The organism is Streptomyces vulcanius (assembly GCF_042653945.1).
In the GTDB taxonomy this organism is placed as follows: Bacteria; Actinomycetota; Actinomycetes; order Streptomycetales; family Streptomycetaceae; genus Streptomyces; species Streptomyces mangrovi.
Map to the genome: position 1 here is coordinate 113874 of NZ_JBHSFK010000021.1, position 56946 is coordinate 170819.

At 70.0% G+C, this 56946-nt stretch carries 47 protein-coding genes and 6 pseudogenes (1 of these 53 cut by a window edge); 27 read left to right on the forward strand and 26 right to left on the reverse strand.

Annotated features, from left to right (window positions below; translation table 11 throughout):
• Positions 1 to 779: 779 nt before the first annotated feature.
• From ACFPIH_RS29655 to ACFPIH_RS29680, 6 genes and pseudogenes are all read left to right on the forward strand, one after another.
• Positions 780 to 1898 (forward strand): annotated as a pseudogene (locus tag ACFPIH_RS29655) (IS630 family transposase).
• Positions 1899 to 1953: 55 nt separating this feature from the next.
• Positions 1954 to 2523 carry a maleylpyruvate isomerase N-terminal domain-containing protein gene (locus ACFPIH_RS29660; protein ID WP_381178669.1) on the forward strand — a complete coding sequence of 190 codons (570 nt, stop codon included), beginning with the start codon at positions 1954 to 1956 and terminating at the stop codon, positions 2521 to 2523.
• A gap of 718 nt (positions 2524 to 3241) precedes the next feature.
• Positions 3242 to 3427, forward strand: coding sequence for a hypothetical protein (locus tag ACFPIH_RS29665; RefSeq protein ID WP_381178666.1), 186 nt, complete (start codon positions 3242 to 3244; stop codon positions 3425 to 3427).
• Between the two features lie 36 nt (positions 3428 to 3463).
• A complete protein-coding gene (locus ACFPIH_RS29670; protein WP_381178663.1) occupies positions 3464 to 3757 on the forward strand; it encodes a hypothetical protein in 294 nt (97 codons plus the stop codon).
• Between the two features lie 163 nt (positions 3758 to 3920).
• Positions 3921 to 4250: pseudogene (locus ACFPIH_RS29675) on the forward strand (transposase); the annotation flags it as partial.
• A 26-nt stretch (positions 4251 to 4276) separates the two neighbouring features.
• Positions 4277 to 5068 carry an aminoglycoside adenylyltransferase family protein gene (locus tag ACFPIH_RS29680; RefSeq protein ID WP_381178657.1) on the forward strand — a complete coding sequence of 264 codons (792 nt, stop codon included), beginning with the start codon at positions 4277 to 4279 and terminating at the stop codon, positions 5066 to 5068.
• 357 nt (positions 5069 to 5425) lie between these two features.
• Here the strand turns inward: ACFPIH_RS29680 and ACFPIH_RS29685 are convergent, their stop codons facing one another.
• Positions 5426 to 5866 (reverse strand): MarR family winged helix-turn-helix transcriptional regulator, encoded by a 441-nt coding sequence (locus ACFPIH_RS29685; RefSeq protein ID WP_381178654.1) that lies wholly within the window; start codon positions 5864 to 5866, stop codon positions 5426 to 5428.
• 67 nt (positions 5867 to 5933) lie between these two features.
• On the opposite strand from ACFPIH_RS29685, the gene ACFPIH_RS29690 reads away from it, so the two are divergent.
• Positions 5934 to 6308: a cupin domain-containing protein gene (locus tag ACFPIH_RS29690; RefSeq protein WP_381178651.1), complete on the forward strand. Its 375-nt coding sequence runs from the start codon at positions 5934 to 5936 to the stop codon at positions 6306 to 6308.
• A 548-nt stretch (positions 6309 to 6856) separates the two neighbouring features.
• Complete coding sequence (locus ACFPIH_RS29695) at positions 6857 to 7999, forward strand: SGNH/GDSL hydrolase family protein (RefSeq protein WP_381178648.1); 1143 nt, start codon at positions 6857 to 6859, stop codon at positions 7997 to 7999.
• A 550-nt stretch (positions 8000 to 8549) separates the two neighbouring features.
• On the opposite strand, the gene ACFPIH_RS29700 is transcribed toward ACFPIH_RS29695, so the two are convergent.
• Complete coding sequence (locus ACFPIH_RS29700) at positions 8550 to 9632, reverse strand: hypothetical protein (protein WP_381178645.1); 1083 nt, start codon at positions 9630 to 9632, stop codon at positions 8550 to 8552.
• A gap of 567 nt (positions 9633 to 10199) precedes the next feature.
• Here ACFPIH_RS29700 and ACFPIH_RS29705 point away from each other — a divergent pair.
• Positions 10200 to 10340 carry a hypothetical protein gene (locus ACFPIH_RS29705; protein WP_381178642.1) on the forward strand — a complete coding sequence of 47 codons (141 nt, stop codon included), beginning with the start codon at positions 10200 to 10202 and terminating at the stop codon, positions 10338 to 10340.
• 154 nt (positions 10341 to 10494) lie between these two features.
• Here ACFPIH_RS29705 and ACFPIH_RS29710 read toward each other — a convergent pair whose 3' ends face one another.
• The 5 genes from ACFPIH_RS29710 to ACFPIH_RS29730 form a co-directional block, all read right to left on the reverse strand.
• Positions 10495 to 10935, reverse strand: a complete 441-nt coding sequence (locus ACFPIH_RS29710; protein WP_381178639.1) for a GNAT family N-acetyltransferase — start codon at positions 10933 to 10935, stop codon at positions 10495 to 10497.
• 518 nt (positions 10936 to 11453) lie between these two features.
• The gene (locus ACFPIH_RS29715; RefSeq protein WP_381178636.1) at positions 11454 to 12353 is read right to left on the reverse strand and encodes an aminoglycoside phosphotransferase family protein; all 900 of its coding nucleotides are present in this window, start codon (positions 12351 to 12353) and stop codon (positions 11454 to 11456) included.
• 230 nt (positions 12354 to 12583) lie between these two features.
• Positions 12584 to 13468: a hypothetical protein gene (locus ACFPIH_RS29720; protein ID WP_381178633.1), complete on the reverse strand. Its 885-nt coding sequence runs from the start codon at positions 13466 to 13468 to the stop codon at positions 12584 to 12586.
• Between the two features lie 168 nt (positions 13469 to 13636).
• Positions 13637 to 16399 (reverse strand): helix-turn-helix transcriptional regulator, encoded by a 2763-nt coding sequence (locus ACFPIH_RS29725; RefSeq protein ID WP_381178630.1) that lies wholly within the window; start codon positions 16397 to 16399, stop codon positions 13637 to 13639.
• 163 nt (positions 16400 to 16562) lie between these two features.
• Positions 16563 to 17261, reverse strand: coding sequence for a sigma-70 family RNA polymerase sigma factor (locus ACFPIH_RS29730; RefSeq protein WP_381178627.1), 699 nt, complete (start codon positions 17259 to 17261; stop codon positions 16563 to 16565).
• Between the two features lie 186 nt (positions 17262 to 17447).
• Here ACFPIH_RS29730 and ACFPIH_RS29735 point away from each other — a divergent pair.
• A pseudogene (locus ACFPIH_RS29735) lies at positions 17448 to 17645 on the forward strand (WhiB family transcriptional regulator); the annotation flags it as partial.
• Positions 17646 to 17756: 111 nt separating this feature from the next.
• On the opposite strand, the gene ACFPIH_RS29740 reads toward ACFPIH_RS29735, so the two are convergent.
• Together ACFPIH_RS29740 and ACFPIH_RS29745 are read right to left on the reverse strand one after the other, a co-directional pair.
• Positions 17757 to 18542 carry a DUF5995 family protein gene (locus ACFPIH_RS29740; protein WP_381178624.1) on the reverse strand — a complete coding sequence of 262 codons (786 nt, stop codon included), beginning with the start codon at positions 18540 to 18542 and terminating at the stop codon, positions 17757 to 17759.
• Positions 18543 to 18842: 300 nt separating this feature from the next.
• Complete coding sequence (locus tag ACFPIH_RS29745; protein ID WP_381178621.1) at positions 18843 to 20114, reverse strand: acyltransferase family protein; 1272 nt, start codon at positions 20112 to 20114, stop codon at positions 18843 to 18845.
• Between the two features lie 365 nt (positions 20115 to 20479).
• Here ACFPIH_RS29745 and ACFPIH_RS29750 point away from each other — a divergent pair, with 365 nt between their 5' ends.
• Complete coding sequence (locus ACFPIH_RS29750) at positions 20480 to 24190, forward strand: nSTAND1 domain-containing NTPase (protein ID WP_381178618.1); 3711 nt, start codon at positions 20480 to 20482, stop codon at positions 24188 to 24190.
• Between the two features lie 425 nt (positions 24191 to 24615).
• Here the strand turns inward: ACFPIH_RS29750 and ACFPIH_RS29755 are convergent, their stop codons facing one another.
• Positions 24616 to 25539: an RNA polymerase sigma-70 factor gene (locus ACFPIH_RS29755; protein WP_381178615.1), complete on the reverse strand. Its 924-nt coding sequence runs from the start codon at positions 25537 to 25539 to the stop codon at positions 24616 to 24618.
• Between the two features lie 138 nt (positions 25540 to 25677).
• Positions 25678 to 26445, reverse strand: a complete 768-nt coding sequence (locus ACFPIH_RS29760; RefSeq protein WP_381178612.1) for an SDR family oxidoreductase — start codon at positions 26443 to 26445, stop codon at positions 25678 to 25680.
• Positions 26446 to 26748: 303 nt separating this feature from the next.
• On the opposite strand from ACFPIH_RS29760, the gene ACFPIH_RS29765 reads away from it, so the two are divergent.
• Positions 26749 to 27135 carry an Imm32 family immunity protein gene (locus ACFPIH_RS29765; RefSeq protein WP_381178609.1) on the forward strand — a complete coding sequence of 129 codons (387 nt, stop codon included), beginning with the start codon at positions 26749 to 26751 and terminating at the stop codon, positions 27133 to 27135.
• A gap of 135 nt (positions 27136 to 27270) precedes the next feature.
• Here the strand turns inward: ACFPIH_RS29765 and ACFPIH_RS29770 are convergent, their stop codons facing one another.
• A complete protein-coding gene (locus tag ACFPIH_RS29770; RefSeq protein ID WP_381178606.1) occupies positions 27271 to 27597 on the reverse strand; it encodes a hypothetical protein in 327 nt (108 codons plus the stop codon).
• 123 nt (positions 27598 to 27720) lie between these two features.
• On the reverse strand, positions 27721 to 29238 hold the full coding sequence (locus tag ACFPIH_RS29775) for a hypothetical protein (protein WP_381178604.1): 1518 nt from the start codon (positions 29236 to 29238) through the stop codon (positions 27721 to 27723).
• Between the two features lie 352 nt (positions 29239 to 29590).
• On the opposite strand from ACFPIH_RS29775, the gene ACFPIH_RS29780 reads away from it, so the two are divergent.
• A complete protein-coding gene (locus tag ACFPIH_RS29780) occupies positions 29591 to 30208 on the forward strand; it encodes a hypothetical protein (RefSeq protein ID WP_381178601.1) in 618 nt (205 codons plus the stop codon).
• 246 nt (positions 30209 to 30454) lie between these two features.
• Here the strand turns inward: ACFPIH_RS29780 and ACFPIH_RS29785 are convergent.
• Positions 30455 to 30595: pseudogene (locus tag ACFPIH_RS29785) on the reverse strand (antibiotic biosynthesis monooxygenase); the annotation flags it as partial.
• A gap of 107 nt (positions 30596 to 30702) precedes the next feature.
• Here ACFPIH_RS29785 and ACFPIH_RS29790 point away from each other — a divergent pair.
• Both ACFPIH_RS29790 and ACFPIH_RS29795 read left to right on the forward strand, forming a co-directional pair.
• Positions 30703 to 31347 carry a hypothetical protein gene (locus tag ACFPIH_RS29790; protein WP_381178598.1) on the forward strand — a complete coding sequence of 215 codons (645 nt, stop codon included), beginning with the start codon at positions 30703 to 30705 and terminating at the stop codon, positions 31345 to 31347.
• Between the two features lie 272 nt (positions 31348 to 31619).
• Positions 31620 to 31868 (forward strand): annotated as a pseudogene (locus ACFPIH_RS29795) (transposase); the annotation flags it as partial.
• A 628-nt stretch (positions 31869 to 32496) separates the two neighbouring features.
• On the opposite strand, the gene ACFPIH_RS29800 reads toward ACFPIH_RS29795, so the two are convergent.
• A complete protein-coding gene (locus ACFPIH_RS29800; protein ID WP_381178595.1) occupies positions 32497 to 33687 on the reverse strand; it encodes an alginate lyase family protein in 1191 nt (396 codons plus the stop codon).
• 654 nt (positions 33688 to 34341) lie between these two features.
• Positions 34342 to 34692, reverse strand: a complete 351-nt coding sequence (locus ACFPIH_RS29805; RefSeq protein WP_381178592.1) for a cupin domain-containing protein — start codon at positions 34690 to 34692, stop codon at positions 34342 to 34344.
• Positions 34693 to 34993: 301 nt separating this feature from the next.
• Between ACFPIH_RS29805 and ACFPIH_RS29810 the strand changes: the two genes are divergently transcribed.
• The gene (locus tag ACFPIH_RS29810; RefSeq protein ID WP_381178589.1) at positions 34994 to 37105 is read left to right on the forward strand and encodes a SpoIIE family protein phosphatase; all 2112 of its coding nucleotides are present in this window, start codon (positions 34994 to 34996) and stop codon (positions 37103 to 37105) included.
• A gap of 414 nt (positions 37106 to 37519) precedes the next feature.
• On the opposite strand, the gene ACFPIH_RS29815 is transcribed toward ACFPIH_RS29810, so the two are convergent.
• Entirely contained in the window at positions 37520 to 38542 is a 1023-nt protein-coding gene (locus tag ACFPIH_RS29815; RefSeq protein WP_381178586.1) for a saccharopine dehydrogenase family protein, read from the reverse strand.
• 82 nt (positions 38543 to 38624) lie between these two features.
• Here ACFPIH_RS29815 and ACFPIH_RS29820 point away from each other — a divergent pair, with 82 nt between their 5' ends.
• The gene (locus ACFPIH_RS29820; RefSeq protein ID WP_381178583.1) at positions 38625 to 39521 is read left to right on the forward strand and encodes an AraC family transcriptional regulator; all 897 of its coding nucleotides are present in this window, start codon (positions 38625 to 38627) and stop codon (positions 39519 to 39521) included.
• A 271-nt stretch (positions 39522 to 39792) separates the two neighbouring features.
• Here the strand turns inward: ACFPIH_RS29820 and ACFPIH_RS29825 are convergent, their stop codons facing one another.
• Entirely contained in the window at positions 39793 to 40701 is a 909-nt protein-coding gene (locus ACFPIH_RS29825) for an NADP-dependent oxidoreductase (RefSeq protein ID WP_381178580.1), read from the reverse strand.
• 115 nt (positions 40702 to 40816) lie between these two features.
• Here ACFPIH_RS29825 and ACFPIH_RS29830 point away from each other — a divergent pair, with 115 nt between their 5' ends.
• Positions 40817 to 41287, forward strand: a complete 471-nt coding sequence (locus tag ACFPIH_RS29830) for a winged helix-turn-helix transcriptional regulator (protein WP_381178577.1) — start codon at positions 40817 to 40819, stop codon at positions 41285 to 41287.
• A gap of 52 nt (positions 41288 to 41339) precedes the next feature.
• Here ACFPIH_RS29830 and ACFPIH_RS29835 read toward each other — a convergent pair whose 3' ends face one another.
• The 7 genes and pseudogenes from ACFPIH_RS29835 to ACFPIH_RS29865 form a co-directional block, all read right to left on the reverse strand.
• Complete coding sequence (locus tag ACFPIH_RS29835; RefSeq protein WP_381178574.1) at positions 41340 to 42044, reverse strand: Clp protease N-terminal domain-containing protein; 705 nt, start codon at positions 42042 to 42044, stop codon at positions 41340 to 41342.
• 168 nt (positions 42045 to 42212) lie between these two features.
• Positions 42213 to 42362 (reverse strand): annotated as a pseudogene (locus ACFPIH_RS29840) (IS5/IS1182 family transposase); the annotation flags it as partial.
• Positions 42363 to 42646: 284 nt separating this feature from the next.
• Positions 42647 to 43468: an SAM-dependent methyltransferase gene (locus ACFPIH_RS29845; protein WP_381178571.1), complete on the reverse strand. Its 822-nt coding sequence runs from the start codon at positions 43466 to 43468 to the stop codon at positions 42647 to 42649.
• A 62-nt stretch (positions 43469 to 43530) separates the two neighbouring features.
• Positions 43531 to 44166: a hypothetical protein gene (locus ACFPIH_RS29850; protein WP_381178568.1), complete on the reverse strand. Its 636-nt coding sequence runs from the start codon at positions 44164 to 44166 to the stop codon at positions 43531 to 43533.
• 134 nt (positions 44167 to 44300) lie between these two features.
• Positions 44301 to 44714 carry an arsenate reductase ArsC gene (locus tag ACFPIH_RS29855; protein ID WP_381178566.1) on the reverse strand — a complete coding sequence of 138 codons (414 nt, stop codon included), beginning with the start codon at positions 44712 to 44714 and terminating at the stop codon, positions 44301 to 44303.
• A gap of 25 nt (positions 44715 to 44739) precedes the next feature.
• Positions 44740 to 45477: an aquaporin gene (locus ACFPIH_RS29860; protein ID WP_381178563.1), complete on the reverse strand. Its 738-nt coding sequence runs from the start codon at positions 45475 to 45477 to the stop codon at positions 44740 to 44742.
• Entirely contained in the window at positions 45474 to 45848 is a 375-nt protein-coding gene (locus ACFPIH_RS29865; RefSeq protein WP_381178560.1) for an ArsR/SmtB family transcription factor, read from the reverse strand. Before ACFPIH_RS29865 ends, ACFPIH_RS29860 begins: the two co-directional genes overlap by 4 nt.
• A gap of 104 nt (positions 45849 to 45952) precedes the next feature.
• On the opposite strand from ACFPIH_RS29865, the gene arsM reads away from it, so the two are divergent.
• From arsM to ACFPIH_RS29880, 3 genes are all read left to right on the forward strand, one after another.
• Entirely contained in the window at positions 45953 to 46831 is an 879-nt protein-coding gene (gene arsM / locus ACFPIH_RS29870) for an arsenite methyltransferase (protein ID WP_381178558.1), read from the forward strand.
• Between the two features lie 539 nt (positions 46832 to 47370).
• Positions 47371 to 47856, forward strand: coding sequence for an FAS1-like dehydratase domain-containing protein (locus tag ACFPIH_RS29875; protein WP_381178555.1), 486 nt, complete (start codon positions 47371 to 47373; stop codon positions 47854 to 47856).
• Positions 47853 to 48266: a hotdog family protein gene (locus tag ACFPIH_RS29880; RefSeq protein WP_381178553.1), complete on the forward strand. Its 414-nt coding sequence runs from the start codon at positions 47853 to 47855 to the stop codon at positions 48264 to 48266. Before ACFPIH_RS29875 ends, ACFPIH_RS29880 begins: the two co-directional genes overlap by 4 nt.
• Before the next feature lie 22 nt (positions 48267 to 48288).
• Here ACFPIH_RS29880 and ACFPIH_RS29885 read toward each other — a convergent pair whose 3' ends face one another.
• The gene (locus ACFPIH_RS29885; protein WP_381178550.1) at positions 48289 to 49524 is read right to left on the reverse strand and encodes an ROK family transcriptional regulator; all 1236 of its coding nucleotides are present in this window, start codon (positions 49522 to 49524) and stop codon (positions 48289 to 48291) included.
• Positions 49525 to 50194: 670 nt separating this feature from the next.
• On the opposite strand from ACFPIH_RS29885, the gene ACFPIH_RS29890 reads away from it, so the two are divergent.
• The 6 genes from ACFPIH_RS29890 to ACFPIH_RS29915 form a co-directional block, all read left to right on the forward strand.
• Positions 50195 to 51301: a Gfo/Idh/MocA family protein gene (locus tag ACFPIH_RS29890; RefSeq protein ID WP_381178547.1), complete on the forward strand. Its 1107-nt coding sequence runs from the start codon at positions 50195 to 50197 to the stop codon at positions 51299 to 51301.
• 79 nt (positions 51302 to 51380) lie between these two features.
• The gene (locus tag ACFPIH_RS29895; protein WP_381178544.1) at positions 51381 to 52319 is read left to right on the forward strand and encodes an NADP-dependent oxidoreductase; all 939 of its coding nucleotides are present in this window, start codon (positions 51381 to 51383) and stop codon (positions 52317 to 52319) included.
• Between the two features lie 166 nt (positions 52320 to 52485).
• A complete protein-coding gene (locus ACFPIH_RS29900) occupies positions 52486 to 54051 on the forward strand; it encodes an ABC transporter substrate-binding protein (RefSeq protein ID WP_381178541.1) in 1566 nt (521 codons plus the stop codon).
• Positions 54036 to 55001: an ABC transporter permease gene (locus tag ACFPIH_RS29905; RefSeq protein ID WP_381178538.1), complete on the forward strand. Its 966-nt coding sequence runs from the start codon at positions 54036 to 54038 to the stop codon at positions 54999 to 55001. The genes ACFPIH_RS29900 and ACFPIH_RS29905 overlap by 16 nt, the downstream gene beginning before the upstream one ends.
• The gene (locus ACFPIH_RS29910; RefSeq protein WP_381178535.1) at positions 54998 to 55879 is read left to right on the forward strand and encodes an ABC transporter permease; all 882 of its coding nucleotides are present in this window, start codon (positions 54998 to 55000) and stop codon (positions 55877 to 55879) included. The genes ACFPIH_RS29905 and ACFPIH_RS29910 overlap by 4 nt, the downstream gene beginning before the upstream one ends.
• A gap of 20 nt (positions 55880 to 55899) precedes the next feature.
• On the forward strand, positions 55900 to 56946 hold the 5' portion of the coding sequence (locus ACFPIH_RS29915) for a dipeptide ABC transporter ATP-binding protein (protein ID WP_381178532.1). The gene runs 1044 nt beyond the window's last position; only the first 1047 of its 2091 coding nucleotides appear in the window; the start codon lies at positions 55900 to 55902; its stop codon lies beyond the right edge, outside the window.

Below are 56946 nucleotides of genomic sequence, written 5' to 3' on the forward strand. Positions count from 1 at the left end.
CATAGAAGCGACCGTGCTGGTCATAGTCCTCAACGAGACGCTGTGACCAGCACTTTCACAACACGCCCTAGTGATGATGTCCGCGTCGGGGTGTGCGAGGAATGCCTCCTCCGTCGCCACGGCGAGTTGGTCAACGCTGTCGCAAGCTGCGTCGAGCTGCTGGATGAGAGCTGCTGCTTGGTGTCCCATAGCCTTGTCGACCTGGGGTAGTTGGTGCAGATAATCGCGTGGAAGACCTCCCGAAGTCGCTCGGTCTCGGCTGCGACTCCGTGGCGTGGGCGGGCGGCGCGCTTGAGCAGTGCATGTAGCTGGCCGCGGGTGAGTCTGGCGGCGTCGCCCGGGGTGGGTGCCGCAGCGAGAATCACACGGGTGCGGGGCGAGTCGAGCCCGGGCTTGCCAGGACCGTGAAAGGCCGCGAGGGCAGCCGGGCAGTGCTCGCGTAGGTGGGAGCGGAGGCGGTTGATCATCTGCTGCCGGTCCCAGATCGCGTCCTGGTGGGCGCGGGCGAGAACCACAACGGCCTGCCCGGCGATCGAGGTCCCGGAACTACCGAAGGTCTCCGCCCGACGGGGCGAGGGGCAAGGCGGAGCCGGTCTGACGACGGAGACCCAGTCCCGGAACGGGGCAGGCTTCCACCGCGCGCAGCGCACCCTTGCACTCTCGCGCTCGAGCTCACCGATGAGCTATGAGAACTAGTGCTGTGACCGGGAACGTTCGCCGGGTTGGTGGTTGGGGCGGTTGGATGGGCGGTGACGTCGGTTCCGACCGCTGGAGGTGTGGTGGCTGAGCCTGTGCGGGTGCGCAGACTGACCGATCACGAAGGGCAGAAGCTGCAGCAGATCGTGCGCCGGGGAAGTACCAGCCGGTGCGCCACCGGCGGGCGATGATGTTGCTGGCGTCCGCCGGCGGAAACCGCGTCCCGGTGATCGCCCAGCTGGTCCAGGCCGACGAGGACACCGTCCGGGATGTGATCCACCGGTTCAACGAGATCGGCATGGCCTGTCTGGACCCTCGATGGGCGGGAGGCCGTCCCCGCCTGCTCACCCCTGACGACGAGGACTTCGTCGTCCAGATGGCCACCACCCACCCCAACAAGCTCGGTCAGCCCTTCACCCGCTGGTCGAGCCGCAAACTCGCCGCCTACCTGCGCCGTGTGCACGGGCGTGTCATTCGCATCGGCCGGGAAGCCTTACGGTGCCTGCTGTCGCGCCGGGCATCACCTTCCAGCGCACCAAGACCTGGAAGGAAACCCCAGATCCCGACCGCGACGGCAAGCTCGACCGGATCGAGCAGGTGCTGGGGCGCTTCCCCGACCGGGTGTTCGCCTTCGACGAGTTCGGGCCGCTGGGGCTCCGGCCCGCCGCGGGCTCTTGCTGGGCGAAACAGGGCAAGGCCAACCGGCTGCCGGCGACCTACCGCCGCACCCACGGCGTCACCTACTTCCACGGCTGCTACTCCGTCGGCGACGACCGGCTGTGGGGCGTCAACCGCCGCCGCAAAGGCACCGCCAACACCCTGGCGGCGCTTAAGTCGATCCGCGCCGCCCGACCCGACGGCGCCCGATCCACATCATCTTGGACAACCTCTCAGCCCACACCGGTGCGGACATCCGCCGCTGGGCGAAGAAGAACAAGGTCGAGCAGTGCTTCACCCCGACCTATGCCTCCTGGGCCAACCCGATCGAGGCCCACTTCGGACCGCTGCGGCAGTTCACCCTGGCCAACTCCCACCATCGCAGCCATCCCGCGCAGACCCGGGCCCTGCACCGCTACCTGCGCTGGCGCAACCCCAACGCCCGCCACCCCGACGTACTCGCCGCACAACGCCGAGAGCGTGCCCGCATCCGCAGCGAGAAAGGCATCCGCTGGGGCGGACGTGCCAGGTGCCCTGCGGTGTGAAGGATCGACAACCGGCACAGCCCACTCCCACAACACGCACCGCGAGGAGCTCTGCATGGACCATCAGGACGTCGACGCCGCCGTGGCCGAGATGCTGCGGGTGCTTGGCCCCCATACCGCCGAGGACTGGACGGTGCCGGCGGGGCCGCTCGAATGGACCTGCTGGCAAACAGCAGCCCACATCGGCCACGACCTGCTGGCCTACGCAGGGCAGCTGGCAGCACAGCCCGCCGACGCCTACCTTCCCATCGACCTGAACGTTCGCCCCACTGCCTCGCCGGCCGAAGTACTCCAGGCCGTCACCGCCTGCGGCGGACTGCTCAGCAGCGCCCTGGCCACAGCCAACCCCACCCTGAGGGCCTGGCACTGGGGCCCGTGCGATCCCGAAGGGTTCGCGGCGATGGGCGTCGCCGAAACCCTGCTGCACACCTACGACATCACGCAGGGACTGTCCGTGGACTGGCTGCCACCAGCACCGCTGAGCGCAGCAGTACTCAACCGGCTCTTCCCCACCGCCCCACACGGAGACCCCACTCAGGTACTCCTCTGGTGCACCGGCCGCGGAGAACTCGACGGCCTCCCTCGCCAAACCTCATGGAGGTGGGAAGCAGCACGATCGGACTGATCGAGCTGACCCCTGCGAACGTTCCCGGCCACAGCACTAGCTCAGGCCCAGGAGACCTGGTTGATCCCGGATCGGGCCGAGCACAACCACCCCGTGGTCTCTGCCGTTGGCCACGCCGACGGACCACGGCCGGTGCAGCAACAGGCGGAGCGTCGACGGGTCCGACCGGCTCCGGGCCTGGGTTGCCGGCTCGTCCGAGTCGGTCGACGGCCTCGGCCGCATCATCGCCGTGGGTGAGCCGTGGGTGAGCCGGGGGGCATGGAAGGCACGAGCGCGGTCAGGGATCCGCCAACCGGCCGAGCGGCAGTTACGCCTTCGTCGCGCCGCGCCGCGCCGTCATGCAACTCCGCTTGGAAATAGGCGGGTTGCGCTCCGGTCAGGGGCGTCAGTCAAAGGTCCGCGTGCGATCACCCCACACCCGTGTACGGACGGCGACACCCTCGGGCACGCGCACTCCCTGCACCAACGACTCGGTCAGGCCGACACACGCGCAGGACGACGGGGACGCCGGCCCCTCCAACGGCACACCCGTGGGGACATCGCACCGCCGGTTCCCGTCATCGGGAGCGGACGCGGAACCCGGCCATCGAGCGTCACACCCTGCGGCGAACCAGCAACTGAGTTCACCCACAACCTGACGCCGTAACACCGGATGATTGAATCCCAGGGGCCGGCCTGACACAGGCCAGGCCCCTGCCTGGAAAAACGGAGAGACTGAATGGGATCCGGCCTCACACTCATACTCATCCCGCTGTTCCTTTATGTGACGCCGGTCGTGCTGCTGTGCGTCAAGATCGCCGACCGAACATCCTGGAAAATCGGCTGGCTGTTCGCGGCGGCGCTCATCCTCGCACCTGCCGCCCTGCTCACCATCGGCGGCCTGTACGATTCCGGCGTCTGGTAGAGGCCGGGAGATCAGGTGAATACCCTTTTCACAGTGATGACCGTCGTGTTCATGGGCTGTGTCTACGCGTGGCCGGTCGTTCCGCTGGTCGCTTACCCGCTCAACCGACGGCGCGGCTTCTGGGCAGCCCTCTACTGCTTCGCCATCGCGGCCTTCTTCGCACTGGAACTCCGGTACTCCCAGTTCATGATCGTGACTTTCTTCGAAATGGCCCTGTACACCTCCGCCGCCAGGGCGATCACCGAGGCGTCAGGCGTACTGGAAAAGCCCCGCGAGGCATGGCGGCGGCACACGAGGGAAGTTCAGCGTGGGAAGCCGTCCGCCTACTGACTTCGGCTCGTCAGGGTGAACTTCACGAAGTCCCTGAAAGGCCCGGTGTGGTGGCCGTGTCCGGAGGTGCCGGGCGCCTGCGGGTGAGCCCGAAGTCGGCCTGTCGATGGCAGCAGCTGTAGCGGGACGCGGTGCTCAGGCTCTGGCCTTCCGTGGCCCGAGGCGGCTGTGCCACCGCCTGCGCACTCACCCCTCGGGCAAGGGAAAGCGTCGCAGCATGGGAGAGCGCCACGTCGTCGCGCTGATCGACGGCACCCACCAGCTCGTCAAGGCGCCGATCGTGCTGGTGCGGGACCGTCCGGGCACCCACGTCTCCCACACCATGCGTGAGCTGAACGCCGAGGGTGAATGGCTGACAGAGTTCCTGCTACCCGCCCGCTCGCCCGATCTCAACCCCGTCGAGGGGGTACGGGCGCACGTCGGACGCAACCCGGACCACCTCGCCGTCGTGGCCCTTGACCGCATGGAGACGCAACTCCCTGACCAGCCGAAGTCGCATAATGCTGTGCAGTTCGCCGGATGACAGGAGACGCTGATGCAGTGAATCAGGTTCAGCAGATCGTGGGGCTGGTCGGCGGTGTGCTGGGCCAAGATGTCATCGGCATCTACCTCCACGGCTCCTCCGTGCTCGGCGGACTCAGGCCGGCCAGCGACGTGGACGTGCTCGTCGTCTCCCGGCGGCGAATGGACGAGCAGGATCGACGCACACTCCTCGGTGGACTGCTCCGGATCTCCGGCTCCCGGGACAAGGTCCGGCCGGTCGAGCTCACCGTGGTCGTCCAGTCCGAGGTCCGGCCGTGGCGGTACCCTCCGACCGGCGACTTCCTCTACGGCGAGTGGCTGCGTGCGCAGTACGAGGCCGGGGCAGTCCCCCAGCCGGAGCCGATGCCCGATCTGGCCCTGCTGATCACTATGACGCTGACCGGCGACCACCCTCTCACCGGCCCCCGCCCGGCGCAGGTCCTCGACCCGATCCCTCAGACCGACCTGGTCCGGGCGAGCGTGGCGGGTATCCCAGGCCTGCTCGACGACCTGGACAGCGACACCCGCAACGTCCTGCTGACCTTCGCCCGTATCTGGACCACGCTCGCCACCGGCCAGATCAAGTCGAAGGACGCCGCCGCCGACTGGGCCCTCGCCCAGCTCCCGCCCCAGCACCGCGCCGCCCTCGAGCACGCCAGGCAGCTCTATCTCAACTGCCCCTACTCCGAGGAGAGCTGGAGTGATGCATTGCAGGCGCAGGTGCGTCCGCATGTGGACCGCGTGCTCGCTGAGATCGACCGGCTGCGCGCCCGAACCCCGCGGGTGTGAGGGCCGCTGCCTGCAGTCCCGGGTGTCAAACCTGACGCGGTGTCCACCTGCGTCCTGCCGCGCCCTCCAGCAGGGGTGAACAGCTCGGCGGCGGCGAGGTTGCACACCGCACGCGCCCAGGCTGGTCCAGTAATCATGGCAAGGCGCACCTCGGCCGGCCCCCGGCCAGGTCGAGGCGGACTGAACGCCGCGCCAGGGGCGTCTCCCTCGGACATGTCTCGCGCGACTCTGGCTGTGTCGCAAGAGAGGTTCTCGAACACGCGCGGCAGGTAACTCCCGGCGTGACGCCGGCTGCCGTCCCGCTTTGGTGGCTCCCCCTAGGTAGCCTGCGACAGTCCAGGCCAGTGGCTTACCGGCTCACCAGGCGGGGCGGATCGGCCCTGGTGACGTAAGCCGGGCGAGGTCTGCGACAAGTTCGCTGAAGCGCGCCTCGCCCAGCGCCTCTCGCCATGGCGCGACGGCAGCCCGGGCTGCCTGGTCGGCGGCGCGAGTGGCCGCCCAGCCGGCTTCGGTCAGTCCCAAGAGCCGGGCGCGGGCATCACGGGGGTGTGGATGCCGCACCACGTACCCTTTGCGAACCAGCTCCTCGACCAGTTGGGCGGCGGCCTGCTTGGTCACCCCCAGGTGCTCGGCCAGGTCGGCCGTAGTGGCGTCGCCCAGGGAGATGCGGGCAAAGGCGAAGCCGTGTGCAGGCCGCAGGTCCTCGAATCCCTGCTGGGACACGCGGCCGTGGATCTCCTGCACCAACTGTCCGGAGAGTGTCAGCACGAGTGCGGGGAAGGCCAGGGCGTCATCCATGGGCTTGACTATAACTCGTCAACCCGCTTGTCTTTATGGACAAGGTACTTGTCCATAGGAGGCTGGTATGCCCTTCATCCGCAGTGAAGAGGCCGTCGTGCACGAGATCCACGGTGGCCGCTTCGTTTCCTACATCCGTCCGGGCACGGGCAGCCGGGACCTCACCGCCTGGCGCGGCGAGGTCCCGGCCGGCATGGTGGGTCCGGCCCACACGATCAGTCACGAGGAAACGTTCTACGTTCTCTCGGGCCGTCTCCGGCTCACCATTGGCGGCGAGAGTGCCGAACTCGGCGTCGGTGACGCGGCGGTGGCTCCGGCGGGCTCCGAGCTGGCGGTTGAAAATGCCACCGACCAGGCCGCCCACATGTGGGTCACCACACGTGTCGGGTTCAGCGCCGAGCTGGCCGATGGCAGCACCATCACACCGCCCTGGACTCATTAGACCCGCAGAGGGCCGGTGATCACGCTACCCCGAGGTCTGTCCCTGACCTGATACTCAGCCAGTCGCAGGGGCAGGTTCGAATGAGGCGGGACGCTTCCGGCCGCGAACGGCGTCTCAACTGGTGGGAGGCGTCCGCCCGCATCCGCCCCTGTCGCGGAGGCGTACGAGCGGCGCGGCGGCGTCACCAACTTGCGGAAGCGTTGACCGAACGCCATCACCCTTCCGGCTCATCGCTCGTCGCCTGGCACAACTCGCGCGGGTCCGGGCCCGGGTAGGGCCAACCCGAAGGCCGATTCGGGGGACAGCCCCGGTGTTCTCGGGACCGAAGGACGCTGAGATCTCCTCATCACTCTTTTACCGAGGAGCCCCCTGGTGCATTCAGCAAAGCCGCGCCCGTGGAAGAAGACAGGGAGACGAGGCATGCTCGCCGCCACCACGGCGGTGCTCGCGCTCGGTGTCTCGGCGGCAGCCGTGGCACGCGAGGACACGCGGCAGCAGCCGCGCGCTGCCGGGGGGGGCCAGTGTGGACCGGGGCGTGGGGTGCAGCCATGCAGCGGCCCGTCGAGGACAGCGAAGACCGGGGACCCAACTGGTCGCAGCAGGGATTCGCCGACCAGTCCGTTCGCCAAGTGGTCCGCGTTGCAACCGGCGGTGCCACCTTGAGGATCCGGCTGTCCAACTCGTACGGCACCACGCCGCTGCGGCTCACCGCCGCGACCGTCGGCCGGTCCGCCGGCGACGCCCAGGTCTGGCCAGGCACAGCGCGGAAGCTGACGTTCGGCGGGACCCAGGGCACCACGATCGCCCCGGGACGTGACATCGTGAGCGATGCCGAGGCCCTGAGCACCTCCCCGCTGGAAAAGCTGACCGTCACCCTGTACTTCGCCGACCGCACCGGTCCGGCCACCTTCCACCGGTTCACCACCGCCACCTCATACCGCGCCTCCGGACGCCATCTGGCCGACTCCGGCGGCGACGCCTTCAAGGCGTCCACGAACGCCTGGTACTTCCTGAGCGGTGTGGAGGTGTCCGGGGCAGCCTCCCCGCGGCGCGGCACCGTGGTCGCCTTCGGGGACTCGCTCATGGACGGGACAGGGGCCATGCCCGGCGCCGACAACCGCTTCACGGACAAGCTCGCCGAACGCCTCGCTGCCGCCCGCCGCCCGCTGGGCGTTGTCAATGCCGGCATCGGCGGCAACCGGATCCTCAACGACTCGCCCTGTTATGGGGACAAGGCCACCGACCGCTTCCGGCGCGACGTACTCGACCGCCCCGGCGTGCGCACAGTGATCATCCACCTGGGCGCCAACGACATCGGCGCCCCCGAGACGGGCGACCCCTGCATGGGCTCCGCACCCCGCGTGACCGCGCACCAAATCATCGGGGCCCACAAAGAGCTGATCCGCGCCTCCCATGCCAGCGGTGTCAAGGCCGTCGGCGCGACCATCCTGCCCATGAAGGGCGCCCTCTTCCCCGTCTACAGCGAGCAGGGTGAGAAGGTCCGGGCCGCTGTCAACCACTGGATTCGCACCAGCGGTGCGTACGACGCCGTCCTCGACGTCGACCGTGCCCTCGCAGACCCAGCCGATCCCGCCCTGCCGCGCCACGGCTACGTTTTCCAAGACGGCCTCCATCCCAACGAAGCCGGCTTCCATGCCATCGCCTCCGCCGTGAACCTCAACGCTCTCTGAATCTCTCACCGGCAGCGCCATGACCGTATGACACAGCGCATCTGCGCGGCCGGGTGCCGTGCCAGCGGTCGACATCGCTGGGTCGACAGTTACGCGACAGCCTTTGCTCCGTGTCTTGAAAGGCAACCCTCTGCTCCAGAGAACGGCGACGCCTCGCGGCCCGACTTCGATCCCCGGGACACCGAACGTGACATGCGGGTCATCGCGGAGGACCTGCGTGGATACCTGCCCGGCGCCACCTTCAACGAGCGTGTCCCGGTCCTGGCAGGCCCCCGTGACGACCTGCGCAAGGAGTTCGCCCACGGCAAGCCCGTCGCCATCATGGAGGCCGGCTGCTGCACCTACCAGGGCACGGGCGACTACGGCGGCGCCGGTTGGTACCTGGCCAAGGAACCCGACGGCGTCACCCTCAAGCCCGATATGCCCTGGGAACCGAAGGAAGCATTCCACGTTTCGATTCGTGTTCGGCGCAGGACTCTGGCATGGGCTGGCCGGTCCCGGTCCCGGTCCTGGTCCCGGTCCCGGTTCGGCCCCAGGGATCCGCGCTTCGTCATACGACGGACAGACTCCACGCCCCGGCCGATCGCACCTGGTAATAACCGCTGCCCGGCCACTGGAACGTATGCTCCCCGGCGCTGCCCTCGGCCACCGTCACCCAGTAGGCGAGTCGGTCGTCCAGCGCCTCCAACTGGATCACGCTCGGTCCCTCGTACCGCAGAGCGCCCGGACCCGGCTCCCCCCGGTAGTGCACAACATCGGACCCCGTACCGTTGATCTCGTCATGGAAGCGGCGGACTTCCCGTAGCGGTGCCGCGGTCGCCGTCCACGCCTCCCGGCCGCCGGCAGCAAACACTCGGAAGGCGACTGCCTTCTTCCCCTCCGGCAGCGGAATCCGGGCGACAACGGGGGTGCCGTCACCTGACAGCCGGTAAAGCCGTGAGGAGCGCCCCTTCGTGCTCTCGAAACGCAGGTTGATCCGTTCCCGCGCGTCCGTCGAGAAGACCATGAGGGCCGGCCGGTACGACGGCATTGCCAGCTGATGCGTCTGCTCGCCGCTGCTTCCCTTCCCGCTGACCTGCGGCTGCGGGGTGCTTGCCGACGTCGTCGTCGGGAACTTGGCCCTACGCGGCTGTGCGGGGCGGAGCATAGCCGCGTCCGGTCGCGGAGTGAGCGGGCTCGGGCTCTCCGCCAGGCGCACCGCGTCCGCCGCGCACACGGCGATGTTGCGGGCGATACCCCCGGGAGGCGCCCACCTCACCTGCCGGGCGGCCCGCCCGTGCCGGGCGTCGAAAAAGCACAGCGGCATGCGCTCTGGCAGCGGCTCGCCGGCGAGCAGGGCATCCAGACAGGCCAGCGCATGCCTGCCCTCGTCCAGTGCGCGCAGGACGTCGAGTGCGTCCGCCTGGGTCCGGTCGCCGACGAAGTCCTGCTTCGCCTGCTCGTACGCATCGAGGGCACGCGCCAGCTCGGCCCGCATCTCGTCTGTGGCGCCGGGCTGGCCGGGGCTGAAGGAATGGGCGTTCAGTGCCTCACCGAACGCGGTGATCTCGGCCTCGATCTCGGCGAGCGCCGACTCGTCGCGTGCGCGCCACGGCCACCATCGGCGGAGCCCCCCGCCCCCTCCTCGACTCATGGTCGCCATCATGCCGTACGACCCGCCAGGCGCCGCCTGAGAGCAGCGTTGGCTCCGCTCATCCCGGATCTGCAGCCCTGACGACCGAGCTGGGATCGCGAGAAGCCGCGGCGCCTGAATCCATCGGTGCTGGAGCCAGGCCGGTATCCGGCCCGGCCCTCGACGTCGACGTCGACGTCGACGTCGACGTCGACGTCGACCTGCTCGCTCTACCGGGCCCTTCTGCCGGGCGTGCCCCGGCCCGTCCTGTGCACGTACGCCGATCAGGGCCTGGTGGTGCTGGTCGGTCCTGCCGCCGAACGGGTCCGGGCTCTGTCCGCGGCCCGCCCTGACGTCGCCGGGCGGCTGTGCCTGGCAGCGGTGTTATTGGGCCCGGCAGGGCACCGGCGCGGACTCACTGCGGCTGACCCGCGCGTGCCGTGGGCCTGGCCGACCAGCTCGGGTACGTGTGGTGCTGACGAACGGGATCCGTTAGCCCGACTCCGACCAGCACCGGCTCGCCGACGACCTCGACGCGGCCCGGCTGCTGCGGCTCGTCAACCGCCGTGGCTGAAGAACCCGGTCGCCATGGCCGTGGCCCCCGCGCGGATCGCCCAGGCCGTCAGAGACGACGGTTCCCGGACCGTACGCCTGCGGGTCAATGCCGAGACGACTGGCCAGTACTGCGCCCTCACCCCGGCAGACATCGGGCTGGGACGGCCGCACTAGGCCGAACTGTCCGTCGCGGGCGCCGGAGCGGAGGATTGACGCGCGGCTTTCAAAGAGCCTGACGAGGCATCACCACACCGGCTGCGGCGGACGGTCCGACATGTACGACGGGAGCCGTGGATCAGGCCGTGAGGGCGCGTCGGGTCTGTCCGGTTCAGGAGAGCCGCAAGTCGATCCAGGGAATGGTGTCCCCCGGCAGTAGGTAACGCTCGGTCTCGACGAACCCGTGCTTCAGCGCGAACCGCAGGCCGTCCTCGTTCGAGGACAGGACGACGGTCTCGATCGCCTCGGCCCCCAGCTCCCACGCCCGGTTGAGTCCGCGCGCATAGAGTTCCTCGCCGAACCCTCGCCTGCGGTGAACAGCGAGCACGCGGGCGATGACGGTGGCCGTCCGTGTCCCCTCCGCCGGCGGGCGCACGGTGCTGCAGCCCACGAGATCGTTATCGAGATACGCGATCTCCAGGTGGTTGCGCTGGGCACGCTCCCGTACCTCGTCCAGGGAGAGGACGTGGGTAGGAATGATCACGTTGTGGACGTTCTGCCAGTCTTTGAACGTGGCATCGCCGTCCGGCTGCTGGATGCGAAGGTCAGGCATCGCAACAGGAGACCCTCGGACACCGCGGACGTCAACTCTGTTCGGGTTCGGCTTCTTTGACGGAATGGGAGCGCCAGTAGGCGTCGAAGTCGGCGTAGTCGGTCAGGGCACGGAGTTGGAAGACGGCTTCGGCCCGTGGAGCCCCGCGGGCGCCGGTGAGCGGAGCTGGTCGGTTTGGCCAGTCAGCCCGCAGGTAGGCCTGTTCTGTGGCGCCGCGACCATACGACCTCCAAGTCCTCATCGACACAGCCCTGAAGGGCGCGCGCCATGTCAGACAGCTCTGCCGCGGCCACCAGCCCGGTCACCGCCGCTGCCGTCCAGTTCGACCCAGCCGTGCTGATCGGTCCGGACGGCTGCATCAGCGGCGCCGACTTCGTCTGCAGCGTCAACAACTCTTCGTTGCCAGGACAGGTTGCCTTGGCGAGACGGACCCTGATTGCCCAGGACCTGTCCGGCCGATCATGCCGCAGACGCGGGGGGTCGTACGCCCGTCTGCGACTTGATCGGCCGGACAGGTCCTAACCGACGAGTGCTTCGGTGATCTGCCGAGTGGTCTGTGCGGCGACCCGGGGGTTGACGGCGGCGTATGAGGTGTAGGCGTTCAGGCCGGTGGCCAGGGCCCAGCCCCGGCCCCGCATCCAAGTGGCGTCGTCCACTCCGAGCGCGGCGCGGAAGGCGTCCCGGCTCCGGGCCGACATCAGGGTGAAGGCGATGGTCAGATCGCGGGCGGGGTCGCCGATGCCGAGTCCGCCAAAGTCGATGACCGCGCTGAGGCGGCCGTCGACGGTGAGGAGGTTGCCGGTGTGGAAGTCGCCGTGGAACCAGACCGGCGGGCGATCCCAGCCGGGGGCACCCAGCGCCGCGTTCCACAGCTCGGTCATCGTCGTGGCGTCGAACGCGCCGTCGACCTGTGCGATGGCCGCCCGCGTGGCACTGTCCCGGTCGGCCAGTGACCCGGCGGTGAGGTCGTGGCGGGCGTCCGCGGCCGGGATGTCGTCGGTCGCGAACCGTTGAAGCGCGATCAAGAACTCCGCCAGTTCTACGGCGACCCCGGACAAGTCGGCCAGCGCCTCGACGGTTGCCACCTCGCCGTCCAGCCAGCAGGACACCGCCCACGGCCATGGATAGCCGAAGTCAGGTTCTCCCACCCCCACCGGTGCCGGGATGGCCAGGGGCAGGTGCGGGGCGAGCCGGGGCAGCCACTCGGACTCCTTCCTTGCCTGCCCGATGGCCCCGGCATGGCGAGGCAGCCGGACAGACAGCTCCTCCCCCAGCCGATGGATCACATGGTCCGAGCCGGCCGAGTCAAGCAGTTCCAGGGGCAAATCGGCCCACTGCGGGAACTGAGTATCGATCAGACGCCTGACCAGCCTTGCGTCGATCGCCGGGCGGGCGTCTGCCGTTCTCGCGGTCGCCAAGATCAGCTCCTGCGGTCGGCCCACTTCGTACAGCGGGCAGTCCGGGCCATCACAGTGCGTCGCGACCTCGACTGTCGACCGGTTTTCTCGACGCACTCGGTATCTCGGTTGGCCTGTCAGTATCCCCTTGCACAGGGCATTCGTCTCGGCGAGCCGCCCGGATAGCCAGAGGTTGTCCTCGCCCATGGGCTGTCCGCAGCACGAGGCCAAGTGAGCCTGCCGTCGGGCGATCAGGGCCTCCGTCTGGTCGAGCCGGAGAGCCGTGCGGTGGCGGTAGCGACGCGGCGTCGGGCAGCGCGGACCTGCCGGTCGGCCGCCTGTTGGCGTTCACGTGCCTGGTGCGCGGCGGTTCGGGCCTGCTCGTGTTCGCCTTCCAGGCGGTTCAGTTCGTCCGCGAGCTCACCGACCCGCTCGTGGAGATCCTTTTCGTGCTGCTCGGCGTTGTCCGCTTCCCGGCCGGCTACGGCCGCGTCGCTCAGGAGGGCGCCGAGGGCCTTCTCGGCGTCCGCCGCCGCCTGCCGGGCCCGCTCGGTCCGCCGGTCGACCCGCTCGGCCTTGCCGTTCCGGCCTCCCCGGAGAGGAGAACGTGACGGCGCCGACCGGGCGGGGCCGGCAGCACGGCGCGGGACGGCGTCGTCGGAGGCGGGGAATCCGATGGTTTGGCCGAAGGGCTTCACCAGGCGGCCGGTGGCCCATTCCTCGGCGGCCCGAGGGTCGGCGAGGACCGCGTGGAGGGTGCTTTCGACCTCGTGCTGGGCGTTGTCGCTGATCGGGTGACCGGCGCTGACCGCAAGCTGCCGGGCCTGCTGCGACAGTGCCTCGATGAGCACGTGCTGCTGGCGGCTGAGTTCGCGCAGTTGCGGTCCGTCGAGGTCGTGGTGGGCCTGGCGCAGGGCTTCGCCGAGTCGGAGCAGCGTCCTGGTCTCGTCGGGCCGCTCGCGTACCAGCAGGTTGCTGGCCCAGGCCGAGAGGCTGGGGCGGCGCAGCTTGCGGATCTTCTGCGCGAGGGCGCGGTCTCCGTCGCTACGGGCGGCGGCCTCGCGGGCGTCGCGGGCGGTGGTGAAGTCCTCCGGCCGCAGCGCGTAGAGCTCCCGGGCGACAGCGTCCAGGTCCACCGGCACTCCTCCCATAGCAGCACATTTTATGGGTTTTTCTTCTATTTTATTCGTTGGGCCGCACGCACTCGGCTCACGGTGGTCTCTCCTGCGCGGGTGCGCCTTCTCCGCGGTGGTCCGCTCGCGATGAGATGAGCGGAGACATGGCCGGCGATGGGCTCTCCGGCGTCAGGCGCGGGCCAGCGCTCCGTGGAGCTTGTTCCGCGAGTTGACGTCGAGCTTGGTGAACACCTTGTGCAGGTGCCATTCGACCGTGCGAGGGCTGATGAACAGCTCTGCGCCGATCTCGGAGTTCGTCTTTCCATCGGCGGCCAGTCGGGCGATCTGGGCTTCCTGCGCGGTGAGGGCCTCACGTACGTCGACCGCGCGTTGGCGTACCGACTCGCCGGTGGCCAGGAGTTCGCGACGGGCGCGCTCGGCGAAGGCTCTTGCGCCGAAGCCCTGCAGCATTTCGAAGGCGATGCGCAGATGCTCGCGCGCGTCGACGCGCCGGTTCTCGCGACGAAGCCACTCGCCGTACACCAGGTGGGTGCGAGCGAGGTAGACGGCGGCCCGGCTGCGCTCGAGGTGCTCGATGGCCTCGCGGTACAGCAGGTCGGCGGCCGGACCGTCGCTGAGCAGGGCTCGCGACCGGGCCACGACGCCCAGGCTCCAGTCGGTGCCGCTGGCCTCGGCCTGTTCCTCGAGCCGGCGCAGGGCTGCCGCGGCCGCCTCGGGGGCATCACTGCGAGCTCCCGCCTCGACCTGCTCGAAGAGGGTGAACCCGAAACCCGCCAGTTCCTCGTGCTCCCATGCCCGTTCGGCCCTGGCCAGGGCGTCCTGGTAGCGGCCCAGGCCGTTGTACAGCACCGCGATCAGGTAGTTGGCCGTCCCGATCGCCCGCCCCTCGCCCCAGGACACCGCGTCCCGGACCCGGCCGTCGATCCACTCCGCCACCCGGACGTCGTCGCCGCGCCAGACCAGGAGGAAGGCTGTGGCGTACCCGAGGGGCGAGTTGCCGGTCACCTCCGTCATGGTGTCGGACTCGTCGATCAGCGCCGAGGCGAGGCCGAACTCTCCAGCATGCACATGCTGGATGGCGCGGTAGCTGAGGGCCAGGGGAAGGAAATTGAGCGCGCCGGTCTCGCGAGCCGCCCGGACCGCGCGCGTGGTCAGTGCCTGACATGTCTCGTCGTCCCACATGTCACTGGCGACCAGCCATGTCAGCCAGAGCCAGCGCATGACGTCGTCCTCGCCCCGTTCGGCGGCTTGCCGGAACGCCCGCAGCGCGCGCTTCAACGGCGGCGCACCCTGGACGTAGTCTTCGGTGAACCGCGTCGCCAGACCGTCGAGAAGGAGGTCCGTCAGCCGCGGAGGCTGCGGTGCGCGCGGTGCGGCGCGGGCGGCCTCGGCTACCGCTCGCACTCCGCCACGTCCACAGAGGCGGCCCGCGACGACCGCTGCGCCGAGTGCTTCGAGGTACGCCTCACGCGCCTGTCCGTCGTCGATCCCCTCCAGTCGGCCGGCCGCGTCGAGCAGAAACGGCAGAGCCTCACTCCCGCGCCTGCGCGCGAAGACGATCTGGCCGCGCAGCCGGACCAGCCGCGCGTACTGGACCTCGTCCAACGGGCCCATCTCCGCGGCGGCGAGGAGTTCGAGCGCCGCGTCGGGGTCCCCGGCCTCGAAGGTGGCCTGCGCCGCGGCCGCCGCCCTCGTTCCGCGTCTTGCCGGATCGGGGGTCAGCTCGGTCGCACGTCTCAGGAACGCGGCCGCCGCCGCGATACCGCCGCGGGCCTGGGCCCGGCCGGCCGAGCGCTCCAGCTCGCCCGCCAGGGCCTCGTCGGGTTCGACCGCCGCGTGGGCGCGATGCCAGGCTCGGCGATCCGAGTCGAACTCGGGATCGGTCGCCTCGGCCAGCGCGCGATGCACGTCCCGGCGTACCCCGGGGTCGGCCGCGCGATAGGCCGCCGAGCGCACCAGCGGATGACGAAACCGCACCCGCGCACCGAACTCGATCAGCCCCGCCGCCTCGGCCTCCCCTGCTGCGTCCGCCCCGATGTCGAGCTGCTCGGCCACCCGCCGCAACAGCGGCACGTCCCCCACCGGCTCGGCGGCCGCAGCCAGCAGCAGCCGTTGCGCCGCATCCGGGAGCGAAACGATTCGCCGCAGGAAACTCTGCTCGATCTGACTCGCCAGCGGCCGCGCGTCCGGACGCCCGAACCCGCCGGCCAGCTCTGCCGCGGTCAGCCCCCGTGTCAATTCCAGCAGAGCCAGCGGGTTGCCGCGGGTCTCGGCGACGATCCGGTCCCGGACGCGCTCGTCCAGCCGTCCGGGGACCACCGAGTCCAGAAGCGCACGCGCATCGTCGTCGCGCAGACCCCGGACCACGAGCTCCCGCAGCCCCACCCACGGGTCGTCACCCGGAGCAAGTGTCGATGTACGGACCACGAACACCAGCACCACCCGCTCCGCGAGCAGCCGGCGCGCCACGAAGGCCAGTGTCTGCGCGGAGACCCGGTCGAGCCACTGTGCGTCGTCCACCGCGCAGACGACCGGCTGCTCCTCCGCCACCTCGGCCAGCAGGCTGAGCACCGCAAGCCCGACCAGGAAACGGTCCGGCGCACTCCCCGCACTCAGACCGAACGCGATGGCCAAGGCGTCACGCTGTGGGCCGGGAAGACGGTCGAGCTGTCCCATCATCGGCATGCAGAGCTGGTGCAGTCCGGCGAACGCCAGTTCCATCTCGGACTCGACGCCGGCAACCCGCAGGATCTGGCATCCTGTCGCGCTCCCCGCCAGGTACTCCACCAACGCGGACTTGCCGACCCCGGGCTCGCCGCGCAGTACCAGCACCTGGCTCTGACCCGCCCTCGCGCCGACCAACACCTGATCCAGCGCCCAGCACTCGCCCCGCCGGCCACGCAGCCCGCGCCGAGGAGTGCCGCTCGACATTCACCACCACCGCGCAGGTCAAGGGAGCCAGACCCTGAGCATCTCGGGTCGTCCCCATCATGCACCACGCGCGCGCGGCCCGGTCAATCCAGCCGGACAGCCGCCGTCGGAGCCCCGCCGAGGCCTCGTGAACTGCTGGTAGCGGCACTGTTACCAGGGGGGATCATCGGGGTCGCGACAGGGTGCGAAACCCCTGGAGCAGGTCGATGAGGTGCGCCATGTCGCCGACTCGCGCCGCGTCGAGGAAGGCTTCGAGCAGCCCGTCCCGCTCGGCCGCATCGACCGGGTTGTGTCGTTGTTCGGCGAGATGCCTGCGCGCCCTGAGCGCGAGTTGCCTCGCGTTGGCCTCGCTGAGCTCGAGCATCTCGGCGATCTCACGGAACGGATATTCGAACGCCTCGCGAAGTACGTATACGGCGCGTTCGACGGGGGACAGCCGTTCCATCAGGAGCCGGACCGCGAACTCGAGCGCTTCGCCGCGTTCGGCCTCCCGCACCGGATCGACGGACGCGAGATCGCGTTGCGCGATCCATCCGCCGACACTGACCTCGCGACGAGCGCGGGCCGAGGTTGCCGCGTTGAGCGCGACCCGGGTCGTGACGGTCGCGAGGAACGCGACCCGGTCCCGCACCTGGGCCCGGTCCGCGCCCTGCCAGCGGACCCACACGTCCTGAACGACGTCCTCGGCGTCGGCGGCACGGCCGAGCGTCTGGTAGGCGATCCCGAACAGCTGGGAACGGACACGTTCGAAGTCCGCTGCCGCCTCGGCCCCGGAGCGAACGGCGGTCGTCGTCGCGTTCCCGGTCCTCCCCACGCTCGACGAGCCTGGCTCCGGCACGATGTCGATACTGGACAAGCGCATGACGATCTTCCCCGCTCCCAGTTGCCTGGACCGCCGGGGCCGGCTCATCGTGCGCCAGGGCCCGGCTCAGTGACCTGCCCACCGTCGTCCGCAGTGGGTCCCGGGCGCACCAGTGGAAACCCCGGTGTACCCCCGGGCGAAGCGCGACCCCGCCGTCCGGGCCCCGTGGCCGGGTGCGGGGCGCGGGTGCGGGAGAGGCGTCCCCTGCCGTGTACCAAGGAGGAGTCGGAGTTGTTCTTTCGGGCCGGTGGGAGCGGTTCGGCCCTGCCCAGACGGCCCGGGCCACGGCTGTGTGTGCGGCGGTGCCCCGTGATGATCCAGTGCCGCACGGGCGCCCTGGCGATGCGCCAGGATGCCGGGGTATGGGGCGGCTTGAACGAGGAGGAGCGTCGCGCTAGGCCTCTGCGCGAGCGTCTGCATCCGTTGCCACCGTGGCGGCGGCAGGAGGGCAACCGGCCCGGCACACGGGATGCCGGACGGTCAGTCCGCCGGGGCTCACACCGTCCCCTGCCGGGCGGAGGGTCGCTCCATGGCGTTGTCCAGATGGGTGATGACAGCCGGCACGTCGTCGCTCTCGGTGCTCCGGACCAGTTGCAGGGCCGGGCGGACGAGGCCGCCCGGTCGCGCTGTCAACCGTGCGAGCACGGCGGCCCGGATGTCGAGCCGCTCGATGGCGGCCTCGCGCTCCTCTTCGTTCTGGCCGGCAAGCAGGACGGCGTTGTGCCAGGCCTCCTCGCGGGACTGACGGACACTGAAGTCGAGGATCCGCTCGTCGGTGCGGGCTCCGACCTGATCCAGCAGGGACAGGAGTGGTGACAGGGCGCCGACCGAGTCCTGCACCACCAGCACCACCCGCGCAAGGATGTCGTTGATCAGCAGAAAGTCGCGCCGCAACGCGTGGATGGCCTCGCCTGGACTGGTCCGCGCGGCGGCGATGGCCAGGTCGAGGTTGATGTGCGCGTTCACGCCGAGCAGCAGGTGCTGGACGATGACGGTGTCGGCGTCGTCCAGCAGCCCGAACGCCTCGCGCCAGCAACGCGGCCCGCTCCGGTCGCGACGCCAGGCGTCGTACGCGTCGAAGTAGCGGTTGCCGAAGTGCGTGTCGAAACGGTCCATTCGGGCACCGTCGTCGAACAGCCCACCATGAATCGCTGCGCGGACCTCAACGGTCACCTGTCGGTACAGCGCCGCGAAGTACCCGACCCGGTCACGGGCGCGGCCGGCCTCCCGCACGATCCCGGCAAGCCCGTCCACGACATCGTCGATGTTCTCTGCCGCCATGCCCAACCCCCCTCTGTCGCCCCCTTGTTCGGCACGCGCTCCGACTGCTGTCCGCAGTGCCGACCAGAGCCCCGTTGTACCACCGCACACCGCAGGAGGGCCCCGCCCTGCAGGAACCGGGACGGGAGTCCCCATGAGGGGCTTGATGACTTGCGTGGTTCGAGTCCCGTCGGGGTCCGGGCCGTCCAGCTCTCGAACCGACACTGCGTACTCCCGTAGTTCGCCGCGCCGTCGGAGACCTGCGCGGACTCCCCCGTCGAGGGCTGGTGAGCTGCGAGGGCGGTGTGGCACGGGTGCTCGTCACGGGGGCTGCACGCGGCGTGCCAGCCTGCGGCCCCAGGTCTGGCTCGGCGCTTCGATGTAACGGTAGGTCAGCAGGCACAGGGGCAGCAGCACGGTGAAGAACGCCGCTTCGAGCACAGGGCTGTCCTGCCGCCGTCGGCCGATGGTGCTGTCGATCACCGCCAGCAGCAGCGGATGCACCAGATAGACCGAGTAGCTGATCGTTCCCAATCCGGTCAGCATCCGCGGTATACGTCGGCGGCGCGACAACAGTCCGGCGCCGAAGGTGAGCACAGCCAGCAGGAATGCGACGATCCAGCCGCGCCGTGCGAAGTTGTCGCCGTCGCCGTACCAGTACGCACTCCCCACGGCACAGGCGACCACCAGGACGGCGGCGCCACCCGCACAACGCCAGGTGCCCTGACCGTTCTCGGCACGGTAGGCGGCGGTGCCGAGGAACATCACGGCGAGGATCACCAGGCCCTCCCACAGCGGGACCGTGCCGTTGAACGGGACCAGGACAAGCGCCAGCACCCCGCCCAACACACCCCCGAACCCCCGGAGCACGGCCGGCCTGGCGCTCGCACAGCAGATGGCGACCCCCATGGCGATCGAGGCGACCGCGATCAGCGGGCCGGTGCCGACCAGGCCGGACAGGGCAGAGGCCGGCAGCACTGCCCCTGCCGTCACGCTCACTGCGGCGAGCACGGCCAGGATGACGGCGACCGCCGCGGACCGCTGGTGAAGGCGGACCGTGAAAAGTGCGACGACCAGCAGGTAGAAGGACATCTCGTAGGAGAGCGTCCACAGGACGAGCAGGAGACTGGGTGTCCCCAGTAACTCCTGGAGCATTGTGGCGTGGGCGACAGCCACGGTGGCGGCGCTCTGCTGACCGAAGTCACGCATCTCCGCAATGCCCAGGAGGTTGACGGCAAGGAGCGTGGTGACGACAGCCGCCCACAGCGGGTACACACGGAAGATCCGTCCGATCCAGAACGTCCGGACGCAGCCCCGGCGCTCCAGCGACGCGGGGATGATGTAGCCGCTCACCAGGAAGAACACCATGATGCCGAAGCGGCTGGTGTTGAACTGCGGCATCAGCTCCCGCCGGAAGTCCGCAGTGAAGGTGTACGACGAGTGGTCGAACACCACGACGAGTGCGGCGATGCCGCGCAACGCGTCCAGCCAGCCCAGCCGCGACGGACCGGCCGTCGCGATGGCGGCCAGCAATCGCGAGGTAACGGAGCGTGATCGCACCGGTGAAGCAGGGACCAGGGGTGGGGATTCCATGCGCAGACAGGGTCCTGTGTGGTGAGGGGTTCGTCGGGCTGGTCGTGGGGCGGGTGTCGGCGGTGGCGGAGGACAGGACACGCCTGACCACTGATTCCTTCCTTCCGGTGCGGTCCTGGGGCGACGTGGACCTGCTGGGCGCGCTCGCAGGCCACGCCCTGCTGGTCGCCGACGACCAGCAGGGCGTTCCCCGCAGAGCGGTCCCCCGTGCCGCTCGCATCACCGAGTTCAGCGGCTGGAGCATTGTTCGGCAGTACCGTTCCGGCCGCCGAACAATGCAACGAGGTGCGAGCCTTTCGGGTGTCATAGAGGTGTATGGATCGGCTGCCCGCTCTGGCGCAGGGGCGGCTGAAGGGGGTGAAGGTGTGGCGGGGCGTCGTGAGGTGCCGGTGGATCCGGCGGCGGGTCCGGTGCAGCGGTTCGCGTTCGAGTTACGCAAGCTGAGGGCGGAGGCGGACGGGATCACCTACCGGTCGCTGGCCCAGCGGGCGGGCTACTCGGTGACCACGCTGTCGCAGGCCGCGGCGGGCGACCAGTTACCGACACTGCCGGTGGCCCTGGCCTATGTGGGGGCGTGCGGTGGAGACCTGGCGGAATGGGAGGCCCGGTGGAGGGAGGCGGTGGAGGAGTCCGCCGGTGACGGCTCCCGGGACGAGGACGGATCACTCACGCCGTACCGGGGTCTGGCACGGTTCGAGGCCGGGGACAGCGGCCTGTTCTTCGGCCGGGAACAGCTCACCGCCGACCTGGTCGGCCTGCTGCGCCGTCGGCGGCTCGCCGCGGTATTCGGCCCCTCCGGCAGCGGCAAGTCCTCCCTGCTGCGGGCGGGCCTGATCCCCGTCCTCCGGGGCGCTCAGGAGCCGGGCCTGCGCCCGGCCGCGATCCGGATCCTCACACCGGGCGAACGCCCCGCCCGCAGTCACGCATCCCTCCTCACACCCGCAGTTCCCCGCGACGGCAGCGCCGGGGCGGACACGTTCGTGATCGTCGACCAGTTCGAGGAGGTCTTCACCCTCTGCCACGATGCGGCCGAGCGCGCTCGCTTCATCGATCTGTTGCTCACGGCCCGGCAGCCCGAGAGCCGCCTGCGGGTGCTGTTGGCGGTGCGCGGCGACTTCTACGGCCGTTGCGCCGAGCACCGCGACCTGGCCGACGCACTGCGCGACGCCAATCTCCTGGCCGGAGCGATGAGCCAGGCGGAACTGCGCGACGCCGTCGTCAAGCCGGCCACGGCCGCCGGACTGACCGTGGAACGCGCCCTTGCCACCCGGCTGGTCAGAGAGGTCGCCGACGCGCCCGGCGGGTTGCCGCTGCTGTCCCACGCGTTGCTGGAGACCTGGCGCCGCCGCCGCGGCAAGACACTGACCGTGGCGGGGTACGAGGCGGCCGGATGCCTGGACGGCGCGATCGCCAAGACCGCCGAGAAGGTCTACGGCCGGTTCACCGAAGGCCAGGCGGCTGCCGCCCGCCGGGTGTTGCTGCGCCTGGTAGCCCCGGGTGACGGCACCCCCGACACCCGCCGTCCCGTCGAGCGCGCGGAGCTGTCCGGCAGCGGCCGGGATGACACCGCCCAGGTGGTGGAGGAACTCGCCGGGGCGCGGCTGCTCACTCTGGACGGCGAGACGGTCGAGATAGCCCACGAGGCCCTGATCACGGCGTGGCCCCGGCTGCGCGGGTGGATCGAGGAAGACCGGGAACGCCTGCGTGCGCACCGGAACCTGACCGAAGCGGCCCAGGCCTGGCAGGAACTGGGGCGCGAGAAGGGCGCTTTGTGCCGGGGAAGCCGACTCGCGGCCGCCCAGGAACACTTTGGCGGCGCACCGCGCGAGGACCTGACCGACTTGGAGCACGCCTTCCTCGACGCCAGCCGCGACCACGAGCAGAGAGGCCGTCGCCGGTACCGGCTGGTGCTCACCGCGGTCACCGCCGCCCTGTGCCTCGCCCTCGTCGCCGCCGGCCTCGCCGTAGAGCAGTGGCGGAGCGCGGTCTCCGCCCAGCACCTGGCCCAGTCCCGGCAACTGGCCGCCCAGTCCAGCGCGCTGCTGGACTCCGAACCCGACCTCGCCTCACTGCTCGCTGTCCATGCCTACCGGACCAGCCCGACCCGCGAAGCCGCCGCCGCCCTGTATGCCGCGGCGGCGCTACCGCTGCGCAAGCGCCTGACCGGCGGCACCGAACCCGTGGACTCCCTCGCCCTGAGCCCGGACGGACACACCGTCGCCACCCACAGCGCGGACGGCAGAGTACGTATCTGGAGTCTGCCGGACGGCCGGCTCCGGCACACGTTTCCCGGCCACGGCAGCAGCGAGGTCGCGGCGTTCAGCCCCGACGGACACACTCTCGCTGTCGCCAACGAAGGTGTCATACGCATGTGGGATCCGGTCACCGGCAGGAAACTCGGAACCCTCACCATCCCCGGCGGTGCGGTACGCGGTATCGCCTTCAGCCCTGACGGTCGTACCGTGGCCGCCGCCTCCGCGACGAACGTACGGGTGTGGGACGTGGCCACCGGCCGCAAGCGGCACGGCTTCACCGGCCACCCCTATCCAGAGGCGGTCGCCTTCGGGTCTGACGGACGTACCGTCGCCGCGGTGGCACTCGACGGACTCCTACGGGTGTGGGACGTGGCCACCGGCCGCACCCGGACCACCCATAGCGGCCGAATTGACGGCAGGGTGGTGGCTCTCAGCCCTGACGGCCGGACCTACGTGGCTGTCGGCGCCGACGGTCTGCTGCAGTTGCGGGAGGTGGCCACGGGCATGGTCCGGCGCACCATCAGGGACGGTTTCATCGGGTGGTCGAACGAGGTGGCCTTCGCCCCCGACGGGCGGACCCTCGCCATCCCCGGCCCAGGGGACACGGTGCGACTGTGGGACACCGCCTCTGGCACGGCGCGGGCCACCGTGACCGCCGGTCACCACGGGCAGGGCATGAAAGTGGCCCTGAGCGCCGACGGCCGCACCCTGGTGACCAGCAGTAACTCGGACCCCACCATCCGCGTCCACCGCCTGCCCGCCGATCCGCCGCAGACCACTCTGCCCGGCCCTGCCGGCACATCCATCGGCGACATGGCCTTCAGTCCGGACGGACGCACGGTGGCCACGGTCCGCCAAGGGCCGCCCGGCCGTGGGTCGGTACAGCTCTGGGATGCCGGTACCGGCGGTCACGAAGCCGCCTTGGCGCTCGACACCGACCCGGCACCCGGGGGAAAGCAGTTGCCTTTCGCGGTTGTCCGCCTCGGCGCCGTGGGGTTCGACCCGACCGGCCGCGCCCTGGCTGCCAGGTCCGTCGGGAAAGGGGTGATCGAGGTCCGGGATGTCGTCACGGGCCGCCTTCGTCAAAGCCGTTCTCTGGGCGCCGCCGCCACGGCGGCCTTCAGTCCCGACGGGACACGGCTCGCCAGCGTCGGCAGGAAGGGATCGGTGTGGATCTGGAACCTCTCAACCGGCGCGCTGCACACCGCAGCCCAGACCGGCCACGGCCGACTCGTCAGGGCGGTGGCGTTCACCCCGGACGGCCGCACACTCGCCGTCGTGGACGTCGCGGCCGGCAGCGATCAGGTCACGCTGTTCGACGCCGCGACCGGCCGCACCCAGCGCACCATCAAGCCGAGCACGGGGATCCTGCTGTCCCTCGCGTTCAGCCCGGACGGGCACACCCTGGCCACCGCAGGCAGCAGGAACGGACTCGTGAAGACGTGGGACACGCGCGCCGGTCGGCTCCACGACAGCTTCAGTGTCGGCGGTCAGGTGGCGTCGCTGGCTTTCAGCTCCGACGGACGCACCCTGGCCGCAAGCAGCGTGAGAGGAGTCCAGCTGTGGGACCTCGCCACCAGCCAGACCAGACTCACCCTGCCGACCCGCTCGCCCGGAGCGGTGTCGTTCGGCCCGGACGGACGGACCCTCGCCCTCAGCACGGGCAGCTCCGCCGAGTTGTGGACCGTCGACCTGCCCGACCCGGCCCGCGCAATCCGCAGCATTTGCGCGGCCGTCGACGCCACGCTCACCCCTCTGGAAAAGTCTCGCTACCTGCACGACCAATCCTCTGAAACCGGCTGCCAGGCGTTCGGGCGATAGGACCTTGCCGCGGGGTTCGCGATGCTCCGGCCGCGGCCGGAACTGCCGGCGGCGGAATGCGGCTGTGCGTCGGGCGCGTATTCGTCCAGGCGGCGGAGTCTGCCCCGTACTTCCTCGGCGTCCGGGGGGTCGATCTGCTCGAGGATCGCAAGCGACTGTTGCCAGTTCGTGTGAGCCGCGTCCGGTGTGACCGGCGGCCACGTGGACGTCACCGAGGAGGCCGAGCGCGATGCCTTCGCCCCGGCGGTCCCCTGCGGCGTGCAGGGCGGTGAGTGCCTGCTCCAATCCAGGATGCCGATGGCGTCGCCGAACCGCCCGAGTTGGTGATAGGCGTCGCCCGGATCGGCCAGTCGTCGCCTGCCGAAGCTCTTGCGGTGTCTCCTCGGCGAGGACGCGCAGGACGACGTTGTCGGCCGCGGCCTCCGTCAATCTGCGGGTCGGTGTGCCCGGTTCACCTCGCGGAGGGCGGCCCAGGCGTCCGCCACAGACCCGACATGGCCGAGTTTGTCAGGGTTGTTCACCGTGCGGATCGTCTGGATCCGCCCGTCGAGTACGTCGAGTGCCCAGGTGCTGAGAATCTGGCCGTCCCGGTCACGGAGGATCGCGCCCGGCTGGCCGTTCACCTGCCGCGGCTCCACAATGCCGGCCCCCCTGACGACCAGCGGGACGAACGCCGCCAGCACCCGCTCCACGTGCTCGGCACCGACGATGACGGGCTTGAACTGCGGGGCCTTGCCACCGCTGTCACCGATCATCTGAACGTCGGCGGCCAGCAGTTCGGCCAGCCCGTCGACATTCCCTTCCCGGAAGGCGTCGAAGAACCGTTCGGCGAGTTCCTCGCGCTCTTTCCGGTCGGCCGCGAACCGGGGCCGGCCCGCCTCCATGTGCCGGCGTGCCCGCACCGCGAGCTGATGGCAAGCCGCCTCCGACCGTCCCACGGCCGATGCGATCTCGGGGAAGCCGAAGGCGAAGACCTCCCGCAGCACGAAGACGGCGCGCTCGAGCGGGGTGAGCCGCTCCAGTAGGAGCAGGGCCGCCATCGACAGAGAGTCCGCCAGCTCCGCCGACCGCGCCGGATCCTCGTACGGGTCGGTCAGCAGCGGTTCGGGGAGCCACGGCCCGACGTACTCCTCCCGCCGGACACGGGCCGAGCGCAGCACGTCGATCGAGATCCGGGTGACCACGGTCGACAGGAACGCCTTGGCCGACCCGGGCCGGGCAGAGGTGGCCTGGTAGCGCAGCCAGGTCTCCTGGACCGCGTCCTCGGCCTCGCTCACACTGCCCAGGAGCCGGTAGGCGATCGAGAACAGCAGCGGCCGCAGTTCCTGGAACTCCTCGGTCTTCGTCACGCCGGCTCCTCCTTGGAACTTGACCGCCTCGGTCATCAACCACCACTGCCTCGTGTTCTGTCTGCCGCAGGCCCGCCAGGTGGTGATCGGCGAAGGCACCGTGGCCCGTGGAACGCTCCGCTGTTCAGGACGTCCACGTCACCAGGGCACCGGGCCGCTCTCGCCGAAGAAGCCCGCGGTCGGCCCGTCCGTGCCGAGGGTGGCCAGGCGCACCACGACTGCGGCGCCCTGCGCGACCGTCAGGAAGCCGGTGTGGTTGTTGCTGTCCGTGTCGACGTAGCCGGGGGCGGCCGCGTTGACGAGAACGCCGTCCTTGCGCAGTTCCTTGGCGTACTGCACGGTCAGCGCGGTCAGCGCGCTCTTGGACGGCGAGTACGCCGCAGACGGCAGCAGCGCGGCGAAGGGGCCGTCCGGATCGCTGGTGAGGGTCAGCGACGCGGCGTGGCTGCTGACGTTGACGACGCGCGGCGCCGGTGACCGCCGCAGCAGCGGCAGCATGGCGTTGGTCACCGCGATCACCCCGAAGACGTTGGTCTCGAACACCGCCCGGACCATGTCCAGCTCGACCGAGCTGGGGATCTGATCGTGGGCGTCTGCGGGCGACACCTGTCCGGAGCCGGTGATGCCGGCGTTGTTGATCAGCACGTCGAGGTGGCCGAAGCGCTCCTCAACCTGCTTCGCAGCCTCCCGAACGGTGGCCAGGTCGGTGACGTCCAACGTGACCGCGTGCGCGTCGCCGCCTGCCGCGCGCAGCGCCTTCGCTGCCTCCTCGCCACGCTGCGGGTCTCTGGCCCCGATGAGGACCGTCATGCCCAGCGCGGCGAGCTGCTCGGCAACCCCACGGCCGATCCCCTTGTTCGCCCCGGTAACCAGCACGACCCTCTGCTGTGTGGTCTCCCCGCTCATGACCAGCTCCTTGTTGTCGAGGTGGGTTCTTCTCAGAACCTGTCTTCGCAACCTGAGACGAGACAGCGCAGCCATCTCTGACACGCGGACAGAAATCGCTGTTCCCGGTCCAGATGGTCCGGCCGGTGGTCACGGGCAACAGGCCGTCCAGGGACAAGCCAACCGTCTGGGAGAACGTCACCGCACCGGACGAACAGCTCCGATGCGCCCGGCCACGTCTGGTCGTCTGCGCTGACCCGGACGCACGACGGACGATCTTGGCAGGAGGCATCATGGGAGTCCGACTCTGAAGGAGTGACGCCGGTGAGACTGGTCTCCGACCCCAGGTACGGCGAAGTCGATCTCTCCGCGTCTGCGGAAGAACTGACGTGCCTGGCAAGCGCGGTGGCCCAGGGCGAGGGGCTGCTCAGCTCCGCTTCCTCGTCGGGCAGTAATACCCTGGCCGGGGTCGAGGTCAAGAACACTTCCGGCCCGGGGGTCCTTGTCCACCGGGACGCCGAGCGGCAGATCCTCGTGATCAGCGGTGACTCCGCCAGCAGAACAGTACTCGCGGAGAACCTGCGGGCCATGGCCACTGCCGAGGACGGCGGTCACCTTCACATCGACTACTACCCCGGGCACTTCTACCTCGCCGAAGGGTCGCTGCCCCTGGTGGTCAACAGCCCGCACGGAGGCATGCCGACCCGGTGAGTGGCAGTTGGTCGCTGCGATCAGTGGTCGTAGGCGGCCATCTCCTGTCAGGGCACCGGCCCTTGACGGGGCAGGGCCCTGTCCGCGAGCGCATGCAGGATGCCCTTCGCGGGAGCACGGCCAGAACCACTTCGGTCACGGCTGGGCTGTCCGGCGATGCATGGGCGGCCGATCAATGATCTCGATGTACATGATCCGGCCGTCCACGGCGTCCAGGATCAGCATGCCCTCCGAGGGTGTGAGTGGTACACACCGATGGCCCGAGCCAAACGGCTGCCCCTGCGGATGATCTGCTGTCCGCATGCTCTGACAGAAGTCGTCGCCGCAGCGACACTCGCCAACCAGGCGAACGTCCCGCACGCTGATGGCCAGCTCGCGTTCCCCCTCCTCCTCCAGGAGGGTGACCAGTTCGGCGACAAGGTCCGGGAAGACGTCGCGCACGAGGGGGTAGTCCGGCTGCATGCAGGGAGGGTAGCCGCGGCGGCCGACTGGCGCTCAGCATAAGCGGCGCTTCTCTCTGGTCAGGCGTAGGGCCGGATTCCTTGAGTCGGCGAGGCCGAGCCTTTCACTCGGCGGGCAGCACGCTTACAGCTTGGGCACGAGATCCGATATCACGGCAAGGGGCAGAGACGGGTTGGCGGCCGCTGCTTCCACCACCTGCCAGTCGGCGTCGGTGAGCAGTCCCACGATGATCGGCGGCGGGAGTGCCGGATGGCCGGCGGCTATCGGCCTTGCCTGTTTGTCCGCCAGGCAGGCGAGCAGAGCCTGGGCCGTCGCGTTCTGGTGCCGGGCGATCTCGCGGAACGCCTTCTGTGCCGGCGGTTTCTGCCGGGTCAGATCCTCCAGGAGCGCCGGGCTCGCGTCCGGATTGGTCGCCACTTTGGCAAGGACGCGGACTCCGTGCAGGTCGACCATGGCGCGCAACTGTGCTTCGGTGAGGCCCGGGTGCGCAGCGATGGACTTGGCCACTTTCGCGTCGGGGTCGGCGGCCAGCGCGTCGCGGATCTCAGGCGGCAGATCGCGTCGTCGGGCCAGGAGCATGCGCACGGCCGGGTTCGGCGACTGGGCCAGCAGCTCAACCTCGGCGGGCGACGCGGCGGCGATCCGCGGCAGCAGGGGAGCACCGATCTTGGTAACTCCGGCCAGGTGGGTGAGCACGTCGAGCGGCACGTGTGGGTTGTGCGCGAGCCTGCGCTGTACGTCGTGGCCGCGGTCGCCGGCCAGGGTGCGGATCAGCGCATCGTCGATCGCGGGATTCTCGGCGAGGTCGGCTCGCACACCGGGGGTTTCGTCTGCGGCCAGCCGCCGGTACACCGCCGGAGGCAGGTCGGGGCGGGCGGCAAGGACCCAACGCAGGAGCATCGAAGGATGGTCCGCGAAGCCGACGACGGCTTCGGCGGGTGTCGCCGCGTTCCGCAGTGCCGCCTCCTGTATGTCGAGCACGGTGGACTCGTGGGACCCGTCGCAGGAGGCGCCCGGCAGCAGTTCGCAGTCGGTCCGCGGGCATTGCGGCTCGTGTACGAACGGTGTCGCTTCCTGGTCACAGACGAGGCATCGCTGCGCCGGAGGCAGCCCTTCGCCGGTGATGAGCGCCGCGAGTACGTCCGGGGGCGCGGCCTCGTTTGCGGCCACCGCACGGCGGACCTCGGCATGCGGATGCCCCGCAAGCCTGGCGGCCATTTCGGGTGTGGTCCACAACGCGAGCTCCGTGACAACGCGTACGTCCGGGTCCGCGGCGAGCGCCTCCACCACATCGGCCGGGAGACCGGGGCAGGCGGCCAGCGTCTCCCTGCGTTCCAAGACCGGATCTGCCGCGAACATCCGCGCCCACTCCGGGCTGCCGGCGCGCTCGTGGAGCAGGGCGAGGGCGGCGTGCGGCTGTGCGGCAGGATCGACGTCGGCGGCGGTCAGCAGTCCCTCATGCGCCAGTTGTTCACCGCTCTCCTCGACGCGCGAGGCCAACGCAACCGCCTGTGCATGGCTGAGGTCCGCCCGACCGGCAAGGTTCACGGCGACGGCGGCGTCCGCAACCGCGATCAGCCGGTTGACGAGATCGGACGACAGGGCCGCATTGGAGGCAAGCCCGCACAGGACATGGTTCACAGAGGGCATCCTGCCTGGGCCGTGACCGATCTGCTCGCGATTTCATCGTCGGAGATGCCCGGCGCGGTACTTGGCGACAACGGGCTGCAGGAGCGTCGGGGGTACGGGGCAGCTTGGCGGAGTGGGGAGATTGGTGGGAAGTGCGCTTGGCGTCCCGGGCGGCGCCCCTGGCGCGAGACATCACGGCTCCGGCGCCTGCTCCCGCTCCTGCTCCTGCTCCGGCTTCTCGGCGGCAGCGCGTGGCCGGACTTCCCGCCAACCGGGCGGGGCATCCGGGCGGCTCCGGCATGGCGCCATGCCGAGGCGGATTGTGCCCGGATGCTGGTGGCCTCCGGACCATGCGGGAGGGACCATGGACGACCGCCCCAGACTTCAAGAAACCCGGCAATCGGCATCCATTGGCGCGGGCCTTGACACTTCCGGCCAGCCGGGGGTCATCGGCATTGCGCTCGCCGCCGTGCTGACCGCCGCACTCGCCCAGGGTTCCTGGCAGTGGTTCTCCACCTATATCGGGCTGACGCTTCTTGCGGTGATCTTCTCCTTCTACCGGCTGCCGACATGGATGCCCGGCCTCGGCTCTACGTACATGAGGAATCTGGCCGCGTTCTCACTGGTCGTCGGCCTGTGCGTGGCGATCACACTGGCCCCCTTGCTGCAGCGCTCGGCATGGTTGTTCCCGATGCCAGGCACTCGACGCGGGTGTCCTGAGGTGGGCAGGTACGAGGGCATCCAGGCGGAGGCCTCGCTGGCCAACCTGGTTGGGCGCGACAGGGCCGCCTTGGCCCACGCGCAGGAGGCCAAAATCCATGAGGCTGTTGCCGACTGTCTGTCAGCCACTACGACCCTGTGGCTGCCGGCGTACGGGTTCGGGGCGGCCGTACTCGTGGGTCTGGGCGCGTGGTGCCTTGACCGAGCTCGGGTGAGGAAGGAGATGACCGTGGCCGGCCGAAATCCTCCCCGCCGGGGCTGAGCAGCCGCACGAACGCGACAGAACGGCAAGGACTGAGTGGCTGTCGGGGGCGCAGCCAGGGCAGGGAAACACCCCGCGGGTGGCGGACGGGGCCGCTCCTCCGAGGGCGGGCGGGCGGCTCCAGCTCCCGGGCATTGCCTGCTCGCGGTGCCCGTAACTGGCCATCATTCTCCGCGGTTTCCCGCTGGATCGGTCTCGCGACGGGGGCATGTCGACCCGTTCGCCTGCCGTCGGACTCTGTGGGACCTACGCTCGTATGAACCCGTGGCTCCGCTCCATTTTCGCCACATGCAGCGTGTAGCTCTGGTGCCACTCGGTTTGCCCGCGCTTTTGCGCCGCGCGGTGCTCGGCGTTGCACCGCCGCTCCGTGAGGGCGTCGGCGTCTCTGAGCCGACGTTCGGGTGTGAGCGCGTCGGGGGCAATAGCTTGGCTGGAGGAGGGTGGCTGTTGGGGCCTCGTGACACGCCCGGCGAAGGTGCGTCACGATGATCGCTATGACCGACGGAATTACATGGCTTGCCGCTCCCCAGTCGATCGCCTTCGGTGGCTACAGCGTGGTGCTCGCTCGAGGGTTGGACGCCGAAGAGCTGGTGTCCCGGCTCACTGCGACAGTGTTCGGGCCGACGCGCACGGCGCGTAGTCTGGCCCACCTCACCAGCAAGGACCTGATTGATGTAGTGGAGGACGGCTGCTGGGACCCTTACCCCGCGATAGGTCTGCGATATGGCGAGATCGGCGAGTGGGTCTTCGTGGTCAAGTACGGTGGCTGGCAGGCGGAGTTCGGCCCGCAGCCACCTGTTTCTCGGGGTGGTGCACACGTCTTCCAGCTGGAATTCGAAGAGGAGAACGGCAAGCCGGTACCGCCTCAGTTCTCCTACCTCCATGACGATCGTCTCATGTGTGCCTTCAATCTCCACCTGGACCGTTCCTGGGGATACGACGGCGTGAACGGTGACCGCGAGGTGGCGGTACGCGTCGAGAAGATGCTGGCTGCTGCCGGCCTACCGGACGCCAACGTGCCTCGCCGCGAAGTGCACCGCACCGCACTGGAGATCATCGAACGATGCTTCGGCCTTTCCCTGCCACGCAGGCAGGTCCTGGAGGCCGCGCTTCCCGCTGTGGTCCTGGAGATCGCGTAACCGGCGAATCCCTTCAACTGAAGCGGCTGGTCACATCGAGGTCAGGCTGGCGAGGATGCGGGGTAGTCCGGGTGCTCGGGCAGGCCGGGCGAGACCGGGTGGGCCGGGAGTCGGTCCACGACAGCGGTGACGGTCTTGCGGGTGATGGCCAGGTGATCGAGATGGGTCTCGGCTTCCCGTAGCCGTCCCTGCAGTTCATCGATCCGAGTACGGAGGTCGTCGGCCAGGGCCCGGGCGGCGTCCTCCTGGACGTGGAGTGCGTCGAGCAGGGGCTGGACGACCGGGCGGCTCTTCGCGGGATCGTCTGCGTGCTGTCCAAAGAAGTGAGCTGGGCCGATGTGCCGACCGAACGTTTCGGCTGCAGTGGGGTGACGGCCTGGCGACAGCTGCGGGACTGGACCGAGGCGGGAGTTCCGCCACGTCTGCACGAGGTCATCCTGGCCGAGCTGCGCAAGGCGGGGTTGCTGGACGTGGACGACGCGACGGTCGACGGCTCCCGCTTGAGGAGCTTGGGTGAAGGCACGGCCCGAATTTCGCACCATGCCAGTCGACGCCGGCACAGCGATGTTCTGCGAGTACAGGGATCTACTCCCTTCTTCCACGAGTCGTCCCACTTCTCCGGGTCTCGTTCCGGCAAGTCGTGGCGGTGGGGGGACAGTTGCACGTCCACGATCTCGTCCGGCCGTACCGGCGCCCGCCTGCGACGGCGCAAGCCGGTCGCGTCTCCGGTGCGGGGCTCGCCCTGCGCCGTTCAGGGCCGTCTCGAACTGGAGGCGGACCAGGTGCGTGGTCTCCATACGCGCGGCCTCCCCCCTCCGTCTTCCTCAAAGCAGCGTGCAGTTGCTCCCCGCCGAACCGGGGGTGCAGGACAGCCGGGCGGCCATGTGCTGGCGTCGGACGCAGGCGCGCAGACCGCAAGACGGGGAAGGCGGCGGGCTTCATCGCGGGTGACGGAACGGCGGCGCACCGCCCCGGTGTCGGGCACCGGTTGGACTTGCTCGGGTGGGCGCCGACGTCGATCCCGATTTCTACGAACCCACTGCGCGGGGTCGTTCCGGTCCAGGTCGACGCCCACGCCTTCGCCGCCTTCCGCTGCGATGAGGAGTCACCCGGTGGCCGCCGCGGCATGCGGAGCGGCGGCCACGATGATCAGTTGGGGTTGTCCGCGTGCGTGAGAGTCGTCCAGGCGTTGAAGTAGTTGTCCGTGCCGGACGGCCGGTGTGCCTCGGTGTACTTCTGGGTGTTGGACATGCTGATGCCGAGACGGTTGTGGAGGGCGTTGTAGCCGACCTCCGTGGTCCGGGCGAGGCCTGTCTTGATGGAGCCGCCGCACAGCCAGGAAGGCACGGCTGTGCCGTTCTCGTAGGAGGTGTGGAAGCCCAGTGTGTAGCGCAGTCGCTCCTGGATCTTGGGATAGAGGTCCTGGCCCTGGATGCGGCTGGTTTCCGCGATGTCCGCTATCGAGGCGATGCCCCAGCCGGTGTGCCCGAAGTCGCGGCAGGTCTCCTGGGCGAGGCCGTCGGCGAAGGTGCTCTGGCCCTGCCAGTACTTGATGATCTCGGCGCTGGTGTCGATGCTGCCGTTGGCGGGCGGCTCGGGCAGGTCGCCGTCACCTGACAGGTAGACGTACGCCGGGACTCGGGCGAGGTAGGTGCTGACCGCCTTGTCGTAGCTCGTGCGGTCCTCGATGAAGACCGAGATGCCGATCGCCGCCTCGGTCATGACCAGTTCCCAGTTGCCGTTCTTGGTCGCCGCGCCGTTGATCACCTCGGGGAGGTACACGTCGCGCAGCATGGTCGCGAAGCGGCCGGCGTTGGGCCAGCCGCCGTCGTACGTGTACTTGATGATCTCGGCGGCGCGCGGCCAGGTCGACCCGGACCAGCCGGTCTGCAGTGGGGCGTTGCTGTTGGTGTGATCCGTGATGGTCGCGGACCAGGCGTCCATGATCTCGATCGACTTCTTGGCGTATCTGCTGTCCCGGGTGAAGTACCAGGCGAGCGCGTCGGTGTAGGCCGCGATGGCGTCCTGGCGCTCGTCGGTGCAGCCGTAGTTGGGGTTGGATGATGATCCGCACTCCACGACGGCCCGCGGCTTGGCGGTACGCGACAGCGAGGCGTAGGAACTGGCCAGCATGCCGTCGTACGCGGCCTTCCACGGCTGTTGGCCGGCCTGCACCTTCGTCCGGGCGTAGTCGAGTTGGGCGCGGCTCACCAGCACGCCGGGGTGGGCGAAGGTTGCCGGTGCGGCTGTCGCCCGAGGGGCCGGGCCGGTGAGCTGAACGCTCAACAGGCCGATCAGCAGGGTGAGAACGCTGCACAACGCGGTTCTGGTTCGTACCATCCGATGACCTCTCTATTCACGAATGAGAACGCAGTTCCTCAATGTGGACGAGCTGGCCTGGACCATAAGAACCTTTCGTGAACATGTCAATGCACACGCAATGATGAGAGCCGTGGCCTCGGCGGCCATCGGGCTCGGAATTCCCATCAGGGTCCAGGGCCTGTCGCTCTCGCGGGACGTCCGGTGTGATCACCTGATCCCCAGGGCGAGCAGAGGGCGTTCGGGGTCACGGGCGTGGTGTCGCAGAGCCGCGGCGATGTCGTTGACCCCCGGCAGCCACGGCATCCCGCAGCCGGCGGGGGGCGGCGTGGCAGCGTACGTCGCGTTCCCCGCGGACGAGGCCCTACCCCCGCCCGGGCCTTTGCCGTCCTCGACATGCCCGCGGGACGCATCGCCGCGCCCCGCCCGAAGGCGGCGTACACGGAGGCCGGACCGCCCTACGCCGCCGCCACATCACACGCAAGTTCCCGCGTGCCCGGACACCCACCAACACGGCGGCCGGAGCAGGCCCACACAGCAGGCCACCCCCACCCTGCGAGGGCCCGTCGCCGCCCCTCCCCCTATGGCTGCAACCGGCTTTCGCTTGGCTCTGCAACGGTCTGCTCAGCTCGCCACCCGGCGCGTTGTCACCCGTGCCACCCGACCCAGGCGTGCTCAGTCCAGCACGATCATCAGCGCCTCGAAACCGGTGCTCGTGCTGCTGGAGTGGCCGGTGCCGCTCGTGTCCTCGACCAGCAACAGATCACCGGGGCGGGCGATCACCTTCTCGCCGGACGCGGTCACCTCGCACTCGCCCGAGAGCATGACCACCAGGCGGCGCCCGGCCTCAGGCTGCTCCGGGTGGCCGCCCCCGGCCGGTGCCCGAACCACCATGCAGGCCGACGCCTTGAGTGGCGCGGAGGCACTCAACTCGCCCGGGTCGGGTACCGCCGGCAGGAGCCCCGGCTCCCAGGACTCGAATCGGGCGGCTCCGTCCTGTCCGGCGTACAGCCGTCGCAGCGTCATATCCAGCACAGTAGGTGCACCTGGCTCAGCCACCCATGACGTCACCGCCGAAGCCTCGTCCCCGCCTGCAGATCTCTCTCCGGATCGGATCTCGGGCGTCGGATGGCCTCACTCGGCAGCTGGGCAGGCCGCCAGGTCAGCGGCCCCCGTTCCGGTCCTGAAGGCGGTGTGGCCCGACGCCAAGGGCCCACTTCCTCCGCCAGACGGTTGCGTGGGGGCGAGATACCGGTCGGCTGATCCACATGCCGTCACGGATGTCCTGGCTTAGCGTTCTGACCATGGGCGTCAGGTGTTGCGCTGCATGACCGGGATCAGGACCGGCGAGAGTCCGGGTGAGGCTGATCCGCTCGATGAGGCATTGGCGGCGGCTGTACGCCGTACAGGTGCCAGGTCCGGGGGTGTCTACCTGCTGGACCCGGCTGAATCCGCGCTGGGTCTGGTCGCGCTGTGCGGCGTACCGGTCGAGGCTTTCTCACCGTATTGGCGGGTCTCCTTCGCTGCCCACGGTCCGACCCAGGACGCGATACGCGACGAGCGGCTCGTCTGGGTGAGTTCCCTCGAGGAACTGGCCCAGTTCTATCCGCGTGTCGCGGCGGCCATTCCGTATCCGGTCGCGTTCGCATCGGTCCCGCTCACCGGGGTCCGGCACTGCCGGGGTGCGCTGTTGCTGATGTGGGTTCCGGGTCGTTCTCCTCTTCTCAGCCGCGGTGAACTCACGCACATCGCCCTGAGCGCCCGGCGTATCACCCGGGTTCTGGACGCAGCCGCCGACCCTCCGGTCATTCCGGACCGGCCACGCTTCGTCCGCCCCCACCACGCGGAGCCGTGGCCACAATCCGGACTCGCGGCGGCCGACCTGGTGGAACGTCTTCCCCTCGGCATCCTCGCTCTCGACCTCGGCGGGCGCATCACCTTCGTGAACACCGCAGCCGCCGGTCTGCTGGGCATACCGGCGGAGCAACTGCTGGGAACTCAGCCGTGGCAGTCACTGCCGTGGCTGGACAACATCACGTACATGGACGCGTACCGCACGGCCTTCAGCAGCCGCGAGCCTCTCGCCCTGACGGTTCTGCGCCCACCGGACCAGTGGCTCGACTTCCGCCTCCACACGGACGACAGCGGCACAAGCGTCCTCATCACCCCCGACCACTCGTCCAAGCACCTTGTCATGCAGCCGACCTCCACCGGCACTCCGCCGGAGAGCCGCATCCATCTCCTGATGGCCATGGCGGCCGCCCTGACCGAAACCGTCGGCGTCCAGGACGTCGTCGACCTGGTTGCCGACCAGATCCTGCCTGCCTTCGGCGCCCACGGCATGATCATGTCCACCGCCGACGCCGGCCGCATACAGATCATCGGTTACCGCGGCTACGCCCCCGACGTCATCGAGCAGTTGGACGGCATGCCCACGGACGCCGATCTGACCCCCGCCGGCCTCGCTCTGGCCACCGGCGCCTTCTCGTTCTTCGCCGACCGCGGCGAACTGGCCCGCCTCTACCCCAGGACCCCGCAGATCAGCGACAAGCAAGCATGGGCCTTCCTTCCGCTGGTCGCCTCCGGGCGCCCCCTCGGCTGCCTCCTCCTCGCCTACAAGCACCCTCACCCCTTCACCACCGCCGAACGCTCCATCCTCACGCCTCTCGCCGGCCTCATCGCCCAGGCCCTGGACCGGGCACGTCTCTACGACGCCAAGCACAGCCTCGCCCACGCCCTCCAGCAGACTCTCCTGCCCCACGCCCTGCCCAACGTGACCGGACTCGACGTGGCCGCCCGTTACCTCCCCGCCAGCCATGGCATGGACATCGGCGGCGACTTCTACGACCTCATCCGCCTCACGGACACCACCGCCGCAGCCGTCATCGGAGATGTGCAGGGCCACGACATGACGGCAGCCGCGCTCATGGGCCAGGTCCGCATGGCCGTCCACTCCCATGCCACGGCCGGAGCCACCCCCGACCAGGTCCTCACCCGCACCGACCGCGACCTCGCCGACCTCAACGCCAGCCGTTTCGTCACCTGTCTCTACGCCCACCTCGACCTGGCCCGCCACCGGATGACCCTCGCCAGCGCCGGCCACCCGCCTCCACTCCTGCGACCTCCCGACGAACGGGCCCATGCCGTCGACGTCCGCCCCGGCCCGCCTCTCGGCATCGGCATCGGTCCCCCCTCCTACCCGCTCACCACGGTGTCCCTCGCCCCGGAGTCCCTCCTCACCCTGTACACCGACGGCCTGGTGGAAAGCCCTGGCATCGACATCACCCAGACCACCGCCGACGTCGCACACCACCTCGGTGAGACAGCCGACCTGCCCCTGCATCAACTCGTCGACAGCCTCCTCCACCACACTCGCCGCGCGAGCCGGCACACCGACGACATCGCCCTGCTCCTGCTTCAAACTCAGTCGCAGAGCTGACAGGTCCGCCCGGTCGGCCTGGCGTGGTCTCACTCCCCATAGCGATCAGGGTCGTTGTCGAGAGTGGGGGTGGGTGGACGGCCGGGCGGGTCCGGGCACGGCGGTGGACCGACGACGGGGTCGCCGACTGCAGCAGATTGCGGGTCGGGGGAAACCCGAGTCGGTCCGCGGCCTCCGGGGGCCGGTCCGGGTAATGCCCGCCTGGTCGCGGCACACACGAGAACTCGCCGTAGGGAGGCGCGGATCTTCATGGACGAGTAGCCCTTGTCATCGTGGTCGAGTCGACACAGACGAGGACACGTCCCGCGCACGGTCGCGGTATCAAGGCCGTGATCCCGGAACGCATCGGCCAGACCAACGGCCCCATCCGCCGAGGCGAGTTCCGCTGTCGGCCGCACCTTTTGCGGACACGGCCTAGAACTGCTCGACGGTCCAGGTGACAGCGTGTGGGGCGAGGAAGTTGAGGAAGTCGGTCGGATCGTAGGCTTGCGCGGGTGCCAGCGCGCCGGGCCTGGGTGGGTCGGCGGCGAGCCGGCGGGCGGCCTCGACGGCGATCACCGCGGTGGTGCCGTACGTGTCGGTGCCTTCCACCACGCCCCGGGCGCGGCGGCCGTCGGTGCCAAGAGCGTGGACGACAATGACGAACTTCGTGGTGCGCCGGTGCTCTGCGGTCGGCCCCTCCGGAAGCGAGTCGATGAGGTCGGGCGTGACGGAGCTGAACGCGGGAACCAGTTCCGCTCTGGCCACGCCTTCCACCCAGTTGGCGGGAAGATGCCTCGGCGCGGTGGCCACGCCGGGCAGAGCGAACTTCACCACCGGGACCGGCTCCGGGCTCCCAGGGAAGATCATCGAGGTACGCCGTACCGGGACGCCCGGACGCCACTGGCCGCCGTCGTAGACCTCACCGCCGGTGGTGAATGACTCCAGATTGGCCAGTGCTGAGCGGAGCGTGCCGCGGCTGGGGGTGGACGTTCCTCTGGTCAGGTCGAGGGCGATGACGACCTCCTCGACCGGTGCGACGCGCGCGGCGGCGAGCGCGGCGATCAGGTCGCCTGGAAGACAGTCGTCGTTCGCACCGGGGACGATGGTGACCCCGGTGTCGCTGGAGAAGGTGTCGAAGACCTGCTTGAGGTACAGCTGCTCGCCCGAGGTGTCGACGTAGTGGCAGCCCGCCGCGACCGCGGCGTGGATCACCGGTATACCGGAGACGGTGAACGGCCCGGCGCAGTTGATCACCGCCTCGGCGCCTCGGAACGCGGCCACCAGACCGTCGTGGTCATCCGTGTCGGCCACGCGCCGCTCGGCGTCGGGCGTGCCGACGGACTGGAGGCGCGCCACGTTGCGCCCGACCAGCACCGTGTCGATACCGCGCCGGGACAGTTCGGCGACCACGAGGTTGCCCTGATACCCGTACGCGCCATATACAGCAATCTTCATATGGGTACCGTAGGACGACCATGGGAGACGACCAATGCGACATCGTCTTCTCCGGATGTTTCATCGTCTCTATGATGATGGGATGGATGTCCTCTCCGACGCGGTCGCGACCATCCGGGCCGGGCGGCCGCACTCGGCGCGTGCCGAACGATCCCGGCCGTTCGCGGTGCGGCACGATGCCTTCGGTGGCGCCGGGTTCCATGTCGTCCTGGAGGGGTCGTGCTGCGTGATTCCACCGGACGGCGGCCCGATCGTCCTTGGCGTGGGTGATGTGGTGTTCCTGCCGCATGGAGCCGCGCATGCGGTGGCCGACAGCCCGGCCACCCCGCTGGCCAGGACACCGGTCCTGGCGTTGCCCGAGGTCCAGCCCAGCCGGAACGGTGCCGCGCCGATCGTGATGCTCTGCGGGGCGTACCTGTTGGATCGGTCCCGACCGCACCCGCTGCTGGCGGAGTTGCCGGACATCATCCATCTGCCGTCCCGGGTCGGCCGATACCAGGCGCTGCGCACCGCGATCGACCTGCTCGGCGCCGAGTTGGAGCAGCCACGGCCGGGCAGCGACGGCGCGGTACCGTCCCTGCTGGATCTCCTGCTGCTCTACATCCTGCGGGCCTGGTTCGATGAACGGGCCGACCACGGCGGCACCGGGTGGGCGGCGGCGCTACGCGACCCCGCAGTGGCAGCCGCGCTGCGGGCCATCCACGGCGACCCTGGTCGACCATGGACTGTCGAAGGGCTCGGCGCGCAGGGCGGGTTGTCACGTGCGGCCTTCGCCCGCCGGTTCACCGCTCTGGTCGGCCAGCCGCCGCTCACCTACCTCGCCTGGTGGCGGATGACCATTGCGGCGAAGCTGCTCCGGGACAGCGACGCTCCGCTGGGGACGATTGCCCGGGAGGTCGGTTACGGCTCGCAGTACGCATTCGCGCACGCGTTCAAGCGGGAGTGCGGGCTCGCCCCAGGAGCCTTCCGGAACACCTGACGAGCCCTGCACGCTCCCCGCGCCGTTATGGCGAGCGGCGGTGATCTCCGAGGAGCGGGCGGGGTGTGCGGCGGAGATCCGCACCAACCGCCCCTTGGCGTCCGTGATGGCGAGAAACAGCAGGCCGTGGGCCTTGTGTTTGCCCGAACAGTCCGGCCGGTCGGCCGGTCGGCCGGTACGGAGCGACGACGGGTGCGCACCAAAATGCCTGGCGGCAGTCTCCGGGCCCCCAACAATCCGGACCGGGACGACGAGGTGCTGTACGGCGGGCTCAGGGCCGAAGGACGTACTTGCCGCGCACGCCGCCCTCGGCGACCGCGCGATGGACGGCGGCGACCTGGTCGAGCGGTACGACGGCGTGCACCCTCGCCGGCAGGTGGCCGCTCGCGGTGGCGTCGAGGAGCTGGGCGAGCCGGGCACCGTCGGGGTGGGCCACCACCACGAGGACGGTTACGCCGCGTTCCGCTGCGGGCCTCGCGCCAGGCTGCACGCCGACGAAGAGGCCGCCGTCGCGGACCAGTGCGACGCCCTGCTCCTGGATCGCGGCACCGTCGGCTACCGCGTCCCAGCCGCGCGCGGCCTGTGCGGTGAAGTCGGCGCCAAGGCTGCGCACGAACTTCTCGTCCTTGGTCCGGGCCAGTCCGGTCACCCGCCAGCCGCGGTCCCGGGCGAGCGGGATGATGTACCCCCCGACCGCGCCTGCGGCCCCGGTGACCAGCAGACTCCGGCCTCCGCCGTCGCCGAGCAGGTCGACCAGCTGGGCGGCGGCCAGGCTGTTGAGCGGGATCGTGGCTGCCGTGGCCAGGTCGAGGCTGTCGGGCACGAGGGCGGTGTCGCTCGCCGCGACGACGAGCTGCTCGGCGTACGTGCCGAAGTCGCGGTCGAACCCGTCGACCAGCCCCGCGACGCGGCTGCCGACCGGGAGGTCGACGTCCGGGCCGGCTGCGGCGACGGTGCCGGCGAAGTCCCAGCCCAGGCCGGTGTGGTCGGGCTGGTCGATCATCCCGAGCCCGTGGAACACCCCGGCGGAGAGCGCCAGGTCGACCGGGTTGACCGCGGCCCCGGCGATCTCGACCCGAACCTGGCCCGGCCCGGGCTCGACGACGGGTACGTCGATGATCTCGATGGAGTCGGGACCGCCCGGGGTGCGGACGACTGCGGTGCGGTAGGTGGTGGACATGTTCGCCTCCTGTGGACTTATCAGTGCTGCTCCACCACCATGGACAGGTAACTCTCCAACGGGAAGTAGGCACCTCGAAGTGCGTATGTCACCGAGCGGTAGGAAGGAGCGGCCGATGCCGACGATCACGGCGGCCCAGAAGCGGGCGCAGGCGAAGCTGGAGTACGACGCGTTCCTGGCGAGCTGTCCCAGCCGCCAGCTCCTCGACCGGATCTCCGACAAGTGGGTGGCACTGGTTCTGGCCGCGCTCGGCAGCGACGCCCCGCGCCCCGGGGAAGACTGCATCGGCGAGCCACGGTCGATGCGCTACTCCGAGCTGTCCCGCCGGCTGGCCGGGGTCAGCCAGAAGATGCTCACCCAGACGCTGCGCTCCCTCGAACGCGACGGCGTGCTCACCCGCACGGTGACGCCGACTGTGCCTGTCACAGTCACCTACGAACTGACCGACCTCGGATTCTCGCTCCACGGGGTCATGCGCGGCATCAAGGAATGGGCGGAGGCGCACATGGACGAGGTTTTCGCCAACCGAGAGCAGTACGACACCCGCGCCGTCCCGCGCAGCGAGGCCCCGGCGGCCACGTCCTGATGAGCACGGCCGATGCTCGTCGGGTGGGGGTTGGCGGCGATTGATCGTTGCGTTACTGGCTGTCGCGTGCGGCGAGCCGTTTGGTGATCTCGGTCTTGACCGTCTCGTGCAACTCGTCTGACGTGAAGCCGAGGTTGCGCAAGATCTGCGCGGCCGGGCTCTCCTCGGCGCGGATCAGGCCCAGCAGCGTGTGTTCCGTGCCGACCCAGTCATGGCCGAGGTCGGCCGACGCGCGACGTGCCTGCTCGATGGCTTCCTTGCTCTCCGGCCGGAACGCGATGTGACCCCGCAGTACCTTCTTCCCGGCAGGCGGCATCGCTTCCTCGATCGCGTCGCGGATGCGTTGCTCCGACTCGGTTTTCGCCACCAGCACCTCGTACGCCAGGCCCTGCGGTTCGCCGAGCAGGCCGAGCAGCATGTGTTCGGTGCCGATGAAGTCGTGCTTGTGCGTTCGTGCGGCCTCCTGCGCCAGCACGATGCCGTGCCGGTTCAGGTTGGTGAACCGCTCGAACGCGGCGGGCGTGTGGCGTTGCTGGGCGGCCTGCTTGGACACCCCGATGGCGTCGCCGATCTCGGTCCACGACGCGCCGGTCTGCTTGGCCTTGCTGACGTAGTGGTCGATGAGCTGGTCACCGAGGTCGGACAGGGTCTGGGCACGCAGTCGCGCCTCGCTGATGCGGGCCAGTTCGTTGGCGCCGGGGAGTTCCTCGTCGAGACGGGCGATCAGGTCAGCCAGGCTGATGTCGAGTGGACTCATGCGTCAATCGTAAGTTGACGACCCTCTATCGTCAACCTGTAATTGACGTTCCCGCGGAACAGGTCGGCCGCAGTGGTGTGACGGCCCGGGGGGCGTCTGCGGGACTGGGCCGAAGCCGTCGACGGGACGCGATACCCCGCTTCCGCGGACTGCGCGGCCGGCCGTACAGCCCTCGTCCGCGTGGGGCTGCGTGGGGCGTCCTCGTCGTGGGCCGAAGCGCGAACGGAAGGGCGGGATCCCGCACATCTGCGGGATCAGCGGGATCAGTGCCTGGCTGTCGTGGAGGTTGGCGGCCGAGATGCCCACCGGGAGCGGCAGCCGATGTGCCCGAACACGATCGCCGCTGGCACCGGCCGGTCATCGCGGTGACGTCGACCGCCGTCCTGCGCACGCCCCGGCGCATCGAGCGCCCGCGCACCCGAACAGCTCCCGCGAACCTGTCCGGCACCGGCCGCTCAGCCATCCCCGTGCCCGAGACTCCGAACTGCCGGCAGTCAAGCCACCGTGCTGTCGTGCTGTCGTGCTGTCGTGCTGTCGTGCTGTCGGCGCACCATCTCGGAGATCCAGGTGGGCGCGAACGGAGATGTGCAGCCCGGGGAGGTCTACGGTTTGCGTCCCACCGCGCAGTACGCGTCCACCCCCGGATTGGCCGGATCCCCCGCCTCCGGACGCCACTCGGGAACCTGCACCACCCCGGGCTCCACCAGCTCCAGCCCCTCGAAGAACCCGGCGATCTCGTCGACGGAACGGACGTAGTACGGCACGGCACCGCTGCTGTTGTACGCCTCCGAAGCGGCGATCATGCCCTCGCTGGTAGCGGTGCTGTCGCTGATCACCAGGTAGCTGCCCGAAGGGAGGCCGGCCATGAGGCGGGCGACCAGGTCGCGCGCCTGGCCGTAGTCGGCGACGTGACCCAGCGTGTTGAGAATCATCAGCGCGACCGGGCGGGAGAAGTCCAGGGTGCCCCTGGCGGCCTTGAGGACGGCCTCCGGGTCGTACAGGTCGGCGTCCAGGTAGGCGGTGGCGCCCTCGGGGGAGCTGGTCAGCAGAGCGTGGGCGTGGGAGAGGACGATCGGGTCGTTGTCGACGTACACGATCCGGGCGTCCGGCGCGGTGCGCTGGGCCACCTCGTGCGTGTTGTCGGCGGTCGGCAGCCCCGTACCGATGTCCAGGAACTGCCGTATGCCCCGCTCGCCGGCGATGTGGCGGACGGCGCGGCCCAGGAACAGCCGACTAGTCACCGCGACATCCACCAGCCCCGGGAAGATCTGCTTGATGCTGTCGCCGATCTCCCGGTCGACCTCGTAGTTGTCCTTGCCACCGACGAAGTAGTTCCAGAACCGGGCGGAGTGCGGCTTGGATGTGTCGACACGGGTTGTCCGTGCCGTCGCGTCGCCCTCGGTCTGCGGGGTGGGCTCGGACACTACTGGCCTCCTGGAGAGACGGATGGGTGGCGGGGAGCCCAACCTATGTGAACTCCCGTTCGTCACAGGGCAGTTGAACGTTCACTGCCGTCACCTACCGTGAAGTTTCGGCCAATCCTCGGCAGGGCTCGCCTTGGCCCGGCCAGGGGCCTGTCGAGCCGGGCCAGGCATGCTTTCGCGGCCTGATCCGGATTCGCCGGGTCGGCGCCCAGGAGCTCGACGCAGGCCTGCGCGTACCCCGACACGGCGGCCGCGCGGCTGCCGACCATGATCCATACCAGGATGTCCACATCACCGGATTCGCACGCGGCACCAGCATGACCGGCGGCGAGCCGGGTCTTGCCGACCCCGCCGACACCGGTCACCACCAGGCATGACACCCCCGCGTGCCCGTCGGAGGCCCACAGCATGCGCGCCCCGGCCCGGCGCCGGAAGAACTGTGCCCGAGGCGGGATGACCCCTGCCTGATGCGGCCAGGCTGCCGGCTCCCGCCGAGCGCCGTACTGCACGACGGCCAGGCTGCCGACGTACCCGGTGACGGCGACGGCGCCGTCGGAGGCGTGAGCGTCCCCGGTCCCCGGTCCTCGCACCGCGCCCGCGCCGCCCGGGCCGTCGGCTTCCGGGGCCGGCCGGCGGTAGCCGGTCACCGCGGTCGCTCCGCCGTGAGGGCAGGCATCCCCGGTGTCGGTGACGGCCACCGCTGGGGCATCCCCTACGCCCCGGGCAGGGAGTCGCAGGGCTCGGACGAAGGGCGGCGCTTCCGCCATCGCATGAAGGCGCCGGTACTCAGGCCGGACCGGTGTCGCGTTGCCGGGCGGTGGTGGCCACACCGTCAGCGGGGAGCCACTTCCGAGATCAGGCCCTGGACGCGTGCCTGGATCGCGTCGCGGATGGGGCGTACGGCCTCGACGCCCTGCCCGGCCGGGTCGTCGAGCTGCCAGTCGAGGTATCGCTTGCCGGGGAAGACGGGACACGCGTCGCCGCACCCCATGGTGATCACGACGTCGGACGCCTGGACAGCCTCCGGCGTGAGGATCTTCGGGGTCTGGGCGGAGATGTCGATGCCGATCTCGCTCATCGCTTCGACCACGGCCGGGTTGACGGCGTCGGCGGGAGCGGAGCCGGCGGAGCGGACCTCGATGCGGTCGCCCGCGAGGTGGGCGAGGAAGGCGGCGGCCATTTGGGAGCGGCCGGCGTTGTGGACGCAGACGAACAGCACCGACGGGTGCGAGGCGGAAGTGCTCATTGCGGTGCCTTTCTCGGGGGTGTGGTCAGGAGGAGGCGGGTTCGGGTTCGCCTCGCGGGACGCCGATTTCGCGGCGGGCCGGGGCGGCCTTCGGGCTGTAGACCACTGCCACGACGCCGAGCCCGAGCGCGGCGCCGAGCAGCTGGGCGACGACGAACGGGGGGACGGAGGCGGGCGCGATCCCGGCGAAGGTGTCGGTGAAGGCCCGGCCGACGGTCACCGCCGGGTTCGCGACGGACGTGGAGGAGGTGAACCAGTAGGCGGCACCGATGTAGGAGGCCACCGCGGCCGGTGCGAGCGCGGCGCGGCCGATCCGGTCGAGGCCGAGGATCAGCAGGATCAGCCCGGCCGTGGCGACGACCTCCCCCAGCCACAGGTGTCCGGCGGACCGGTCGTGGGTGGAGAACTCGACCAGCGGCCTGTCGAACATCGCGTCGGCCAGGACGGCCCCACCGATCGCGCCCGCGGTCTGGGCGGACACGTACGCGGCGACGTCCCGGACGGTGAGGCCGTCCGGGGTGCGGCGGTCGGCGAACCAGGCGACGAGGGTGACGGCCGGGTTGAAGTGCGCGCCGGAGACCGGCCCGAGCAGCAGGATGAGCACGCCCAGGCCGAAGACGGTGGCGAGGGAGTTGGCGAGCAGCTGTACGCCGACGTCGCGCGACAGCTCGGTGGCCTGGATGCCGGAGCCGACCACGGGAGCCACCAGCAGTCCGGTCCCGATCGCCTCGGCCGCGGTACGGCGGCCCAGGGAGGCGTTCACGCGCCGGCTCCGGCGGTCTGCGGAGTGGTCAGGAACGCGGCGAGCCGGTCCAGGACGCCGGGCAGCACCCAGTAGTGGACCCAGGTGCCGCGCCGCTCGCAGTCGATGAGCCCGGCCTGGCGCAGGAGCTTGAGGTGGTGGGAGATCGTCGGCTGGGACAGGTCGAAGGCCGGGGTCAGCTCGCACACGCACACCTCGCCGCCCTCCCCGCGCGAGGCGATCATCGACATCAGGCGCAGCCGGACCGGGTCACCCAGGGCCTTGAAGACCTTCGCCAGCTCGGCCGCCTGGTTCTCGTCCAGTGGCGCGGTGGACAGGCCCGGGCAGCAGGCGGCGTCCTGGCCGATCACCTCAAGCTCTTGTTTCGACATGCCTCTATGTTGACGTTTTTCGATCCAAGGCGCAAGGTTGAATCAATGAACGTCAATACAGGCCGTTCGGAGCCTGTGCAGCGACCATCACCCGGGAGTGAGTCATGAGCGAGCAGTCCACCGACCTGCGTGAAACCGTCCGCCGCCGGTATGCGGCGGCAGCCGTGAAGGTCTCCGGGGGCGGCACCGCCTGCTGCGGACCCGAGCCGGTCGAGGTCGACGAGAACTTCGGCTCGACCCGCTACGCGGCCGACGAGCGCGACACCCTGCCCGCCGAGGCCCTCGCGGCCTCCCTCGGCTGCGGCAACCCCACCGCCGTAGCCGAACTGCGCGAAGGCGAGCGCGTTCTGGATCTCGGCTCCGGCGGCGGCATCGACGTCCTGCTCTCCGCCCGCCGCGTCGGCCCCACCGGCAAGGCGTACGGGCTGGACATGACCGACGAGATGCTCGCCCTGGCCCTCGCCAACGCCGCGAAGGCGGGCGCGACGAACGTGGAGTTCCTCAAGGGCACCATCGAGGCGATCCCGCTGCCGGCGAACACCGTCGACGTGGTGATCTCCAACTGCGTGATCAACCTGTCCACCGACAAGCCCGCCGTCTTCGCCGAGACCTTCCGCGTGCTCAGGTCCGGCGGCCGGATCGGCGTATCCGACGTCGTCGCCGACGACACCCTCACCGTCGAACAGCGGGCCGAGCGCGGCGACTACGTCGGCTGCATCGCCGGAGCCCTGTCCTTCGCCGAATACCGCGCGGGCCTGGAGGCGGCCGGCTTCACGGACATCGAGATCACTCCCACCCATCCGGTCGCCGACGGCATGCACTCCGCCATCGTCCGCGCCGCCAAGCCCACCACCGCGACGTCCGCGACGGACGACTCCCGCTGCGGTGTCACCGCCTGCTGCACCCCGGCCGAACAGGCGACCGACCCTTCGGTCACAGCCGGCGCGGCCAAGAGCGCCGCCGGGTGCGCCTGCCAGAACTGACGTCCCGGGGCGAAGGGCGCGCAGGCCACGGGCCGGATCCGCGTCAGCCGACGGCCGCCGGGCGGCCCAGCGCGTCACCGAGGTCGAACTCGGTACGGCCACGGGTCTGGAAACCCTGCTCGAACAGCTGGGCCGTGCGTTGCCGCATCGCCTCGCCCCGAACGAGCGCTGGGACAGCGCGGCATCCGCGCGGACGTCGGCCGGAGTCGGCAGGCTGACGGAGTTGACGGCGGTCTTGGCCGCGATCAGCGCATCACGGGGGGAAGTTCCCCATGCGCGCGGCCAGGCCGGTGACGAACTCCTCCAGTTCGGCGTCGGGCACGGCCCGGTTGATCCATCCGTAGCGCGGCAACGCCGCACAGCGCAGTCCGCTGTGACTGGCAGCTACTTTCGCTGAGGGTGGCGTGGGGCAGGCACACGATCCTGGAGGCCGCGCCCAAGGGGAGGGTCCGCTCAGCGGATCGGTTCCGTGGCGGCCGACGGCGGGCGGTCCTTAGCGTCCGGCCACCGGGTCACCGCTGGGAACTGGGAGGCAACGCATGTCCAGGAGCGCCGTGTTGGAGCTGGCCGAGGAACGGGCCCGGGCGTCGATCGGGAAGGGGGAACAACGGTCGTTGGGGGTCGTACGGGCCGAGGACGCGGCGGAGTTCTCGCGGGCGTGCGGAGAGAGCGCACCGCGGCTGGTCGATCCCGCCCGCGCCGACTTCGCCGTCCATCCGATGTACGTGGTGAGTCTGTTGCGCGGGGCGCCCGGGGCCCGTCCGGAGGAGTTCCGGCCGGACGGCATGTACCGCGACGAGGTGCCCGGCACCGACGAACTGGACGTCCGGCTCATGGCAGGCGGCCAGGACGTGCGCTGGATCGACACGGTGCGACCGGGCGACCGGATCGAGATGCGGCGCACGCTCACGGCCGTGGAGCGCAAGGGCGGTGGTGCGGGTTTCCTTCTGCTCACGGTACTGAAGACGTACGCCGCCGGACGGGGGACGCTGATCGAGGTCACGGAGAGGTTCATCGTCCGATGACGGGGCATGTGGGGCAGGTCGTCGTGGGCCGGGCGACGTTCCCGGTGGAACTGACGCCCGACGCGATCACCCTGCTGCGGTTCGGGGCGGTCACCCGCAACGCCCATCGCATCCACTACGACACCGAGTCCGCCCGTGCGGAGGGGCTGGCCGGGCCGGTCGTCATGGCGCAGCTTCACGGCTGTCTGTTCCACCGTGCCGCCGCGGAGTTCGCGGGCCCGGGCGGGCAGGTACGGCAGGTGGGGTGGCAGAACCGGGCGCCGGCGTGCGTCGGTGAGCGACTGGTGGTGACCGGCACCGTCCGGTCGGTGGACACGACCAGCGGTGAGGTCACCCTGGACCTGGTCGAGCACTGCGGCCCCGACGACGTGGTGTGCTGCCGGGGCCGTGCCGTGGTCGTCCTGGGGTGAGGTTCGCCCCGTCCTTTCGAGGTCAGGCCTCTCCCGCGTCGTCGACCAGCATCCGCGCTATGCCCTGGGGGCTGAAGACGTCCCGTAGCGCGAGGGCGATGCCGCCGTGGATCCCTGCGCTCGCGCCCAGTTGGGTGGAGGTGATGGTGAGTTTGCGGGTGGCCAGGGGCAGGGCCCTCTGGTAGACCACGGCGCGGACCCCGGACAGGAGGTCGTCGCGCAGATCGCTCAGCGGGCCGCCGAGGACCAGCGTGCGCGGGTTGAACATGTAGACCAGCAGGGCCGCCACTTCACCGATCTCGGTGGCCGCCTGACGCAGGGCACGCACGGCGGGCGGGTCGTTGTTCGCGACGCGTTCCGCCAGCGCATGGGTCCCGTACAGCGGATCCTCGTCGGTCGACTCGGGGATGCCGAGGCCGCGTACGACAGCCCGGTGGGAGGCGACCGCGCTGACGCAGCCGACGTTGCCGCAGCCGCACAGTGCGTCGCCCCCGCCGACGGCACGGATGTGGCCGACGTCCCCGGCGGCGCCGTCGGCTCCGCGGAACACCTCGCCTTCCCCGGTGACGAGTCCCGCCCCGACACCAGTACCGATCTTGATGAACAGCAGCGGGGTGTCGACCTGTTGCCGGTGGGCCTCGCCGAGCGCCATGAGGTTCGCGTCGTTGTCCACCACGGCGGGAGCACGGAAGCGGCTGCCGAGTCGTTCGGCCGCCGGATAGCCGTCCCAGCCGGGCATTCCTCCGGTCGGCCGCACCGCGCAGCCCCGCTGGACATCCACGGGCCCGGGCAGGCTCAGCACCACTTCGCGGACCCGGTCGGGCTCGCGCCCGCACCGCGTCAGCAGGCCCACCAGACGCTCGGCCACCGTCGCCAGCACGGTTTCCGGCCCGGCGTCGGTCCGGACGTCCACTGTTTCGGACGCGAGCACCCGCCCGGCGAGATCGGCGATCGCGACCTGCGAAGCCAGCAGATCGATGTCCACCACGGCGATGGTCCCCGCCCGCGGGCTGAGCGTCAGCACGCGCGGCGGCCGGCCTCTCACCGACTCGCCGGACTCGATCTCCTGGAGGATGCCGCGCGCGACGAGATGGTCGACCTGCTGACCGACCGTCGAGCGGGCGAGGCCGCTACGCCGCGCGATCTCGGCACGGCTGGTCGCCCTGCCCGACACCACGAGATCGAGCACTCTGGGCAGCCCGGCGGGCACCGCGGGGAGCGGAACCGGGTCGGCCGGATATCCATCGCCTTTACGCACTTTCGAGACCCTATTTTTGGTGCGTCACACCCGTCAACGGTTCGCTTCGGCCGCCTTTAGTCCGCGAAGAAAATTAAAAATGGCATCTTGCCCCGCAGTCGCGAACTAACGATGGTGATGCGATACGCGGCGTTCAGGTGCACATCGGGCACCGTGACAGTCAACCGCCGCTGAAAAGGGCGGGATTATCTCCATGGCGTGGGACTGAAGTCAATGGCATGCGGGCTCCTCTTGAGGCACGCTCCCGCCGCCGAGGCCCCTTCGGTGCAGCCCACGACCCTGTCCACGCACTGGTTCCGGTGCGCGGCCCGTGTGCTCGTGACCGCTCCGACACCTGGTCAGACGTCCTTCTCCTACCGCCCTTCCCCTCGGCCGCCACAGGCACGGCCGGTCGGGCCGGCGACCCCTGACACCCGTCGCCTTCGATTATCACGATTCGGCATCCGGGCGACCGGCGTTCTGCTCAGCGGACCGAGTACCTCGTCCGTCCTCTCCGCGCCGCCCTTAAATACTCACCACTCGAGCCCGACAGAGGCACGGCTCCCGGATTGAGGGACCGGTCTCCCGCACGCCGAACAGGTATCCCAGGCCCGGCACCCCGCCTCGGAGCGGCGTCACCTTTCTGTCCTCCACACACCCCGCACCGCCCATTGGAGAGGAATCCCTGGCCATGGCCAAGCAGACGCATCGGATCGGCATCCTCGGCAGCGGCAACATATTCGGCCGGTACGTCACCGGGCTCGCCGCCCACTTCCCGGAGTTGCGGATCGTACGCGTGGGCGACATCGACGTGGCGCGGGCCAAACAGGCCGCCGCCGACCACGCCGTCCCGGCCTGGGGCGACGACGCGGAGCTGTACGGCGACGAGTCGGTGGACATCATCGTCAACCTCACGCCGCCGGTGCACCACGCCCGCACGATCATCACCGGGCTGGACGCAGGCAAACACGTCTACGTCGAAAAGCCCCTGGCCACGACCGTCGAGGAGGGCCGGGCCGTCCTCTCGGCCGCCGCGCGGAGCGGACGCGTCCTCGGCTCGGCTCCGGACACCTTCCTGGGGAGCGCGAGCCAGACGGCCCGCAGGGCACTCGACGAGGGCCTCATCGGCACCCCCGTCGGCGCCTCGGCGTTCATCGGCCACAGCAAGGCCGAGACCTGGCACCCGGACCCGCGCTTCCTGTTCCAGCCGGGCGGCGGCCCCGTGATGGACATGGGTCCCTACTACTTCGCGATCCTGGTGAACCTCCTGGGCCCGGTCCGCTCCGTCACCGCCGCCAGCCGGATCGGCGCCCCGACGAGGCCGGTGACCGCACCGGAGCGCGCCGTCGACTCCGTCGAGGTCACGGTCCCCACCCACGCCGGTGCGGTGCTGACCTTCGCCTCCGGTGTCATCGCCACGGCGCAGATGAGCTTCGACGTGTGGGACAGCGACCTTCCCTTCATGGAGATCTACGGCACCGAGGGCACCCTGTCCCTGGCGAACCCGAACCACTTCGACGGCGACGTACGGGTCAGGCGGCACGGCGACGCCGAATGGACGGTGCTGAAGCCGGCTTTCGCCCTCTTCGGTGCCGTCGGCACCCGGGAGCAGGCCCGGCGCGGCCTCGGCGTGCGCGATCTCGCCGACGCGGTCGAGGGCGGCCCGCACCGCGCGAACGCCGCGTACGCCTTCCACGTCCTCGAAGCGCTGTGCGCCGTGGACAAGGCCTCCGAGGAGGGACGGGTCGTGGAGCTGGACAGCACCTGCGAGCGCCCGCAGCCCCGTGTCTCCGACTGACCGACCGAGCGACTGACCGACCCCGGGCGCGGGACGGTTCGACCCGACGCCCGGACAGCACATGAACAGGAGGCTCGCAGTGCCCGAAGCCTATGGATTCACCGGATACGGCGGACCCGAGGTGCAGCGGTTCCTCGATCTGCCCAAGCCCGCTCCCGGGCCGGACGAGTTGCTCGTCAAGGTGTACGCGGCAGGCGTCAACCCGGTGGACTGGGGGGTCCGATCCGGGTTGCACCAGGGCTTCCTCCCTCTCGGCCTGCCTGCGGTGCTCGGCCGCGAGGCCGCCGGTGTGGTCGAGCGACTCGGCGAGGGGGTCGAGGGGTTCGCGGTGGGCGACGCCGTGTTCGGCACCAGTGCCCGGGGTTGCGGCTGCTACGCACGCCACGCGCTCCTGACCGCGAGTCAGGCGGCGCTCAGGCCCGCCACGGTCTCCTTCGCCGACGCGGCGGTACTGCCGGTGGCGGCCGTCACCGCGTACGACGGAGTGGCCCGACTCGCTCCGGCCGTGGGCGAGACGCTGCTCGTCCTGGGCGTCGGAGGCGGCGTCGGCGTCGCAGCGGCGCAGCTGGCACGGGACGCCGGCGTGTCGGTCGTCGGCACCGCCTCCGCGGCCAAGGGGAAGTTCGTCGAGTCGCTCGGCGCGACGGCGATCGCGTACGACGGCGCCGACTTCGGCGAACGGCTCGGGAAGGCCCTGCCGAACGGCGCCGACATGGTCCTCGACCTCGTGGGCGGCACCGCGCTGGACAGTGTCTCGGCGGTGCTCTCCCCCGGCTGCCGGGTGATCTCGGCCGCCGATCCCGAAACGGCGGCCAGGTTCGGTGCCGGGCCGCTGTCACGCAGGAGTTCGACCGCCACGCTCACCGAGCTGGCCCGGCGGGTCGCGGACGGCCGGCTGGACCCGCAGGTCCGCAGCGTTTTCCCCTTCGCCCGGGCCGAAGCCGCCCTGCGCGAGGTCGAGTCCGGTCACCCGTGGGGCAAGGTGGTGCTGGACATGCACTCGCCTTCCGGCCACTGACCTGTCACGTCCCTCCTCGGGACGCCCTCCGCCTCGGGCGTGATCGACGGCTTTCCACTCCGCGTCACGCGTCACGCTCCTCGTCCAGCCGCACATCGGGGCGACTGTGCCGGCCCACCATCCCTCGTTCACCCCCGGGTTCCCCCGAACACCTCTAGGAGCATCGATGTCACTGACAAAGCCGACCTGGCAGCGTCGGCTGGTAGCGGGCGCCGCCGCGGGCGCGGCACTGCTCACGTCCGCCGCGTGCAGCGCCGCCACCCAGCCCACCGGCGCGAACTCCGCGGCAGCCGGCCCGGTCCGCGACGGAGGCACCCTCGTCGTCGCGCAGACCAGCGACGCCGACCCCGGCTCGTTCCTCAAGACCTCGTTCGGCAACCTGCTGTCCGAGTACCAGGTCTTCGAAACACTGACGATGACCAGTGCCAAGACCGGCCTGCCCACCGGCGTCCTCGCGAAGTCGTGGAAACTCGCGCCCGACGCCAAGAGCATCGACATCACCCTCCGCGACGACGTCACGTTCCACAGCGGCCGCAGACTCACGGCGGACGACGTCATCTTCACGCTGCGGAAGGTGCAGGACCCGGCGACGGGCGCGGCGAACCAGCCGATCGCCGCCCAGATACGTTCCATGACGGCCGACGGCGACCACCAGCTCACCCTCTCCTTCTCGAAGCCGACGCCGAACGTCTTCGACCTGTTCGACACCATGCCGATCGTCAACCCCGCGACCTACACCGACTACGCGGCGGGCAAGGTCGTCGACGGCACCGGCCGTTTCGCATGGAAGTCGTGGACGCCCGGCGGCAAGGTCGAGCTGACGAAGTACGCGAAGTACCGCGACGCCAAGGACACCCATCTCGACAAGATCGAGATCAACGTCATCAACGACCCCACCGCCATCGTGTCGGCGATCCGCAGCGGTCGTATCCAGTACGGCGTCGGCATGCCCGCCCTCGACGCCCGCAGCCTGAGCAAGCAGCCGGGCTACGCCCTGGTGACCTCGGGCGGATCGGCGATCCCCCTCGCCCTCGACGTGACGAAGGCGCCGTTCGACGACAAGACCGTGCGCCAGGCGATCCAGTACGCGATCGACCGCGACCGCATCGTGTCGCAGGTGGAGGGCGGCCAGGCGCAGGCCACGGACCTGCCGTGGCGGACGTCCACCGTCGGCTACGACGAGACCCAGGCCAAGCAGTACACCTATCAGCCGGCCAAGGCCAAGGAGATGCTCGCCCGGGCAGGCGTGAAGAACGCCTCGTTCGAGGTCGTCACGCTCAACACCCCCGAGGCCACCGGCATCTTCCAGATCGTCAAGAACAACCTCGCCGCGGTCGGGCTGAACGCCAAGGCCGTCCTGCTCAGCGCGACCGAGTACGACGAGCGGATCGCCAAGCGGGACATGGGGACCCCCGCGGTCCTGATGATGAACAGCAACGCGCTGTCGGCCGCGAGCCAGGTCGTGAGCCGGCCGGAGTTCGTCGCGAGCGACAACCTCCTGAAGTTCCGGAGCCCGCAGTACACGCAGCTGGTCGCGAAGGTGACGGGTGCGACCACGACCGACGCCCAGAAGGCGGCGGTGCACGACTACAACGAGTACTTCCTCGACCAGGCGTTCGCGCTTCCGCTGATCACGCGCCCGACGATGACGGTCCGGTCGCAGTCCGTCGGCGGTATCAAGGCCACCCGGTCGGGCTTCCTCGACCTCGGACAGGCGTGGCTGTCGAAATGATCCGCTTCCTCATCCGCAAGCTGCCGTCGGTGGCGTTCGTGCTCCTGACCAGCTCGGTCGTCGCCTTCGCCCTGCCCCGGCTGGCCCCCGGGAACGTCGCGGTCACCCTCGCCGGTACGGACCCGACGGCCGCCAACATCGCCGCCATCCGGCGGCAGCTGGGACTGGACCGGCCACTCGTCGTGCAGTACTGGGAGTGGATGTCCGGGCTGTTCCACGGTGACCTGGGCCAGTCCTACCTCCTCCACCGCAGTGTCGCGAGCCTGATCGGCGACCGGCTGGAGAGCACCGTCGAGCTGGCCGTGTTCGCCACACTGCTCGTCGTCGTCATCGGGACCACGCTCGGGGTGCTCGCCGGCTCGACCAGGCGCTGGTGGGCACGGGCGGCCTTCGATGTGGGCAACAGCGTCCTGGTCGCCGTACCGTCGTTCCTCACCGCGCTCGCGCTGATCCTCGTCTTCGGCGTCTACCACCGCTGGCTGCCCGTCAGCGGTGAGGTGAGCGTCCTGCACGATCCCGCGATCGGGATCCAGTACCTGGTCCTTCCCGCGGTCGCGCTGGCGCTGTCGCCCGCGGGGGGCGTGGCCCGTCTGCTCCAGACGGAGATGGCCAGGGTCCGCAACGAGGACTTCGTCGATCTGGCCCTGGCCAAGGGGGCGTCGCCCGGGCGGATCACCCTGCGCCATGTGCTGCGCAACAGCTTCGGCACCGCGGTCGTGGCGATCGGGCTGGAGATCGGCACCCTGCTCGCCGGCGCCGTGGTCATCGAGGCGGTCTTCAACCGCAACGGGCTCGGTCAACTCGCCGTGTCCAGCGTGCAGTCGCGCGACTTCACCGTCCTTCAGGTGCTGATCCTCGGTGTGGTCTGCGTCGCGGTGATCTGCCAGATCGTCACCGAGATCATCCTCGCGGCGCTCGACCCCAAGATCCGGTTGGGAGACCAGCGATGACAGACATCCCCCTGTCGGCGTCCGGTGCGACGCCCGTGGCGAAGCGCCGGAGGCTGAACCCGACGGCCGCCCGCTATCTGTCGGCCTTCCGCACGCCGAAGGGCGTCATCGGGCTGTCGATTCTCACGCTGATGATGCTCGCCGCCCTGCTCGCGCCCGTCCTGTTCCCGGGCGGCTACGACCAGCAGGGATCGAACACCTTCGCCGGACCGTCGGGTCAGCATCTCTTCGGAACGGACGAGTTCGGCCGTGACATCTTCGTCCGCAGCGTCTACGGACTGCGCGTCGACCTGAGTCTCATCCTCACCGCGGTACCGCTCAGCATGGCGATCGGCACCCTGCTCGGTCTGTGCGGCGCGATGGCCGAATGGCTCGGCGCGGGGGTGCAGCGCCTGCTCGATGTGATCATCGGCTTTCCCGGGCTGATCCTCGGTGTCTGCCTGGTGGCCATCCTCGGCCCCGGCTGGTTCGCGCTGTTCCTCACCATCCTGATCGGCGGTCTGCCCAGCGCGGGGCGCCTGGCCCGCGGCGCCTGGCTCACCCAGCAGGGCAGGGAGTACGTCCTCGCCGCCCGGGTGCTCGGCGTCTCGCGCCGGCATCTGCTCGTCCGGCACGTCCTGCCCAACGCGCTGGACGCCATCGTCGTGAACGGCGCCGTCTGGATGGTCATCGGCGTCTACATCGAGGCCGGCCTGTCCATCGTCGGCCTCGGCGTGCAGCCGCCGACGCCGTCGCTGGGCGTGCTGCTCAACAACGGACTTCGGTTCGTGTCCCAGTCCCCCACGTACATCATCGGCCCCGCGGCGCTGCTTCTGCTGCTCGCGGTGGGCGTCGGCCTGATGTCGGACGCGCTCAACGAGGCGGTGAATCGCCGATGAACCCGACGACCGAATCCCCCATGACCGAACCACCGCCTGCGGTCGAGGGCAGGGGTGCGCCGCTGCTGCGGGTCGAAGGACTGGGTACGGAGTTCCGGCTCAGGAGCGGGGCCGTCAGGGCCGTCACCGATGTCAGCTTCGACATCCACGCCGGGGACGTCCTCGGCATCGTGGGCGAGTCCGGCTCGGGCAAGTCGGTCACCGCCCGCTCGATCATGCGCATGCTGCGCGCGCCGGGCGAGATCGTGGCCGGCTCGGTGCGGTTCGACGGCGAGGACCTGCTCGCCCTGCCGGAGAGCGAGATGCGGCGCCGGCGCGGCAGCAAGGTGGCGATGGTCTTCCAGGACCCCCAGGCCGCGCTCAACCCCGTCATGAAGGTCGGCGACCAGATCGTCGAGGCCATGACGATCCACGGCGTCGGCAGAAGGGCGGCGCGCAAGCGAGCGGTCGAACTCCTGGAACAGGTCGGCATTCCCGACGTACAGACGAAGATCGATCAGTATCCGCACCAGTTCTCCGGCGGGATGCGCCAGCGGGTCGTCATAGCGATCGCCCTGGCGAACGACCCGGCGCTGCTCATCGCCGACGAACCGACGACGGCTCTCGACGTCACGATCCAGGCCCAGATCCTGCGGCTGCTGGCCGGGCTGCGCACCGAACTCGGCATCGCCGTCGCCATCATCACGCACGACATGGGCGTGGTGGCCGAGCTCTGCACTGACGTGGTGGTGATGTACAGCGGGCGCACGGTCGAGAAGGGAACCGTCGAGCAGGTCTTCGGCCATCCCCGCCACCCCTACACGGCGGCGCTCCTCGAGGCCATGCCCAGCCTCGACGACGACCGGACCGACGGTCCGCTGCCGGCGATTCCCGGGGCCCCGCCCGACCCCGCCGCGCTCCCGCCGGGCTGCGCCTTCGCGCCCCGCTGCCGCTTCGCCGAGGACGCGTGCACGAAGGAGCCGCCGGTGCTCCTGGAGATCGGGGAGACGGGGCAGACCGCAGCGTGCTTCGTGGCGCAACGCGGCGTGGACGTGGCCGCGGGCGTCGTACGCGAAGAGGCACAGGCC

Bases quoted from the DNA above. Each gene is read 5' to 3' on its own strand.
- ACFPIH_RS29660 (WP_381178669.1), top strand. From the start codon at position 1,954: ATGGACCATCAGGACGTCGACGCCGCCGTGGCCGAGATGCTGCGGGTG.
- ACFPIH_RS29665 (WP_381178666.1), top strand. From the start codon at position 3,242: ATGGGATCCGGCCTCACACTCATACTCATCCCGCTGTTCCTTTATGTG.
- ACFPIH_RS29670 (WP_381178663.1), top strand. From the start codon at position 3,464: ATGACCGTCGTGTTCATGGGCTGTGTCTACGCGTGGCCGGTCGTTCCG.
- ACFPIH_RS29680 (WP_381178657.1), top strand. From the start codon at position 4,277: ATGACAGGAGACGCTGATGCAGTGAATCAGGTTCAGCAGATCGTGGGG.
- ACFPIH_RS29685 (WP_381178654.1), bottom strand. From the start codon at position 5,866: ATGGATGACGCCCTGGCCTTCCCCGCACTCGTGCTGACACTCTCCGGA.
- ACFPIH_RS29690 (WP_381178651.1), top strand. From the start codon at position 5,934: ATGCCCTTCATCCGCAGTGAAGAGGCCGTCGTGCACGAGATCCACGGT.
- ACFPIH_RS29695 (WP_381178648.1), top strand. From the start codon at position 6,857: ATGCAGCGGCCCGTCGAGGACAGCGAAGACCGGGGACCCAACTGGTCG.
- ACFPIH_RS29700 (WP_381178645.1), bottom strand. From the start codon at position 9,632: ATGAGTCGAGGAGGGGGCGGGGGGCTCCGCCGATGGTGGCCGTGGCGC.
- ACFPIH_RS29705 (WP_381178642.1), top strand. From the start codon at position 10,200: ATGGCCGTGGCCCCCGCGCGGATCGCCCAGGCCGTCAGAGACGACGGT.
- ACFPIH_RS29710 (WP_381178639.1), bottom strand. From the start codon at position 10,935: ATGCCTGACCTTCGCATCCAGCAGCCGGACGGCGATGCCACGTTCAAA.
- ACFPIH_RS29725 (WP_381178630.1), bottom strand. From the start codon at position 16,399: ATGTCGAGCGGCACTCCTCGGCGCGGGCTGCGTGGCCGGCGGGGCGAG.
- ACFPIH_RS29730 (WP_381178627.1), bottom strand. From the start codon at position 17,261: ATGCGCTTGTCCAGTATCGACATCGTGCCGGAGCCAGGCTCGTCGAGC.
- ACFPIH_RS29740 (WP_381178624.1), bottom strand. From the start codon at position 18,542: ATGGCGGCAGAGAACATCGACGATGTCGTGGACGGGCTTGCCGGGATC.
- ACFPIH_RS29745 (WP_381178621.1), bottom strand. From the start codon at position 20,114: ATGGAATCCCCACCCCTGGTCCCTGCTTCACCGGTGCGATCACGCTCC.
- ACFPIH_RS29760 (WP_381178612.1), bottom strand. From the start codon at position 26,445: ATGAGCGGGGAGACCACACAGCAGAGGGTCGTGCTGGTTACCGGGGCG.
- ACFPIH_RS29770 (WP_381178606.1), bottom strand. From the start codon at position 27,597: ATGCAGCCGGACTACCCCCTCGTGCGCGACGTCTTCCCGGACCTTGTC.
- ACFPIH_RS29780 (WP_381178601.1), top strand. From the start codon at position 29,591: ATGGACGACCGCCCCAGACTTCAAGAAACCCGGCAATCGGCATCCATT.
- ACFPIH_RS29790 (WP_381178598.1), top strand. From the start codon at position 30,703: ATGACCGACGGAATTACATGGCTTGCCGCTCCCCAGTCGATCGCCTTC.
- ACFPIH_RS29800 (WP_381178595.1), bottom strand. From the start codon at position 33,687: ATGGTACGAACCAGAACCGCGTTGTGCAGCGTTCTCACCCTGCTGATC.
- ACFPIH_RS29805 (WP_381178592.1), bottom strand. From the start codon at position 34,692: ATGACGCTGCGACGGCTGTACGCCGGACAGGACGGAGCCGCCCGATTC.
- ACFPIH_RS29810 (WP_381178589.1), top strand. From the start codon at position 34,994: ATGACCGGGATCAGGACCGGCGAGAGTCCGGGTGAGGCTGATCCGCTC.
- ACFPIH_RS29815 (WP_381178586.1), bottom strand. From the start codon at position 38,542: ATGAAGATTGCTGTATATGGCGCGTACGGGTATCAGGGCAACCTCGTG.
- ACFPIH_RS29820 (WP_381178583.1), top strand. From the start codon at position 38,625: ATGGATGTCCTCTCCGACGCGGTCGCGACCATCCGGGCCGGGCGGCCG.
- ACFPIH_RS29825 (WP_381178580.1), bottom strand. From the start codon at position 40,701: ATGTCCACCACCTACCGCACCGCAGTCGTCCGCACCCCGGGCGGTCCC.
- ACFPIH_RS29830 (WP_381178577.1), top strand. From the start codon at position 40,817: ATGCCGACGATCACGGCGGCCCAGAAGCGGGCGCAGGCGAAGCTGGAG.
- ACFPIH_RS29835 (WP_381178574.1), bottom strand. From the start codon at position 42,044: ATGAGTCCACTCGACATCAGCCTGGCTGACCTGATCGCCCGTCTCGAC.
- ACFPIH_RS29855 (WP_381178566.1), bottom strand. From the start codon at position 44,714: ATGAGCACTTCCGCCTCGCACCCGTCGGTGCTGTTCGTCTGCGTCCAC.
- ACFPIH_RS29865 (WP_381178560.1), bottom strand. From the start codon at position 45,848: ATGTCGAAACAAGAGCTTGAGGTGATCGGCCAGGACGCCGCCTGCTGC.
- arsM (WP_381178558.1), top strand. From the start codon at position 45,953: ATGAGCGAGCAGTCCACCGACCTGCGTGAAACCGTCCGCCGCCGGTAT.
- ACFPIH_RS29875 (WP_381178555.1), top strand. From the start codon at position 47,371: ATGTCCAGGAGCGCCGTGTTGGAGCTGGCCGAGGAACGGGCCCGGGCG.
- ACFPIH_RS29880 (WP_381178553.1), top strand. From the start codon at position 47,853: ATGACGGGGCATGTGGGGCAGGTCGTCGTGGGCCGGGCGACGTTCCCG.
- ACFPIH_RS29890 (WP_381178547.1), top strand. From the start codon at position 50,195: ATGGCCAAGCAGACGCATCGGATCGGCATCCTCGGCAGCGGCAACATA.
- ACFPIH_RS29900 (WP_381178541.1), top strand. From the start codon at position 52,486: ATGTCACTGACAAAGCCGACCTGGCAGCGTCGGCTGGTAGCGGGCGCC.
- ACFPIH_RS29910 (WP_381178535.1), top strand. From the start codon at position 54,998: ATGACAGACATCCCCCTGTCGGCGTCCGGTGCGACGCCCGTGGCGAAG.